General features: G+C 59.9%; 41 protein-coding genes and 2 pseudogenes (1 of these 43 running past the window's edge). 27 read left to right on the top strand and 16 right to left on the bottom strand.

Going from position 1 to position 57,671, the window contains the following annotated elements:
* The 6 genes from LB543_RS23600 to LB543_RS23575 form a co-directional block, all read right to left on the bottom strand.
* On the bottom strand, nucleotides 1-156 hold the 5' end (the start) of the coding sequence (locus LB543_RS23600) for a crotonase/enoyl-CoA hydratase family protein (RefSeq protein WP_224615738.1). Its footprint begins 633 nt before the window's first position; only the first 156 of its 789 coding nucleotides appear in the window; its start codon is at nucleotides 154-156; its stop codon lies beyond the left edge, outside the window.
* A complete protein-coding gene (locus LB543_RS23595; protein WP_224615713.1) occupies nucleotides 153-1,769 on the bottom strand; it encodes an AMP-binding protein in 1,617 nt (538 codons plus the stop codon). The genes LB543_RS23600 and LB543_RS23595 overlap by 4 nt, the downstream gene beginning before the upstream one ends.
* Nucleotides 1,766-2,800, bottom strand: a complete 1,035-nt coding sequence (locus tag LB543_RS23590) for a glycine cleavage T C-terminal barrel domain-containing protein (RefSeq protein ID WP_224615712.1) — start codon at nucleotides 2,798-2,800, stop codon at nucleotides 1,766-1,768. The genes LB543_RS23595 and LB543_RS23590 overlap by 4 nt, the downstream gene beginning before the upstream one ends.
* A gap of 179 nt (nucleotides 2,801-2,979) precedes the next feature.
* Complete coding sequence (locus LB543_RS23585; RefSeq protein WP_224615711.1) at nucleotides 2,980-4,026, bottom strand: glycine betaine/L-proline ABC transporter ATP-binding protein; 1,047 nt, start codon at nucleotides 4,024-4,026, stop codon at nucleotides 2,980-2,982.
* Nucleotides 4,019-4,906: an ABC transporter permease gene (locus LB543_RS23580; protein WP_140756804.1), complete on the bottom strand. Its 888-nt coding sequence runs from the start codon at nucleotides 4,904-4,906 to the stop codon at nucleotides 4,019-4,021. The genes LB543_RS23585 and LB543_RS23580 overlap by 8 nt, the downstream gene beginning before the upstream one ends.
* Before the next feature lie 73 nt (nucleotides 4,907-4,979).
* Entirely contained in the window at nucleotides 4,980-5,933 is a 954-nt protein-coding gene (locus LB543_RS23575) for an ABC transporter substrate-binding protein (protein WP_140757055.1), read from the bottom strand.
* Nucleotides 5,934-6,274: 341 nt separating this feature from the next.
* On the opposite strand from LB543_RS23575, the gene LB543_RS23570 reads away from it, so the two are divergent.
* Together LB543_RS23570 and LB543_RS23565 are read left to right on the top strand one after the other, a co-directional pair.
* Entirely contained in the window at nucleotides 6,275-7,186 is a 912-nt protein-coding gene (locus LB543_RS23570) for a LysR substrate-binding domain-containing protein (protein ID WP_140756802.1), read from the top strand.
* A 406-nt stretch (nucleotides 7,187-7,592) separates the two neighbouring features.
* Nucleotides 7,593-7,903 (top strand): annotated as a pseudogene (locus tag LB543_RS23565) (proline racemase family protein); the annotation flags it as partial.
* 304 nt (nucleotides 7,904-8,207) lie between these two features.
* Here LB543_RS23565 and LB543_RS23560 read toward each other — a convergent pair.
* Entirely contained in the window at nucleotides 8,208-8,462 is a 255-nt protein-coding gene (locus LB543_RS23560) for a hypothetical protein (protein ID WP_140756800.1), read from the bottom strand.
* 698 nt (nucleotides 8,463-9,160) lie between these two features.
* Between LB543_RS23560 and LB543_RS34215 the strand changes: the two are divergent.
* The 4 genes and pseudogenes from LB543_RS34215 to LB543_RS23540 all read left to right on the top strand — a co-directional run.
* Nucleotides 9,161-9,269, top strand: a pseudogene (locus LB543_RS34215) (sugar ABC transporter substrate-binding protein); the annotation flags it as partial.
* Between the two features lie 644 nt (nucleotides 9,270-9,913).
* Complete coding sequence (locus LB543_RS23550) at nucleotides 9,914-11,128, top strand: glycosyltransferase family protein (RefSeq protein WP_140808302.1); 1,215 nt, start codon at nucleotides 9,914-9,916, stop codon at nucleotides 11,126-11,128.
* A gap of 1 nt (nucleotide 11,129) precedes the next feature.
* Entirely contained in the window at nucleotides 11,130-12,374 is a 1,245-nt protein-coding gene (locus LB543_RS23545) for a glycosyltransferase (protein WP_224589971.1), read from the top strand.
* The gene (locus LB543_RS23540; RefSeq protein WP_224615709.1) at nucleotides 12,371-13,567 is read left to right on the top strand and encodes a glycosyltransferase family protein; all 1,197 of its coding nucleotides are present in this window, start codon (nucleotides 12,371-12,373) and stop codon (nucleotides 13,565-13,567) included. Before LB543_RS23545 ends, LB543_RS23540 begins: the two co-directional genes overlap by 4 nt.
* A gap of 119 nt (nucleotides 13,568-13,686) precedes the next feature.
* On the opposite strand, the gene LB543_RS23535 is transcribed toward LB543_RS23540, so the two are convergent.
* A complete protein-coding gene (locus tag LB543_RS23535; RefSeq protein WP_140808305.1) occupies nucleotides 13,687-14,358 on the bottom strand; it encodes a class I SAM-dependent methyltransferase in 672 nt (223 codons plus the stop codon).
* Between the two features lie 176 nt (nucleotides 14,359-14,534).
* Here LB543_RS23535 and LB543_RS23530 point away from each other — a divergent pair, with 176 nt between their 5' ends.
* The 3 genes from LB543_RS23530 to LB543_RS23520 are packed head-to-tail and all read left to right on the top strand — an operon-like array spanning nucleotide 14,535 to nucleotide 18,608.
* Complete coding sequence (locus LB543_RS23530; RefSeq protein ID WP_224615708.1) at nucleotides 14,535-17,249, top strand: ABC transporter transmembrane domain-containing protein; 2,715 nt, start codon at nucleotides 14,535-14,537, stop codon at nucleotides 17,247-17,249.
* 34 nt (nucleotides 17,250-17,283) lie between these two features.
* On the top strand, nucleotides 17,284-17,730 hold the full coding sequence (locus LB543_RS23525; RefSeq protein WP_140756786.1) for a cyclic nucleotide-binding domain-containing protein: 447 nt from the start codon (nucleotides 17,284-17,286) through the stop codon (nucleotides 17,728-17,730).
* Nucleotides 17,731-17,753: 23 nt separating this feature from the next.
* Nucleotides 17,754-18,608, top strand: coding sequence for an MBL fold metallo-hydrolase (locus LB543_RS23520; RefSeq protein ID WP_224615707.1), 855 nt, complete (start codon nucleotides 17,754-17,756; stop codon nucleotides 18,606-18,608).
* A gap of 1 nt (nucleotide 18,609) precedes the next feature.
* Here the strand turns inward: LB543_RS23520 and LB543_RS23515 are convergent, their stop codons facing one another.
* Nucleotides 18,610-19,374: a polysaccharide deacetylase family protein gene (locus tag LB543_RS23515; RefSeq protein ID WP_224615706.1), complete on the bottom strand. Its 765-nt coding sequence runs from the start codon at nucleotides 19,372-19,374 to the stop codon at nucleotides 18,610-18,612.
* Nucleotides 19,371-20,459, bottom strand: a complete 1,089-nt coding sequence (locus LB543_RS23510) for a glycosyltransferase family 4 protein (RefSeq protein ID WP_224615705.1) — start codon at nucleotides 20,457-20,459, stop codon at nucleotides 19,371-19,373. The genes LB543_RS23515 and LB543_RS23510 overlap by 4 nt, the downstream gene beginning before the upstream one ends.
* Nucleotides 20,460-20,551: 92 nt before the next feature.
* On the opposite strand from LB543_RS23510, the gene LB543_RS23505 reads away from it, so the two are divergent.
* The 8 genes from LB543_RS23505 (at nucleotide 20,552) to LB543_RS23470 (ending at nucleotide 31,577) form a co-directional block, all read left to right on the top strand.
* Nucleotides 20,552-21,712, top strand: coding sequence for a DUF3095 domain-containing protein (locus tag LB543_RS23505; RefSeq protein ID WP_224615737.1), 1,161 nt, complete (start codon nucleotides 20,552-20,554; stop codon nucleotides 21,710-21,712).
* Between the two features lie 114 nt (nucleotides 21,713-21,826).
* Nucleotides 21,827-23,170, top strand: a complete 1,344-nt coding sequence (locus LB543_RS23500) for a nucleotide sugar dehydrogenase (RefSeq protein ID WP_224615704.1) — start codon at nucleotides 21,827-21,829, stop codon at nucleotides 23,168-23,170.
* 261 nt (nucleotides 23,171-23,431) lie between these two features.
* Nucleotides 23,432-24,772: an adenylate/guanylate cyclase domain-containing protein gene (locus tag LB543_RS23495; RefSeq protein WP_224615736.1), complete on the top strand. Its 1,341-nt coding sequence runs from the start codon at nucleotides 23,432-23,434 to the stop codon at nucleotides 24,770-24,772.
* 148 nt (nucleotides 24,773-24,920) lie between these two features.
* A complete protein-coding gene (locus tag LB543_RS23490; protein ID WP_140757049.1) occupies nucleotides 24,921-26,816 on the top strand; it encodes an ABC transporter ATP-binding protein in 1,896 nt (631 codons plus the stop codon).
* A gap of 26 nt (nucleotides 26,817-26,842) precedes the next feature.
* Entirely contained in the window at nucleotides 26,843-28,711 is a 1,869-nt protein-coding gene (locus LB543_RS23485) for an ABC transporter substrate-binding protein (protein ID WP_411908781.1), read from the top strand.
* Nucleotides 28,712-28,713: 2 nt separating this feature from the next.
* The gene (locus tag LB543_RS23480) at nucleotides 28,714-29,712 is read left to right on the top strand and encodes an ABC transporter permease (RefSeq protein WP_140756774.1); all 999 of its coding nucleotides are present in this window, start codon (nucleotides 28,714-28,716) and stop codon (nucleotides 29,710-29,712) included.
* A complete protein-coding gene (locus LB543_RS23475; RefSeq protein ID WP_224589979.1) occupies nucleotides 29,709-30,890 on the top strand; it encodes an ABC transporter permease in 1,182 nt (393 codons plus the stop codon). Before LB543_RS23480 ends, LB543_RS23475 begins: the two co-directional genes overlap by 4 nt.
* Before the next feature lie 207 nt (nucleotides 30,891-31,097).
* Entirely contained in the window at nucleotides 31,098-31,577 is a 480-nt protein-coding gene (locus LB543_RS23470) for a class I SAM-dependent methyltransferase (RefSeq protein WP_224615703.1), read from the top strand.
* Between the two features lie 127 nt (nucleotides 31,578-31,704).
* On the opposite strand, the gene LB543_RS23465 is transcribed toward LB543_RS23470, so the two are convergent.
* The gene (locus tag LB543_RS23465) at nucleotides 31,705-33,120 is read right to left on the bottom strand and encodes an adenylate/guanylate cyclase domain-containing protein (protein ID WP_140756767.1); all 1,416 of its coding nucleotides are present in this window, start codon (nucleotides 33,118-33,120) and stop codon (nucleotides 31,705-31,707) included.
* 176 nt (nucleotides 33,121-33,296) lie between these two features.
* Here LB543_RS23465 and LB543_RS23460 point away from each other — a divergent pair, with 176 nt between their 5' ends.
* The 3 genes from LB543_RS23460 to LB543_RS23450 all read left to right on the top strand — a co-directional run bounded on the left by LB543_RS23460 (nucleotide 33,297) and on the right by LB543_RS23450 (nucleotide 36,120).
* Nucleotides 33,297-34,151, top strand: a complete 855-nt coding sequence (locus LB543_RS23460) for a hypothetical protein (protein ID WP_224615702.1) — start codon at nucleotides 33,297-33,299, stop codon at nucleotides 34,149-34,151.
* A gap of 74 nt (nucleotides 34,152-34,225) precedes the next feature.
* Complete coding sequence (locus LB543_RS23455; RefSeq protein ID WP_140808318.1) at nucleotides 34,226-34,747, top strand: GNAT family N-acetyltransferase; 522 nt, start codon at nucleotides 34,226-34,228, stop codon at nucleotides 34,745-34,747.
* Nucleotides 34,747-36,120 (top strand): hypothetical protein, encoded by a 1,374-nt coding sequence (locus LB543_RS23450; protein ID WP_224615701.1) that lies wholly within the window; start codon nucleotides 34,747-34,749, stop codon nucleotides 36,118-36,120. The genes LB543_RS23455 and LB543_RS23450 overlap by 1 nt, the downstream gene beginning before the upstream one ends.
* Nucleotides 36,121-36,142: 22 nt before the next feature.
* Here LB543_RS23450 and LB543_RS23445 read toward each other — a convergent pair whose 3' ends face one another.
* Complete coding sequence (locus LB543_RS23445) at nucleotides 36,143-37,915, bottom strand: adenylate/guanylate cyclase domain-containing protein (protein ID WP_224615700.1); 1,773 nt, start codon at nucleotides 37,913-37,915, stop codon at nucleotides 36,143-36,145.
* Nucleotides 37,916-38,153: 238 nt separating this feature from the next.
* Between LB543_RS23445 and LB543_RS23440 the strand changes: the two genes are divergently transcribed.
* Nucleotides 38,154-41,453, top strand: coding sequence for an adenylate/guanylate cyclase domain-containing protein (locus LB543_RS23440; RefSeq protein ID WP_224615699.1), 3,300 nt, complete (start codon nucleotides 38,154-38,156; stop codon nucleotides 41,451-41,453).
* Between the two features lie 19 nt (nucleotides 41,454-41,472).
* On the top strand, nucleotides 41,473-42,153 hold the full coding sequence (locus LB543_RS23435; RefSeq protein ID WP_140756757.1) for a redoxin domain-containing protein: 681 nt from the start codon (nucleotides 41,473-41,475) through the stop codon (nucleotides 42,151-42,153).
* A gap of 128 nt (nucleotides 42,154-42,281) precedes the next feature.
* Here LB543_RS23435 and LB543_RS23430 read toward each other — a convergent pair whose 3' ends face one another.
* From LB543_RS23430 to LB543_RS23415, 4 genes are read right to left on the bottom strand one after another with little or no spacing between them, the layout of a single operon-like run.
* Nucleotides 42,282-43,352 carry an adenylate/guanylate cyclase domain-containing protein gene (locus tag LB543_RS23430; protein ID WP_140808323.1) on the bottom strand — a complete coding sequence of 357 codons (1,071 nt, stop codon included), beginning with the start codon at nucleotides 43,350-43,352 and terminating at the stop codon, nucleotides 42,282-42,284.
* A 3-nt stretch (nucleotides 43,353-43,355) separates the two neighbouring features.
* Nucleotides 43,356-43,850 carry a Rab family GTPase gene (locus LB543_RS23425; RefSeq protein WP_224615698.1) on the bottom strand — a complete coding sequence of 165 codons (495 nt, stop codon included), beginning with the start codon at nucleotides 43,848-43,850 and terminating at the stop codon, nucleotides 43,356-43,358.
* Between the two features lie 11 nt (nucleotides 43,851-43,861).
* Entirely contained in the window at nucleotides 43,862-46,921 is a 3,060-nt protein-coding gene (locus tag LB543_RS23420) for an OmpA family protein (protein WP_224615697.1), read from the bottom strand.
* A 7-nt stretch (nucleotides 46,922-46,928) separates the two neighbouring features.
* Complete coding sequence (locus LB543_RS23415; RefSeq protein WP_140808326.1) at nucleotides 46,929-47,594, bottom strand: hypothetical protein; 666 nt, start codon at nucleotides 47,592-47,594, stop codon at nucleotides 46,929-46,931.
* A gap of 418 nt (nucleotides 47,595-48,012) precedes the next feature.
* Here LB543_RS23415 and LB543_RS34210 point away from each other — a divergent pair, with 418 nt between their 5' ends.
* From LB543_RS34210 to LB543_RS23390, 5 genes are all read left to right on the top strand, one after another.
* Nucleotides 48,013-48,219: a glycosyltransferase gene (locus tag LB543_RS34210; RefSeq protein ID WP_140756747.1), complete on the top strand. Its 207-nt coding sequence runs from the start codon at nucleotides 48,013-48,015 to the stop codon at nucleotides 48,217-48,219.
* Nucleotides 48,220-48,225: 6 nt separating this feature from the next.
* On the top strand, nucleotides 48,226-51,138 hold the full coding sequence (locus LB543_RS23405; protein WP_224615696.1) for a glycosyltransferase: 2,913 nt from the start codon (nucleotides 48,226-48,228) through the stop codon (nucleotides 51,136-51,138).
* Nucleotides 51,139-51,408: 270 nt separating this feature from the next.
* Complete coding sequence (locus tag LB543_RS23400) at nucleotides 51,409-52,818, top strand: adenylate/guanylate cyclase domain-containing protein (RefSeq protein WP_224615735.1); 1,410 nt, start codon at nucleotides 51,409-51,411, stop codon at nucleotides 52,816-52,818.
* Nucleotides 52,819-53,144: 326 nt separating this feature from the next.
* Entirely contained in the window at nucleotides 53,145-55,490 is a 2,346-nt protein-coding gene (locus tag LB543_RS23395; protein WP_224615695.1) for a mechanosensitive ion channel family protein, read from the top strand.
* A 149-nt stretch (nucleotides 55,491-55,639) separates the two neighbouring features.
* Nucleotides 55,640-57,301: a tetratricopeptide repeat-containing sulfotransferase family protein gene (locus LB543_RS23390; protein ID WP_224615694.1), complete on the top strand. Its 1,662-nt coding sequence runs from the start codon at nucleotides 55,640-55,642 to the stop codon at nucleotides 57,299-57,301.
* The last annotated feature ends 370 nt before the right edge of the window (nucleotides 57,302-57,671 follow it).

Genomic DNA, 57,671 nt, shown 5'->3' with positions numbered 1-57,671 from the left:
CACGAAGGATCGGGTGCCCTGCGGCGGCGCGCGAAACACGTTTTCGATTTCCAGCAGCATATCTTCGCTGATTGCGTTGCGCCGATCCTCGCGCACCAGCGTTACGATCGTTACCGGACCGTCCGTCTCGATGGTGATAAAGTTCGGTTTCGTCATGGTGTTGTCTTCACTTTCTCGCGCAGTTTGTATTTTTCGATCTTTCCCGTTGAGGTCTTGGGCAAGTTCTCGAAGACGTAGCTCTTGGGAACCTTGAAGCCGGAAAGATGCTGGCGGCAAAATTGGTTCAACTCGTCAGCAGTGACGCTAGCCCCCGGCTTCAATTCCACGAAGGCACAGGGCGTTTCGCCCCACTTGGCATCCGGCTTGGCCACGACAGCGGCGGCACTGACGGCGGGGTGGCGATACAAGGCGGATTCCACTTCGATCGAGGAAATGTTCTCCCCGCCGGAGATAATGATGTCCTTGTAGCGATCGCGTATTTCGAGGAAGCCGTCGGGATGTTGCACGGCGACGTCGCCGCTATGAAACGCGTCGCCGGCAAAGGCGGCTTCCGTAGCGGCTTCATCCTTGTGATAGCCTTTCATGATCGTGTTGCCGCGCAACACGATCTCACCCATCGCGGTCCCGTCCTTCGGCAGGCGTTTTCCCGATGCGACATCCCGGATCTCGGCAGTCTCCATCATCGGGAAACGCACGCCCTGGCGTGCCTTGATCGTCGCGCGCTGCGCGACGTCCATTTCGTTCCACTCTTCCTCCCAAATGGACTGAACGACGTGGCCGTAGGTTTCCGTGAGGCCGTAAACCTGCATGACGTCGAAGCCCAATGCCTCGACTTTCTCGAGGATCGCCGCTGGCGGAGGCGCCCCCGCCGTCATCACGCGCACCTTGTGAGGAAGCACCGGCCGTTCTGCTTCCGCGGCCTCGACCAGCATGCCCAGCACGATCGGCGCACCGCCGAAATACGTGACGCCGAAGGAGCCGATGGCATCGTAAACGGCCTTGGCCGATATCTGCCGGCAGCACACGATTGTCGCAGCGAGCGCGGTCATGGTCCACGCATGGCCCCAGCCATTGCAGTGGAACATGGGCACTGTGTAGAGATAGGTCGGATGGCCCGACAGACCCCAGCCGGCGATGGTACCGAGCGCCATCAGGTAGGCGCCACGGTGATGGTAGAGCACCCCCTTCGGCCTGCCACTGGTACCGGACGTATAGTTGAGGCACAGGGTCTGCCACTCGTCGGTCGGGAACACCGGGCGGAAGTCGCCGGGCGCGGATCGAACCAGATCCGAATGGCGCTGGCTGCCTGGCAGGGCATCCCCTGGCCCGCCGAGATCGATGATGACGGGTCGGCCGCCCCTGGTGCGCTGCAACGCCTCCTCGGCCATCGATGCGAACTGCCTGTCCAGCATCAGGACCCGGGTTTCCGCATGGTCCAGGATATAGGCCACCGTCTCGGCATCAAGGCGGATGTTGATGGTGTTAAGAACGGCGCCGGCCATTGCGACAGCAAACTGCGCCTCGAACATCTCCGCCGTATTCGGAGCAAGCACGGAAACCACGTCACCCGGCTTGACACCGATATCCATGAGGGCGGCGGCCAGAGCTTCGCAGCGTTGGCGCACCTCCTGCCAGGTGAAGCGTCGATCCTCATCGATAAGCGCCAATCGGTCTGGATAGAGTTCGGCCGTTCGCCCCAGAAATGAAAGGGGCGTCAGCGGGACATAATTGGCGGGCCTTGGTCGGAGATAGGGTGCTTCGGCGCTCATAGGAATGGGAGCTCCACAAGCCGCGCAGCGGTCGGACCGCCGGGGCGGTGAACGATGACAGTCTCGCCTGCCTTCATGTCCGCGGAGATAAGGGCGTATCCGATGTTCGCCTTCATGCGAGGCGACCATGTGCAATTGGTCATCACACCGACCATGGAGCCGTCGCGCGTGATGTCCTCGCGTTTCGTGCCGAGCGGTGCCGCCGTTGCACCGTCGAGCACGAGACCCAGTTGGTGCCGCTTCGGCCCCTCGGCCTTGATCCTGCGTAGCGCCTCAATGCCGACGACATCGTCCGGAACATCGAGGTCCACATATTTGCCCAGCCGCACTTCGAAGGGATTGGTGTCCTCGTCGGTGTCACCGCCGACGGAAACCAGCCCGCTCTCCGTGCGCTCGGCCGTCGCGGGCGCTCCCGGTCCGATCCCCCAGGGTTTGCCTGCCTCCTTGAAGATGTTCCAGAGCTTCGTGCCCTTCGTGCCATCCTTCAGGTAGATCTCAAACCCGCCCTGCTTGGACCACCCCGACCGCTGCACTGCGACGGGAATGCCTTCGATCTCGGTTTCCTTGAACCAGAAGTACTTGAGCGTGCGTACCCAATCGCCGACGACGTGGGCCACCACGTCTTCGGCCTTGGGTCCCTGAAGAGCCATCGGAGAAACGTCGGGTTCGCTGATGTCGACCTTTAGACCACGCTCCGCCGCGACGGCGCTCGCCCACAGCCACATGTCGCAGTCCGCGATTGAAAACCAGAAGAGATCGTCGGCGTGCTTTAACAGGATAGGGTCATTGATGATCGTGCCGCGATGATTACACAGCGGCACATATTTGCCCTGGCCGACCTTGCAGGTGGAGAGATCGCGCGGCGACAGGATCTGCGCAAGCCGGCCGGCGTCCTGTCCCTTGAGCTGCACTTGGCGTTCCACGCCCACATCCCATTGTGAAACCCCGTTGATGAGCCGCCAGTATTCGCCCTCGGGATCGCCGTAGGACGTCGGCATGATCATGCGGTTGTAGACGTTCGCGGCCACCATGCCCTCCGCCACCGCGGCCTCGAAAAAGGGGGACGGTCGAACACGTGCCGTCGGTGAAAATGAAAACATCGAGGTCTCCTGTTGGCACGGGAATTCCGATTGCCGGTTCTTGCGGTTACGCTGCCCTCGCGGCCGCGATATCTTGACAGAAATGTGCCGCCCAGAGAACGGCCGTCAGTTCAACCGATGTCATCAGCCGGAGTCACGATCGCGCGCAAAAGCTGTCGCAGGCTGATCTGGCCGACCGGCGTTCCGGCTTCGTCCATCACGGTGAGATGCTCACAGCAATGCTGCATTAGCACATTCGCGGCGGCATCAAGCGTCGTTTGCCTTGGCACGGTAGCCAATGACCGATCCTCCGGATTGAACGGCGCCATGACTGCCTCGACATAGACGACGCGGCCCCGGCTGACCTCCTTGACGAACGCCTTGACGTAGTCGTCTGCGGGTCGCAGGACGATGTCTTGGCTGGTGCCCTGTTGCACCACTTCCCCGTCGCGCAGAATGGCGATTCGGTCGCCTAGCCGAAGGGCCTCGTCGAGATCGTGGGTGATGAAGACGATGGTTTTCCTGATTTCCTTCTGGATATCGAGCAGCACCGTCTGCATGTCCGTGCGAATGAGAGGATCGAGCGCCGAAAACGCCTCGTCCATCAGCAGGATCGGAGCATCATTTGCGAGCGCCCGAGCAAGCCCAACACGCTGCTGCATGCCCCCGGACAATTGGTTGGGATAGTGCTTTTCGAAACCGGCAAGACCCACACGGTCGACCCAGCGGGTGGCCGCCTCGACTTGCCGGCGTCGCGGCACACCTTGTATCTCCAGGCCGTAGACAACGTTTTCCAGCACGTTGCGGTGCGGTAGCAGCGCAAACTTCTGAAACACCATCGCCGTCTTATGCCGCCTGAACTCGCGCAGTTCATGAGCCCCCATTTTCACGACGTCTTCGTCGCCAACCAGGATCTCGCCCGCGGTCGGGTCGACCAGTCTGTTGATGTGGCGGATCAACGTCGATTTGCCGGAGCCGGAAAGGCCCATGATGACCTGTATCGCTCCGGCCGGCATGGTGATGTTGACGTTCCTGAGACCGAGGACGTGGCCGTGGCGCCCGTTCAGTTCGGCTTTGGAAGTCCCCTGCTCCAGCAAGGGAACCATGGCTTTGGCATTCGGTCCGAAAACCTTCCAGAGGTTCCTGATGTCGATCCCGGGCTGGTTCGCTTCAGCCATGGACGATCTCTCGGTGTTTTTGCAGGCGGCTGCCGTATGCCTGGCTGATGCGGTCGAAGATGATGGCGATACCGACAATGGCGAGGCCGTTGAAGACGCCCAGAGTGAAGTATTGGTTGGCGATTGCCTTGAGCACCGGTTGGCCGAGCCCCTGCACGCCGATCATCGAAGCGATCACCACCATGGAAAGCGCCATCATGATCGTTTGGTTGACGCCTGCCATGATCGTGGGCAGCGCAAGCGGGAGCTGGACATTGCGCAGCTTCTGCCAGCTCGATGAGCCGAAGGCATCCGCCGCCTCCAGCACATCCTTGTCGACCATACGGATTCCGAGATTGGTAAGACGTATCATCGGCGGAACAGCGTAGATAACGACCGCAATGACGCCGGGCACGCGGCCGATCCCCAGCAACATGACGACGGGGATCAGATAAACGAAGCTGGGCATTGTCTGCATGACGTCGAGTACCGGATTGACGATGCGCTGCAACCGGTTCGAACGGGCCATTCCGATCCCGATCGGTATTCCGATCACGATTGCAAGCACGGTGCAGACGAAGATCATCGACACCGTCTTCATCGTGTCGTCCCACATATCGAACCAGCCGATGACCAGAAGCGTCACGACACAGCCTGCGACAATCTTCATGCTGCGACTTGCGATCCAGGCAATGACCGCGACCGCCGCAATCACGACCGGCCATGGGGTTGCGAGGAGCAGGCGTTCAGCCCAGATGAGGAAGCTCTGAAGCGGGTTGAAAAGGCTCTCTATGCTGTCGCCGTAGGCGCGTGTGAATGCACGGAAGCCTTCATCGATATTCTTCTTCAAGAGACGCAGCGTATCTGCGTCCATCGTCGGAAATTTCCAGAACGAATCCATTCCCAGTTTCCCCGTGGAAAAGGCGGGGCGGCGCCAGCTCAGCGATGCCGCCCTCGACCGCTTGCGCGGGCAGTTAGAGGGAGGCCTTGATCTTTTCGGCCACCTCGGGAGAAACCCAGGCTTTCCAGATGTCCTCATCGTTTTTGAGGAAATGCTTGGCGCCGTCCTCGCCAGTCGCCTGATTGTCCGTCATCCAGGCGATCAGCTTGTTGACGGTATCGTTCGACCATGCGCGCTTGTTCAAATAGTCCATGATTGCCGGACCGGCGCGATCGGCGAAAGTCTTGCTGACAAGCGTCTGCACGTCGTCTGCGGGCCATGCATTCGGCTTTGGGTCGGGGCAGTCGCCGATCGATGTGCAGCGCTTCCATTCAGCTGCATCATAGTCAACTCCATACCCGAGCTTGACCATCGGGTACTTGCCGAGGAGCGAGGTCGGAGCCCAATAGTAGCCGACCCAGGGCTGCTTGGCCTCGTAGGCTTTCGCGATCGAGCCATCGAGCCCGGCCGCGGATCCGGTGTCGATCAGCGTGAAACCGGCTTTCTCTCCACCGAACGCCTTGAAGAGCTGCGTGGTTACGACCGTACCGCCCCAGCCTTGCGGACCATTGTAGACGGCACCCTTGCTCTTGTCCTCCGGAGCGGGAAAGAGTTCGGGATGCTTGAAAAGGTCGGGGATCGTCTTGATGTCAGGATGTGCCTCGGCGACGTATTGCGGAATCCACCAACCTTGGATCGCCCCGTCGGAAAGGATTTTCGATGCGGCTATCGCCTTGCCTCCGTCCAGAGCGCTTTTGACCAGTTCCGGCTGCAGGCTGACCCAGGCCTCGGGAACGATATCCGGTTGCCCCTTGCCGGCGAGCGAGGTCAGGGTTGGCACGGTGTCGCCGGAAACGATTTCAGCGGAACAGCCGTAGCCCTTCTCCAAGATGAATTTGTCGAGACTGGCCGCCACGTCAGCGGATTGCCAGTTCATCGTGGCGATTGTCACTTCGCCGCATCCGGCCGCAAGCGATGCCGACGCCATCGACAGAAGGCCGAGGGTTGTTCCGGCGAGGCATGCAACAATGTGTCTGTATTTCATTTCTTCCTCCCAAGCGGTTGATGCAGACTTCGCTATTTGACGACCACCGCCTCCTCAAACAGCTATCGAGAACAGCGCCAGCTTTCGTCTATGAAAGCCTTCCTCCAAGCCGGCGATGGCCGAGGCCGGGCCAACTCCCATTCCCGTTCTCCCAGACTGTTTTTCTCACCCGGCTTGAGGCATGGACAGGCAGATAAGATTCATCGGTGCATTACTTTTTTTGATGATGGCTGCTAATCTTCACATTGCCGTTCGGCATCGACAGGCAAAATGGCTGCTCCAGAATGCATGATTTACCTCCTTTGAAATCGTTGCGTGTTTTCGAGGCCTGTATCCGGCTCGGGAACTTTACCCGGGCGGCAAGAGAACTGAATGTCGGCCAACCCGCCATCAGTCACCAGATTCATGCTCTGGAAAGAGACCTCAACGTCCAGCTGTTCGAAAGGAAGGGCTCGCTCACGGTGCCAACTGCCGAGGCGCTGTCATACTACCAGACGATAGCGAACGGCCTCTCGGATATGGCCAGGGCGAGCGCCAAGCTCCGAAGAAATAATCGACAGGATGCCCTGACGCTCGCGACCTATCCGGGCATTGCCATGTTCTGGCTTATGGCGCGTCTGGAGAGAGTCAGGCGCCTCTATCCCGATCTGGCTGTCAGGGTAACGACGGCGGAACGCGATCAAGACATTCCGTTGGAGGAGGTGGACTGCGCTATTCTTTTTGGCAGCGGCGATTGGTCAGGGTACGAAAGCCGCTTGCTGATGCAGGAAATTGTGGTTCCGGTGGCAGCGCCCGCTCTCGCTTCGCGCCTTGCCGGCGTTTCTCGCGCCGAAATGCTCGCTCAGGGGCCTTTGATCCACCTTGAGGATCGAGAACAGCGCTGGTTCACTTGGTCGGACTGGCGGGACCTAAGGTCGCCGGACAGTCAGAGTATCAATGCTGGCATCACAGTGACCAACCATGGCATTGCCATTCATCAGACTTTGATGGGGTACGGAATTGGGCTGGGCTGGAGCGGCGTGATCGACGAGATGATCGCGAATGGGCTTCTGATTGCAATGGATCCAGAACCGATCTCATCCGAACGAGGGTATTTCTTGGTCGCACGGCAGGATTTTCTGGATAGCAAGATCGGAAGGCTTGTGATCCAGTCCTTGGTCGATAAGAAGACGACATCCCAGGGCAACTCATTGTGAAGTTCGTGTCTGTTTGTAAGCTGCCATATCGCCGCTTTTCACTTGGCGTAATGGTATCGAGCCGCCTGTTCGATGACCTTCGCCGATCAAACCATCCGAGGGCGGCGTTCATTCACGGGCATATCCAAGCCATCCAATCGGTTGCGCAGTAGCGATCCGCAATATTGAGCTATTGGAAGGCGGATTGCTTGAGCGCGCGCGAGATCGCGCCCTATTTTCAGATTGCGAACCCTTGAAGATATCCCGTCAGTCGGAGAGTTCCGCGGCGCCTACAGCATGTCGCGGCGAATAGGATTCGCCCGACCTGCTGTAAGCTTCTGATTTTATGCATGTCGTTATCCAAGAACCGAGGACACTTCCGGGCGACATGCATTAACAAGCGTAGGGAGCAGGGCCCCGTTAGCGGGGTGATTACTACGCTGTAATCGAGCCGCAGGCCTCGTGGCAGGGCTTGGATGGGATGTCGGCCAGTGACATCGTGGAGTTCAGTCGCAGTCTCTTCGACGCGCTCGAACCGTCTGCAATCCAGTTCATCCTGAAGACGAGAGGATACGCGGCGTGCACCACGTCATCTGGTGCGACAGGCCCTCGAGTAGCAACGCCGACGGCCGCGGCGCGGCATCTTACGGCGACAAGGCGATCGACCGTTCGTCAGGCGGCACCGGCACTTCGGCTCGCATGGCGCAACTTCATGGGAAAGGCCGACTGAAGGTCGGCCTTCCGCCAGGAAAAACGTCCCGAAACTTCTGCATTCCCCGGCCCTGTAGCCATGCTGTCGGTCTCATCCCCAGCCTCCTTTGGCTGGCGATAAAACCGGACAACTCATGTGCTACCTAATCCGGACAACTCATGTGCTTACGACATGTGGCCACGGGACGACTTGACGGACTCACCGGTAGGTTTAATTTGGTGATCGTTCTCATGTGCCTAGCCGTCCTTCCCTGTGGCTTGGTTGCATCAACGGCGGTGATTCGGGAAAATCACCGCCGTTTGCATTCAGATAGAAACCCAGCTAGCAACCCTAAATTTCCTTTGGTGCGCGGTTCCGTTCCACTACCGCCAGCAGATTGTACAGATGGTTTTCAATGAGCAGCAGGGTTGCGGGCTTCCCGCATACCACAGCAGCCATAGCGAAGCCGCCCATCAGTCCCAAGACGGTTCCAAAAATAGTTCCTGGTGCCGCAATGTGACAAGCTGGCGTGCCGCTTTGAATGGCACCTGGGCCATGACCATGCTGGAAGACAAACCGATCCGCCAGAGATAGTCTCAACTCCATACTGCGACACTCGCGCCCGCGATTGCTACCAACCACGATTTAATCAGCTTGCGCTAAAGTGGCTCCGAGGCATGGCTGTTTTCGCTCCCGTTTGGATCAAACCGTACGTTGAATACCGTTGAGGCCCTCGCTCGGAAGGAGCTGTTTAGTCCCGGCATCGGCAAGCGCTCCACGCCATCCTTTCTACTTTGGAGCAAATGGCAGACCAACTATTTCGTTGATGCGCTTTTGCATCGGAGTGGACGACGGGTCGATGCCTTTGCCGAGCCTGTCGAACTGCTTCTTCTAGGTGCCTGAAGTGGTCTGGCCTAAGTCGCCCATCGGCTGCTTAAGATTGCGCTTTATGGTGGAGAGGTCGGTGCTTATCGAGATTGAGAGGTTGTCTGTCTTATCCCCCATCACCTCAACGGCCATCCTGCTCGAGCAGGCCGGTCCATGCCGCTTTGTTCGACATGGCGCGGATAGGCCTTCGTGCGGCAAGCAGGCTGGCGCGACGTAAGGATCCGAGAAGCCGTAGCGCGCCGCGTACCGCGGCCCCGCAATCCTGCTAGCGAAACATCGCATTTCCGGACACTTCAAATAGTCAGCGATACGCCGCCGCCCAGCCGCGGGCACGGCACGGGCGAGAGCTTAGGCCATGATGCGCGCGCTGATCGTTGTGACCGCGTTGATAGCAGCTGCTGGTTGATTGCCACGGCGCTCCCATCTCGACACTGCCGGCAGGCGCTCGGCGCCCAGTGGTGCAAGGATATCCACATCCGCTTCTTCGTCGGCGGCGCCCAGGGCGATGCCTTCGGCACCATGGTCGAACTGCCGCCCCAAGAGATAACTAGAGGCCATCGCGATCGACAAGCAACTGGTCTTGCACACGCCCATCTGCGGGCGGTGCGTTGTCAGCGCTGGCATCCACTCGATTCTTGCTGAAATTCCGGCTAGCTTGGGCGACAGATGGCTCAGTTCTGGTCGGTGAATCACAATCAGACCGCCCGTCAAGACATTGATGGGCAGCACCTTTGGTCCCCCAAGACCGAGAGCAATGGCGCGCGAAATGAGTTCCACAACAATATGGGCCGTGCGCCGCCGGGCGACCGATCAATTGGCTATATGGGCAGGATAGCGGATTTCGCCTTCACCGCTCCGAACCAATGGAGTTCGGAGACACCGGAACTTTTTGGAATCAAGAGGGATGATTTCTGCCGATCTTTTGGATACCATATGCCCCTTCGATCCTTCCCAAAACGACAACAAGGTGTCTCGGCCCGCTCCCGCCGAGGCGATATTCGCCAATCCAACAAGTTTCGGACTAAGACAATCGGAAAGCCTGTCTGAAAGGCATTCCACAGAAGTAATACACATTAAAAATGGCGGCTCATTTTTCAAAACCACGATGGTTTCGAAGCCGGCGCGTCGCTCACGGTCCTCAAGGCGAGAATTCTAAGAGACGTTCAACAATGACCCAGCACGCAGAAAATGCTCGAATTCTCATGTACAGCCACGACACGTTCGGGCTCGGTCACTTGCAGCGCTGCCGGACGATCGCGCATTCGCTGGTCGAGGATTTTCGCGGACTTCAGGTGCTTATCATTTCGGGTGCGCCTATCGCTGGCGCCTTCGACTACCGCGCCCGTGTCGACTTCGTGAAGATCCCCAGCGTCATCAAGCTGCGCAACGGCGAATACACCTCGCTGGAAAAGGATATCGATCTGCATGAGACGCTAAGGATGCGCCAGTCAATCATCCGCCACACAGCCGAGACCTTCCGGCCGGATATCCTCATCGTCGACAAGGAACCGCTCGGCCTGCGTGGTGAGATTGAGGATACGCTGTCCTACCTCAAGACACGGGGCACCACGCTCGTGCTGGGCCTGCGCGAGGTGATGGACGCGCCGCATCTGCTCGAAGCAGAGTGGGCACGCAGGGATGTGATGCGCAAGATCGGCCTGTTCTACGACAAGGTCTGGGTCTACGGGCCGCCGGATTTCTATGATCCATTGACCGGCCTGGATGTGCCGCCGGCTGTCAGAGCAAAGATGAAGTTCGTGGGTTTCCTGCAACGGAGCCTGCAGAAGAACGAGTTGCCGGGCCACCGGCCCGAGGGCGACTATATCCTCGTTACGACCGGTGGCGGCGGTGACGGCGGTGAGTTGATTCACGACGTCATCGATGCCTATCAGCAGGATCCGCAATTGCAGCACAGGGCGCTGATCGTGCTTGGGCCTTACATGCCGGCCCGCAAGCGCAACAAGCTGCTCAAGAAGGGGTCCAAGATCCCGTATATCAAGATCATCGAGTTCGACAACCGCATGGAAGAGCTGATTGCCGGCGCCAAGGCGGTGGTGGCGATGGGCGGTTACAACACCTATTGCGAGATACTGTCTTTCGACAAGCCGGCGCTGATCGTGCCGCGCATTAAGCCCCGCGAGGAACAACTGATTCGTGCACGGCGCGCCGCCCAACTCGGCCTCATCGAGATGCTTTTGCCGGAAGAAGCAGAGGATTCTCGGCGGTTTGCCAATGCACTGGAAGTGCTGCCAAACCGGCCCCGCCCATCGCAGAGCAATCCGCATCTGACGCTGGAAGGGCTGCCTCATATTTCCGAAATCGTCGCGGAACTGCTCGACCGGCGGGCCGGCCATCACCTTTCGGTCATTGAAGGCATGAGCTGAGTTGCAACATCGCAAGATCGTCGTGGTTCTGAAGGGCTATCCGCGGCTGTCGGAAACCTTCATCGCGCAGGAACTGCTCGGTCTAGAGCGTTCGGGGTTCGACCTGATACTTGTCGCGCTCAGGCGGCCGACCGACGCAAGACGCCACCCCGTGCATGACGAGATCAAAGCGCCCGTCCATTATCTGCCGGAATATCTGCATCAAGAGCCGCTGCGCGTGGTCCGCTCGCTGTTTGCTTATCTGCCGCGGCCGGGCTTCTGGCGCGCGCTCGGATCGCTAGCTGCCGATATCCCCCGCGACTTTACGCGCAGTCGCGTCCGCCGCTTCGGGCAAGCGCTCGTGCTGGCGGCCGAATGGCCGGAAGACGCGGGGTGGTTGCATGCACATTTCGCGCACACGCCGGCATCGGTGACGCGCTATGCCAGCCAGCTTCGTGGCCTGCCCTGGAGCTGCTCGGCCCATGCCAAGGACATCTGGACTTCGGCAGACTGGGATCTGGCTGGCAAGCTTTCCTCGGCGCGCTGGACGGTCACTTGCACGAAAACCGGGTTCGATCGTCTGAAACAACTCGCCAACGGCAACGCGCGTGTGCATCTTAGTTATCATGGGCTCGACCTTGATCGCTTCGGCAGTTTCGGCGAGGTGCGAAAACAGCATGACGGCTCGGCGCCGGACAAACCAGTTATCGTTCTGAGTGTCGGGCGCGCCGTCGAAAAGAAAGGTTACGATACCTTGCTGGAGGCCCTTGCCCTCTTGCCTGGCGATTTGGCCTGGCGTTTCGAGCATATCGGCGACGGCGAGGAACTGGAACGGCTCAAGGCGCTGGCGCAAAAGCTCGGCCTCGATGATCGCGTCTCTTGGAAAGGCGCGCTTGCGCAGGAGCAGGTGCTTGAGCACTACCGCTGCGCCGACATCTTCGCCCTGGCCTGCAGGATCACGGCAAATGGCGACCGGGACGGTCTGCCAAATGTTCTTGTGGAGGCAGCTAGCCAGCGGCTTGCCTGCGTGTCCACCGATGTTTCTGGTGTGCCGGAGCTTATATCGCCGGATGAAACCGGGCTGCTGGTACCGACCGGTAGCCCAATTGCCCTGGCACAAGCGCTGGAGCGCCTGATCCGTGATCCCGTGCTGCGCGCCCGCCTCGGCGACGCCGCAGAGCGGCATGTGCGCGGCAATTTCGATCATATGGCGAGCATTGGACAGCTCAAGGAACTGTTCGAGCGCGAGTGGCGGGCCGCCGATTGAAGCAGCTGCGTGCCTTCCTCTATGTCCAGCACCTGCTCGGTATCGGCCATCTCGCACGCACCAGCCGCGTTGCGGCGGCTCTGGTCGATGACGGGTTTGACGTAACCGTCGTGACCGGCGGAGCTCCGGTCGCGGGGTTTCCGGGACTGGGAGTAAAATCTGTCACCCTGCCACCTGTTACCTCCGGCGATGAAGCATTTTCCGGACTTGTCGACCTGCAGGGCAAACCCATCGACGATGATTTCAAGAAACGGCGTTCGGAGATGCTGCTGCAGGCATTCCGGGATTGCGGGCCTGATATCGTCATTGTCGAGGCGTTTCCATTTGGACGTCGGCAGATGCGTTTCGAACTCTTGCCGCTGATCGAGGCCATAGACGCAATGTCGCCCAGACCGCTGCTGGCGACGTCCGTCCGTGATATCCTTCAGGAGCGCGTCAAGCCGGGCCGAAATGAGGAAACGGTTGATCTTGTCAATAGGCATTTCGATCTGGTTATGGTCCACGGCGACCCGGCTTTCGCAACCATCGACAAGACATTTCCCCTGGCCGGGGCGATCAAGGCCGAGGTCACCTACACGGGGCTCGTTGCCGCGCCGTCGTCGCCCGCGGCCTCCGAGCGCTTCGACGTTCTGGTGTCAGTTGGGGGCGGAGCTGCCGGAAAGAGCCTTGTCAGCTCCACCATCGCAGCGGCGCGGAGTGCCAACAACGGTTGGAAATGGTGTTTGATCACCGGCCCAAACCTGCCGAAAGACGAGTTTGACGCGATCGCACGCGATGTCACGCCGGGCCTGTCTATCTTCCGGTTCCGCGAAGATTTCGCCAGCCTGCTGACCGGCGCCCGCCTGTCAGTCTCGCAGGCTGGTTACAACACGGTCTGCGATGTCCTGCGCGCGGGTTGTCGCTCCCTGCTCGTCCCATTTGCAACCGGCGGGGAAACAGAACAAACGGTTCGCGCCCTGAGGCTAGAAGAACTCGGTCTTGCGACGGTTGTGATGGAAAGGGACCTTACGCCTGAAGGCTTGGCGCAAGCGATCAAAGAGGCGCTTGTGGCACCGAGACCATCCGCGCATCGTCTCGATCTGGAAGGCGCCCGCCACTCGGCGCAAATCCTGCGCGAGCGGTATCGAACATGGCCCGTAAAAAGGGGACCGGATTTCGGAAAAGTACATGATCAAACGGACGATGCATCCTAGAACGGTTCATCGTTTCACGGAAACGCAGAACCGCTCTATCTCGTGCGACGCGGTTCAAGCCGTTGTTTTTATGTATGTCGTAGTCCCAAAACCGCTACGCAATTTTTGGGCGAAATGCATTAGACAGTTCCGATCAGCATGAAGCGCGTATAATTTTTTGTCGGCAGTTCGCCGGAGAACCGCACCTCCCGTAGCGCCGCCATTGCTTCGAAGGCTGCCAGCGAAGCCACGCAGTTGACGTGCGTCGGCTCGCTGAAATAATCGTTCGATTGCAGCAGAACATTCGTGCCCAGCGGAAGCAGAGCAAGCCAGGCGCGCAGATCGGCTATATGTTCGCAGCTCGTATTGACCGTCAGGTCGGGCCGCTCGGCCGCATAGTCGAGTGCATACATATCTGCCGTCAGCGCCCGGAACCGGTCGCCGGCTTCCCGATTGAGGGTCCGGGCGACGGGCGCGACTTCGGGATCGATGTCGATGCTATCGACCGCCGCGATGTCGAAGCGGGCATCGTTGAAAAGCATTGCCGGCAACACGCCATACCAACCACCCAGAACCCATATGCGCCCGAACCGGCCGCCGCAGCTTTCGAACAGCCTATCGAGCGCCCACATCTTGCAGGCGACCTGTTTGTGATTGAAGGCGTTGGCGATATCGGCGTTCGGGTGCTTGGCGATGACGCGCGCCAGCCCTGCCACGAGAGGGTTTTTGACATAGGCCGCAATTCCTCGGGTGAGGTCCAAGGCTTGCTCGTGCCCGTCCATGCCGGCATTGCGCGGTTGCGTGACATCCATCATATTCGCCTTGTATGTTGGGATTTCGGGCGACACAACGCAATCTTGCTGAGCGCAGCACTACTTCCGTGCACTGCAGCTTCGAGCTTGTCATTGGCGACGAAGAAATTGCCGATACGCCATTCGCCAGCAGGTGCTTTTGCATCCATCCTTCCAACTGAGGTCCACAGTCGCATATGGAACCCAGCCTAGCCCGCTATATCTGGACGCACACCAAGAAGCAGCAGGTCTGGATATTGCTGATCGTCGTGCTCTCGATGATCCCGTATTTCATGTCCTTCAACTTGCCGAAGCTGATCGTCAACGGCCCGATTCAAGGCCGCGGCTTCGAGCAACCCGGCGCGACCCTGCCTTTCATGAGGTTGCACTATAACCTGCCGTTTATTGGCGAGGTCCTGTTCTTCTCCGGTTTTCAGCTCGGCCGCAAGGCGACGCTGCTTGCCCTGAGCATCGTGTTCCTCTTGCTGGTCGTCATCAACGGCCTGTTCAAACTCTACATCAACACCTACAAGGGCCGTCTCGGCGAACGCATGCTGCGGCGTATCCGCTTCGATCTGGTCGATCGTGTGCTGCGGTTTCCGCCGATTTACTTCAAGCGGGTGAAATCCGCCGAAGTGGCGACCATGGTGAAGGACGAGGTGGAGCCCTTGGGCGGCTTCATCGGCGATGCCTTCCTGCAGCCGGTGCTGCTCGGCGGCCAGGCGCTGACGGCCATGCTGTTCATCATGGTCCAGAACGTCTGGCTCGGAATGATAGCGGTCGTGATCGTGGTGATCCAGATCGTGCTCATCCCGCGAATGCGGCGGCGGCTACTCGTGCTCGGGCGCCAACGACAATTGACGGCGCGCGCGCTTTCGGGCCGGGTTGGCGAAATCGTCGACGGCATCGGCGCGGTTCACGTCCACGATACGTCAAACTACGAGCGCGCCGACATAGCTGCCCGGCTCGGGCTCATCTTCAAGATCCGCTTCGATCTTTACCAATGGAAATTCATGGTAAAGTTCCTCAACAATTTTCTCGCGCAGCTCACGCCCTTTCTGTTCTACATGATCGGCGGGTATCTGGTCATCGGGGGCCGGCTGGACGTCGGCCAACTCGTGGCCGTGATCGGCGCCTACAAGGACTTGCCCGGACCGATGAAGGAACTGATCGACTGGGATCAGGATCGGCAGGATGTCCAGGTCAAATATCAACAGGTCGTTGAACAGTTTACCGTCGATGACATCATTGCGCCGGGAATCGGAGCACTGACGATCGACGATCCCGGTCCGATGACAAACCCGCTGTCGGCGGTCGGTCTGTCCATGGCAGACGATGGCGGTTCAATGCTCCTCAACCGTATCTCCATGCAGGTCAAGCCGGCTGAGACGGTGGCGCTGGTGAGCACCCCAACAGGTGGAGCGGAGGCGCTAGCAGAAGCCTTCGCGCGGCTGAACTGGCCGGACAGTGGAAGGGTCACTTCGGGCACCGACGACCTGCTTGAACTCCCGGAAGCAGTGACCGGCCGGCGCATGTCCTATGCCTCGTCGGATGTTTTCCTGTTCCAGGCAAGCCTCCGCGATAACCTGCTCTACGGGTTGAAACATGCGCCGCTGACACAGGTGACTTATGACGGTGCCGCCGCAGACCAGCACCGCTGGAACATTGACGAGGCGCGTCGGTCGGGCAATCCGGATCTCGACATCCACAGCGACTGGATCAACTATGCTTCCGCCGGGGCTACCGGACCGCACGACCTCTTTGAAGCCGTGCGCCGGGTGCTCGACGCGGTTCTTCTGTCGCGCGACATTCTGGATCTTGGCTTGCGCTCTTCGGCCGACCTCACGCGTCACACGAAGCTTGCCGGGCGGATCGTCGAACTGCGTGCAGCGCTGCGAACCCGGCTGGAACAGGAAGGGCTGCGCGAACTGGTGGTTCCTTTCGAGCCGGGCGCTTACAACACGGAAGCGACGATCGGCCAGAACCTGCTTTTCGGCGCGGCCGCCGGCCCCGAACTGGCCGACAAGGCCCTGGCGGCCAATCCCTATTTTGCTTCCGTGCTGAAGCAAGCCGGCCTCGACCGCACGCTCTACGAAATGGGCATGGAGATCGCCGAACAGGCGATCGAGCTGTTTGCCGACCTGCCGCCCGATCACCAGTTCCTTCAGCAGCTCGCCTTCATGAGCGCCGAAGAGATCCCCACCTACGAGACCTTGCTGCAGCGGCTCAAGAACCGTCCCTACGAGGCGGTTTCGGAGGCCGACCGCGCCATGATTATCACCTTGAGCTTTGCCTATATCGAGCCCCGGCACCGCTTCGGCCTGCTGACCGGCGAGCTGATGAGCAAGATCGTCGCCGCACGCAACCAGTTCTATGAAAACCTGCCGTCCGAGCTGCAAAACGCGATCGAACGGTATGATCCTGCCAAATACATTGCCGCGGCCACCGTCATGGACAATGTCCTGTTCGGGCGTGTAGGTAACAACCATCCCGACGCGCCGGACCGCATACGCTCCATCGTCTATGAAATTCTTGACGAGCTGGGGCTTTATGCCGAGCTTCTGGATGTCGGCCTGGATTTCAACGTCGGCGCCGGCGGCAGGCGGCTGACCGCTGGACAGCGACAAAAGCTCGATGTTGCCCGGGCCCTGCTCAAACGTCCCGATTTTCTCATTCTCAACCGGCCGCTGTCGGCGCTCGATCAGCGCATTCAGGACAAGGTGCTGCGAAACGTGCTCGAGGAGGCCAGACGCGACAGCCATTCGCCGGCAATTGTGTGGGTCGTGACGAGTCCGGCAATGGCGATAGGGTTCGATCGCGTTATCGTCTTTGACTCGGGTCAATTGGTGGAAGACGGTACACACGAGACACTTTTGGCAGGGAACGGTATTTTCAAGGAACTTCTGTCATAGTCTGGCAGACGCGAATTTAGGAAGGTTTGCGACAATGCTGCTCAAGGATGAAGTTGGAATGCTGCAACGCGTTCCCTTGTTCTCTGGCATTGAGCCGGCAAAGCTCAAGCTGCTCGCGTTCACATCCGATCGCGTGAACTACGGCGCCGGCCAGATTCTTTTCCGGCAGGGCGACGAGGCAGACGCCGCCTATGTCATCCTTTCAGGCAGGGCGGATATTCTGGTCGATTCCGACAGCGGGCCGATAAAAGTTGCCGAGCTGCTGCCAAATTCGATCGTCGGCGAGATCGCCATATTGTGCAACAGCTCCCGCACTGCCACCGTCAGAGCGGCAAGTGATCTGGAGGCTTTGAGAATCCGCAAGGATCATTTCCTGAGGCTTATGAAGGAATTCCCGGAAATGACGATCGAGATATTGCGGGTTCTTGCCGATCGGCTGAGCCATACGACCGCGGATCTGATCGACGCACGAACCGCCTAGAGCCACGATGGGCGAAAAGTAGTATGGACGACGATTTTTTCCTGGTCAGATTTTGGGGCGTGCGCGGCAGCATCGCGGTATCCGGGCCAGAATTCGCTCGCTATGGCGGCAACACAAGCTCCATTGAGATGCGATGCGGCAAGCATACGCTTCTGTTCGACGCGGGCTCTGGCCTGCGGCCTGCCGGCAGGGCGTTTCAGGCGGCGGACGTGACCGATTTCGACCTGCTTTTCACCCATTGCCATTACGATCACATCATCGGGCTGCCGGCCTTTGCGCCGATCTTTGACCCGAGTGTCAAGCTTACCGTTTGGTCCGGGCATCTTGCAGGACGCATGACGACCCGGCAGATGATCGATGAGTTCATACGGCCGCCGTGGTTTCCGGTGAAAATGGACGTCTGCAAGGCAAAGCTCGACTGCCGCGATTTCGTGTCCGGAGACGTGCTTCGGCCGCGCGAAGGGGTGGTGGTTCGGACCGGCAGCCTTACCCATCCGGGCGGCTGCATAGGCTACCGAGTCGAATGGGGCGGCCGCGTCGTGGCGGTGATCACGGACACCGAGCACGAGACGGGCAAGCTCGATCAGTCGGTGCTCGGCCTGATCGACGATGCAGACCTCGTCGTTTACGATTGCACCTATACCGAGAAGGAAATGGAACGCCGCCGCGGTAACGGCCACTCGACATGGCAACAGGGCGTCAAGCTCTGTGAGGCGGCCGGTGCGCGGGGGCTCGCGCTGTTTCACCACGATCCAGCACGCACCGACGAGCAACTGGACGAGATGGAGAAACTGGCCGAGGACAGGTTTGCCGGCGCGTTTGCCGCGCGGGATGGCCAGACGCTCAAATTTCCAGTCTCATCGCATAAAAAGCGCTGAGCTATTTTCTTCTACCGGCGCTGCGCGCGATCAATGTCCTGATCGGAAGCCATGCGCAGGCTTCAGTCCGTGCGGTGACCGCGAACAGCCGTTCGAGGAAAAGCCATGCCGATTCATCATGTACGAGATGGTGAGTGAGCAGGCCGACCGGTTCGTCGTCGAATGCATGCTGCAAGTGCGCGATGATTGCCTGGACCAATAGGCCGTGATCGCGGCAGGCGCGCGTGCCAGGCCAATCCATGATGTCGACATTGCTGTTGATGACCGCCAGCGAAGCCTGCTTCGGCGGCCCATAGACCGACAATGCCGCAAATCCTATCGATCCAAGGTCGGATACCAGGCCGGCGTCGATCCTGTTCCAGGGGGGCACCAGCATCGGAACGGTGCGCGCGCCGTGCAGGCCGGTTACGTGCGACAGCCCGCCAGCCAGTTCATCGAGCACCGCCTCGCGTGGCCGATGGGCGCCGAGTTCCTGCTTTTTCTGACCCTCGGGCGCATGATTTCGATGCACCCATCCATGGATGGCGACCGTGGCATGCGGCGCCTCGTCAAGCCGGGCGACAAGCTTCTCATCAGTGAGGGCCGGAATGACGGCCAGAGTGACCGGAACCGCGAATTCACCGGTGAGGTCGAGCAGCCGATCAAGCGCTGGCGTCGGATCCACGGCATCATCGTCGCGCAGCCAGAACTCTGCCTTACGACCCGCCCGTTGCCGGCCCGCCAGTTCTTCCACCAAGGGCTGCCAGATCCGATCGGACGATGTCATGAAACCGGGACCTTCGGAAGAAGTTCGGCCAGATGCGCCGCTGCAACGCCGAGGGAACGTTCTTCAAGGATGAAACGTCTGGCCTCTGCAGCCATGGTGGTTCTTTCATCGTTACGGGCCAGAAGCCTTTCAATGGCAGAAGCGAACGCCGCCACATCGCGCGGCGGGGTGAGAAACCCGGTCTGGCCATCTCGCACGACTTCCGGCACGCCGGCGATGTGCTGAGCCACCACCGGAAGGCCGGCGGCCTGTGCTTCAAGATAGGCAACGCCATAGGCCTCGCCGTAACCCGGCCAGACGTAAATTCCCCCGCCATAAAGGATATCCGGCACTGCGGCTGGCTCAATCGCGCCAAGCCATTCGATACGGTCGGCGGCAAAGCCGGCGAATTGCGCCTTGACCTCGTCACGGGCAGGCCCGTCGCCGACGACCGACATGGTCCAGGGCAGGTGGCCGATCAGACCGAGCGCTTGCGCCAGCATGCGATAGCTTTCGACTTTGTCGCCCGGGCGCATCATGGCAACGGCAACGAGGCGCGTTGGACAACCTCGTGCCGGCATTTCCTGGAATACCGATGTGTCGATAAAGGGCGACAGCATATCAACAGCGACCCCGGGTATCGCATCTGCCAGGCCCTGACGATCCCGTTGCGTGAAGCAGATGTTCAGCGCCGCCTGTTCGACGGCTCGCACCACCAACGCCTGCGTATCGGCCCACAAACCGGCATTGCGCCGCCTCGAATAGGAGGCTTCCGCCGTCACGTATGGGACAGCAAAGGTCGACGCCAGCTCGGGCCCGATCAGGTCGGGCGCTTTGTAATAGGGATGATAGCAGAACCATAGATCGGGCGTGCCGTCACGATCCCAAAGCCTGGTCAGCCGCGCGGCTTCCTCTCGGGCCTCTATCTTGAGCGCATCGAAACTTTTCGGCTCCGGTTCGCGTAGATAGAAGCGCAATTCGGATGCCAGTTCGACGCAGTGTCCTCCATGTTCCAGCGCCTTGACCAGCGTGCGTGCCATCTGGCGGTCGCCGGAGGCAATGGAATGATTGGGTGACTTCAGCGGCGCGTAGAAGGCAATTCGCATTGCGCGACCCTATCATCGGAAAGCATGCGCAAGTCAATTTCGAAGCATCATCGACTTCACCTTCAAGCAGTGGAATGTGCTATCTGATGGTCATGGAAACAGCTGCCGCGTCGGACCCGTTTGTCGCTTCTCTGCCGGTCTTCGCAAAGTTCGAAAGCGTTGCCGATATCGACAACTATCGGCCTCTCCCCGATGGCTGGGCGCTGGCCACCGCCGACATTGTCGGCTCGACCAAGGCGATCGAGACTGGACGCTATAAGACAGTCAATATGGCCGGCGCCAGTGTCATTTCGGCCCTGCTCAATGCGCTGGGTCGGCAAGATCTTCCCTTTGTCTTCGGCGGCGACGGGGCGCTCGTCGCATTTCCCGGCTCGGCGGTGGAGACCACCCGCAACGCGCTGGCGGCTGTCCAGAGATGGGTGGCGGACGAACTGGACCTAACCCTGCGTGCCGCAATCGTGCCGATAAAGGATATTCGAGAGCAAGGCCTCGACGTTCGCGTGGCAAGGTTCCAAGCATCCGATGCGGTCTTCTATGCCATGTTCGCCGGCGGTGGCGGCAGTTGGGCGGAAGCCGAAATGAAAGCGGGGCGCTACCGCATCGATCCCGCGCCGGCCGGCGCACGGCCGGATCTGACCGGCCTCTCCTGCCGCTGGAACCCGATCGAAACCCGGCATGGCGAAATCGTCTCGATCATAGCCGTACCGGGGGCGTCGCGCGACCTGCGCGGTTTTCAGTTTCTGGCATCCGACATCATCGCCCTTGCCGGCAGGCAGGAACGCGATGGCCACCCGGTGCCGGTGAACGGGCCCGATTACAGCTTGCTGCCCGCCGGCCTCGATATTGAGGCGCGGGCCACGGCGCCGGCAGGACGGCGGTGGCTGTCGAAGCTGTGGATCGTGTTCCTGATGACGCTTACGGCCGTCACCGACAGATATGGCTGGACGATCGGCAGTTTCGATCCGAAGATCTACAAACGCGACGTGGCCAGCAATTCGGATTTCCGGAAATTCGACGACGGCTTGAAGATGACCATCGACGTTGACGCTGATGTGTTGCAACGGATCGAGAACCGGCTGAAACAGGCGGAAGAGGCGGGCATCTGCAACTATGGCCTGCATCGCCAGAAATCGGCCTTGATGACATGCCTCGTCGCCTCTCCGCTGCAGCGCGATCACGTTCATTTCATAGATGGCGCCGCCGGCGGCTATGCGATGGCTGCCGCAAGCTTGAAGGCAAAGTTGCCGGTCTGATGACGGCTTGCGAGAACCCACTTTCCGCAATATGCCTCGGCCATGGTTCATGGGACCATGGTAAGCCGCGCCTGGCAGCGGCCAGCCTATCCGAATTGACGGGAAAGCAGTTTTTTGGACGCTTCACGATCGGCATATGACCGTCTGCTGAACCGTATCTCGACGCACGCCGCGCGAGTCGGGGTGATCGGATTGGGCTATGTCGGGTTGCCGCTGGCAATTGCGGTCGCACGGGCCGGCTTCCCGGTTTTCGGCTTCGACATCGAAGCCCAGAAGGTCGAGAGCCTGAACAACGGCCAATCCTACATTGAGGCGGTGACGTCGACAGCCCTTGCCGGCCACGTGGCGAGTGGACGGTTCCGCGCCACGGCGGATTTTGCCGAACTGTCCGTCTGCGATATCATCATCATCTGCGTTCCGACGCCGCTGACGAAAAACCGTGAGCCGGACCTCTCCTTTGTCAGGAACACGACTGGCGTCATCGCAAAGCATCTGCGTCTCGGCCACCTCATCGTGCTGGAATCTACCACCTATCCCGGCACCACCGACGACGTGATCAAGCCCATACTGGAAGAAACCGGTTTGCAGTCGAAGATGGACTTCTTCCTCGGCTTCTCGCCCGAACGCGAGGATCCCGGCAATCGCAACTTTGAAGTCGCGACGATCCCCAAGGTCGTGGCAGGTGACGGCATCGAAGCTGCGACGCTCGTGCAGGCTTTCTACCAAGGCGTGGTCAAAACCGTCGTTCCGGTTTCCAGCACGGCGACCGCCGAGGCAGTCAAGCTGACGGAAAACATCTTCCGTTCGGTCAACATAGCCCTCGTCAACGAATTGAAGGTCGTGCTCGGGGCGATGGGCATCGACATCTGGGAGGTGATCGAGGCGGCCAAGAGCAAGCCCTTCGGCTACATGCCTTTCTATCCTGGCCCCGGATTGGGCGGGCACTGCGTTCCGATCGATCCCTTCTACCTGACGTGGAAGGCGCGCGAATACGAACTGCCGACCCGCTTCATCGAGCTGGCGGCAGAGATCAACACTGCTATGCCGCGTCATGTGGTCGATGAACTGGCGAAAGCGCTGGACCGGCGCTGCGGCAAGGCGCTCAGCCGCTCGCGCATTCTCATCATCGGGCTCGCCTACAAGAAGAATGTGCCCGACATCCGCGAAAGCCCCTCATTGCGGCTCATTGAACTCATCGAGGAATGGGGCGGCAAGGCGGAATTCCACGATCCGCATGTTCCCGAGATCCCGACCACAAGAGAGCATATGGCGATCAAGGGGCGCCGTTCGGTCGAATTGACCGAGGCGGCCTTGAAGGATTTCGATGCCGTCGTCGTTGCAACCGACCATGACGCGATCGACTATCAGACAATCGCTGATCACGCCCTTCTGATCGTCGACACACGCAATGTTTTTGGCCGTCTCGGGCTGCTCCGAGAGACGGTGGTGAAGGCCTGACGGCGTCCCAGCCGGCAAATTTTTTGCCCGATGCCAGGATCGTGATTGCACTCCGGCCGCGGCTTCGCCACATAACGCCACAAGACATGAATGCAGTTAAGCCTGTCCCTTGGTTGCAAGGACAGTCATTCGGGAAATTCCTTCGCCGTTCTGCCGTCGAAGCCGACGTCGTTGACTTTGGGGTATCTTTGGGTCGCCGGCGGACTGTATTATGGCGGATCGACGGATAATGGCTCCGTCTTCGACGGGTTTCGAGGTGGTATGAGCACGGCGCAAGCAGAAATTTCCACAATTCTCATGGATAAGGTTGCCGACTGGCTGACTCAGTCGGCGTTGGCGGGCCATGACCTGGAAACATTGGTAAAGGGGTTTTGCGAACGGCTGGCTGCTGCTGGCCTGCCGTTGAAGCGGGTGCATTTGAGCTTTTCGATGCTTCATCCGCTGTATGACGCGCTTGGCTTCACCTGGATTCGCGGCCAAGGCATGGAAGTGGAAGGCTTCCGCAAAAAGGACGGCGTTCATTCTGACAGGTTCCTGACCAGCCCATACTACTATCTGCTCAGCAACAAGCTCGACCATCTGCGGCGCCGGCTCGACCCGTCGGTCCCGTCGGAATTTCCTGTTTTCGATGAACTCAGGCTTATGGGCGTGACCGATTACATGGCTTTCGTCCATCCCTTCAACGGCAATACCAGTCAGGGCATGATCGGGTCCTGGTCCACCGACAGTGCTTCAGGTTTCAGCGAGAGCATGATTTCGGCGTTGCTGCGTATCCAAAACCATCTCGCCATCGCAACCAAAATGGCGGTGCTCACCAAGTTGGCCGACAACATGATGACCACTTATCTCGGCGGCGACGCCGGCAGACGCGTGCTGGACGGCCAGATCAAGCGCGGCGAAGGCGACACAATCCGGGCCGCACTGGTCATGGCCGACATGCGCGGGTCGACAAGGCTTGCCGAAACTTCCGGCCGCGAAGTCTACATCGATACGCTGAACCAGTTTTTCGATGCCATTGCTGCACCTTTCAATCGCAAAGGCGGGCAGATCATGAGTTTCATAGGTGATGGCTTCATTGCCGTCTACCCTTGCGAAAGGCATCGCTCGCATTCCGAGACCGCCTGCCAGTCTGCTCTGGCGGCAGCGCACAAGGCCACTGCGCGCATGGTGGATCTCAATCTGCGAAGGAAGGAAAAGGGGTTGTCCGACATAAAATTTGGCATCGGCCTGCATGTCGGCAACGTGATGTTCGGCAATGTCGGGCTTACCGACCGGCTCACATTCTCTGTCTTCGGCTCGGCTGTAAACGAGGTCCAGCGCCTCCAGACCCTGACCAAGAAATATCCGCACCGCGTTCTCGCCAGCAAAGACTTCGCCAGCTATTGCGGCACCAACAGCTGGCTGACGCTCGGCAGCGAGGAACTGGCGGGGATCAAGCAGAAGCTGACGGTGCTTTCACCCGATCTGTCGGGCACTCTCGCACTCGATGAAGACAGTGCGCTGGAGCCGATTTACGACCGGAGATCGGAGGCCGAGCAGGTCATGCTGCTTCATCGCGATGCCGCACGGCTGCCGGCGGGCGACCCGAGGAAGCTCCAGTAGCCCGCCCCAATCTGATCCGAACGCCTTTGGTAGGCAGTCCGGTCGCCGGTTCTGCCGCTGGCGACCGTGTCGAATCCAAGTTGCTCTAGACTGGCAATGCGCTAGTCTCTCGCTTTCTGCACGTTGCCAGAGTGGGGCTGGTGTGAGAATGAATTCGGGCGTTGATCTACTGCGGGTCGAAGATCTTGGCATCTCTTTTGCCATTATCGGGGGACCGTTGCACGCCGTCAGGCGTGCAAATCTTCGCGTCCTTCCCGGCAAGGTTACCGCGCTTGTGGGCGAGTCCGGTTCCGGAAAATCGGTTCTTAGCCAGGCAGTGATGGGCATTTTGCCGAACACCGCCCATGTTCGTGGCCGTATCCTGTTTTCCGATCCTGAAAAGCCCGGCACGACACAGGATATCCTGCAGATGCCGCGTGATGGACCCGAAATCCGGGCGTTGAGAGGCAGCCGCATCGGCAAGATCTTTCAGGAGCCGATGATATCGCTTTCGCCGCTGCACACGATCGGCAACCAGGTCAGCGAATCCCTGCAGATTCATACGCCCATGGCTCGGGCGGAGCGCAAGGCGCGGACCGAGGAAATGCTCAGCCTTGTCGGCTTTCCCAATCCCAAGCGCGCCTATGACATGTATCCGTTTGAACTTTCGGGGGGATTGCGTCAGCGCGCCATGATCGCCATGGCGCTTATCTGCCGGCCCGCCCTGTTGATTGCCGACGAGCCGACGACGGCGTTGGATGTCACCATCCAGGCGCAGATCCTGCAATTGCTGCGCGGGCTTCAGAGCAAGCTGAATATGGCGATGCTGCTGATCACGCACGACCTCGGCGTTGTCGCCAATGTCGCCGACGAGGTGGTGGTCATGTACCATGGCGAGATCATGGAAGCGGGACCTGTCGAGGCGATATTCCGCCGGCCAGGTCACCCTTACCTAAAGGGCCTGATGGCGGCCGTCCCGCATTTCGACCTGAAGCCGGGCGAGAGGCTAAAGGCGCTCCGCGAGGTGCCGGTGAACGTCGGCACCCTGCTGGGCAAGCAGACGGCGCCGGCATCGAAAGGGCCGGACGACATCCTGTTGTCGGTCAGGGATCTGACAAAGGTTTTTACCATCCGCAAGTCCGGATGGTTCGGCGGGGATCGTCAAACCTCTGTTCGCGCCGTGGACGGCGTGAGCTTCGATATCAGGCGGGGCGAGTGCCTGGGCCTGGTCGGCGAAAGTGGTTGCGGCAAAACCACCGTCAGCAAGATGCTCATGCGGGCTGTCACGCCTAGCGGCGGCTCTGTGATCTTCAATGGCCGCGATGGACCGATCGACGTATTGGGAGGCGACAGAGACGCCCTGCGCCTGCTGCGCGCGAAAATCCAGATGGTCTTTCAGGATCCGGTTTCGTCGCTTTCACCTCGCATGACGGTGGAAAATATCTTGAGCGAGCCGCTGGAAATCCATCAACGTGGCAATGCCGCGTCCCGACTAGCCACCGTCAAGAGCCTGATGCAGGCAATCGGGCTCGATCCGCGCTTCATCAAGCGTTATCCCCACAGTTTCTCCGGCGGGCAGCGTCAGCGTATCGGCATTGCGCGCGCGTTAGCCCTGGGGCCAGAACTCCTGATCTGCGACGAGCCGGTTTCGGCGCTCGATGTCTCTGTCCAGGCGCAGATCCTAAACCTCCTGAAGGACCTGCAGAAGGAACTGGGCCTGACCTACCTGTTCATATCCCACAATCTGGCGGTGGTGGACTACATGGCGGACCGCATCGCGGTGATGTGCGGCGGGCGTATCGTCGAGCTTGCGCCGCGCGAAATTCTGCTCAGGAAACCGGTCCACCCCTACACGCGCTCACTGGTCGCCGCAGTCCCTTTCCCCGATCTCGACCGGCCGATGGATTTCAAGACGCTGAAGCTCGGCGGCGCTTCCGACGCCAGCGCATGGGGACCGCAATTCCACGACGAGGGCGAAGAGGATACGCTGTCGCCGATCGATCTTGGCGGCGGCCACCTCGTGCTGGCCCGACGTTTGGCCGATGTCAGTGAGTTGCGCCATTGATCACCCGTCGCACCCTCCTTGGACTCATGGCTTCGGCACTTCTGCCGGGCACGTCGCGCGCTGGCGATTTGGAGCCGGATTTTCTTCAGCCGGAGCTGAAGGCCAGGGCTCTGCCGGCACTCGCAGAGCGCCTGCCCAAGAGCCCGCGCGTATTGAACCTCGCTGCGATGGGCCGGCAACCCGGCCAGTATGGCGGCACGCTGCGCACGATCATCGGCAGCCAGAAAGATATCCGGATGATGACGATCTACGGATATGCCCGCCTGGTCGGCTATGACGAAAAGCTCAACTTGCAAGCCGACATTCTCGAAAGCTTCGACGTAGCGGATGATCGCGTCTTCACGTTCAAGATTCGGGAAGGGCATAAATGGTCCGACGGCAGCCTCCTGACGCCGGAGGATTTTCGCTATTGCTGGGAAGATGTCTGGCTGAACGATGAGCTTTCCGAAGGCGGGCTCGCCCCTGCCCTGCTGGCGGACGGCAAGCCGCCACGTTTCGAGATCGTCGATCCGTTGACTGTCCGCTACAGTTGGGATGCGCCAAATCCCGACTTCCTGCCCAAGCTTGCCGCTGCCTCGCCGACACCGCTTGTTTTGCCGGCCGCCTATCTCAAGCAGTTCCACAAGAAATACCAGGATCCATTCCGGCTCGCCGGCCTGATGAAGGAGAACCGGGTCGCGAAATGGACGCTCCTGCATATCCGCATGTCGCGGCAGTATCGCCCGGAGAATCCGGAGCTGCCCACGCTCGATCCCTGGCAGAACCGGACCAAGCCGCCGGCTGAGCAGTTCATCTTCGAGCGCAACCCGTTCTTTCATCGAATAGACGAGAATGGCCGGCAACTGCCCTATGTCGACCGGATTGTCATGAATGTCAGCTCGTCGGCGATCATTTCCGCCAAGACCGGTGCGGGCGAGAGCGACCTGCAATGCATGGGAATTGACTTCAGCGATTACTCCTTCCTGAAGGATGCGGAGAAGCGTTACCCCGTGAAGATGCATCTCTGGAAACGCACACAGGGTTCGCGGCTGGCGCTGCTGCCCAATCTGAATTGTGCCGACCAGGTGTGGCGTGGCCTTTTGCGTGACGTGCGCGTGCGCCGCGCACTTTCGCTCGCCGTGGACCGGCGCGAGATCAATATGGCCGTGTTCTACGGATTGGCGCAGGAAAGCGCCGATACGGTCCTGCCGGAGAGCCCGCTCTACCGGCCGGAATTCGCGAAGGCCTGGGTTGCCCATGATCCCGACCAGGCCAATGCCCTGCTAGACCAGGTCGGGCTTCAGACACGTGACGATGACGGCCTGCGGCTACTTCCCGATGGGCGCCCGGCGCAGATCATCGTGGAAACTGCCGGCGAAAGCACGCTGGAAACCGACGCGCTCGAACTCGTCACCGATCACTGGCGCAAGATCGGCATCGCCCTGTTCATCCGGACTTCGCAGCGCGACATCTTCCGCAGCCGCGCGCTTGGCGGCGAGATCATGATGTCGATGTCGTCGGGCATCGACAATGGCGTGCCGACCGCAGACATGAACCCATACCAGCTGGCCCCCACCATCGACGACCAGCTGCAATGGCCGCTCTGGGGCGCTTACTATCTGTCCCATGGCAAGATGGGTGAGGCGCCCGATCTTCCTGAAGTGGTCGAGTTGATGGCTTTGCTCAAGCGCTGGAACGCATCGACCAAAGCCACGGAGCGCGCCGAAATCTGGAATTCAATGCTGTCGATCTACACTGATCAGGTGTTCTCGATCGGTACGGTGAACGAAACACTTCAGCCCATTCTGGTGTCCTCGCGGCTGCGCAATCTACCTGACAAGGCACTCTTCGGCTATGACCCGACCGCCTATTTCGGTGTCTACATGCCGGATACATTCTGGCTTGGAGGCTCCTGAGCGTGCTTCGATATATTGTCTGGCGCATCGCTGTGATGGTTCCAACGCTGCTGGTCATATCGGCGCTGGTGTTCACCATCATCGAACTTCCACCGGGTGACTATTTCGACAGCTATGTCGCCGAGCTTCGGGCCCAGGGCGAAGCGGTAGATTCCGATCGCATCCAAATGATGCGGAAGGAATATGGTTTCGACCAGCCGCCCGTCATTCGCTACTTCTACTGGGTCGGCGGGATGCTGCACGGCGATTTCGGCTATTCCTTCGAGTATGAGCTGCCGGTTCGCGACGTCGTGGGGGACCGAATGTGGCTGACCGTGCTGGTTTCCTTCGTCACGATCATCTTCACTTGGCTCATCGCCTTTCCCATCGGCATGTACTCAGCCACGCATCAATACAGTTGGGGCGACTACGGCCTTACTCTCTTCGGCCTTCTCGGCCTTGCCATTCCGAATTTCATGCTGGCGCTGATCCTGATGTATTTCGCCAATATCTGGTTCGGCACCTCCATCGGCCATCTCATGGACCCGCAATATCTCAGTGAGCCGATGAGCTGGGCCAAGGCGAAGTCGATCCTCGCCCATCTCTGGATCCCGGTCTTGATCATCGGCACCGGGGGCACGGCAAGCATGATCCGGCGGCTGCGCGCCAATCTGCTTGATGAGCTTCACAAGCAATATGTCGTGACCGCGCGCGCCAAAGGCCTTCATCCCTTCAAGGCGCTCGTCAAATATCCGCTGCGCATGGCGCTCAATTTCTTCATTTCCGACATCGGCTCCATCCTGCCGGCCATCATATCCGGTGCCGAAATCACCGCGATAGTGCTGTCTTTGGAAACGACGGGGCCGATGCTGATCAGAGCGCTGCAAAGCCAGGACATGTATCTGGCAGGGTCTTTCCTGATGTTCCTCGCCTTCCTGACGGTGATCGGTGTCCTGATTTCCGACCTGGCGCTGGCGCTGCTTGATCCACGAATTCGTTTGCAGGGCGGCAGCACCAAATGAACACGCAATCGCCCCTGCCCGCTCCGGGTGCCCCGCTGCAACACTACGTTTCCATCGCGCCTTTTGACCTGCAATCCGTCGAGGCGATGACGGCGGAGCAGTCGAAGGTCTTTCAGGCGTCGCAGTTGCGGCTGATGTGGTGGAAATTCCGACGGCACCGGCTTGCCCTTGTGTCCGGCATATTTCTAGCAGCGCTCTATTTCGGGATACTGATCTGCGAGTTCCTGGCGCCCTACAATCTGCACACGCGCAACATGGACTACATCTATTCGCCGCCGCAGCGGGTGCACCTGTTCCATAACGGCCAGCTTGTCGGGCCCTTCGTCTATGGTCGCCAGATGACGCTGGATATGGACACACTCAAGCGGAACTACATCGACAACCAGGATGATGTTCAGCGGATTCGTTTCTTCTGCAAGGGCGACAGTTACCGGTTCTGGGGCCTGGTCGAAGGTGACTGGCATTTTGTCTGTCCTGCCGAAAACGGCCAGCTCTTTCTGGCCGGCACCGACAGGCTGGGGCGCGATGTGCTCTCGCGTATCATCTATGGCGCACGCATTTCACTGACAATCGGCCTTGTCGGCATCAGTTTCAGCTTCCTGCTCGGCATTGTCATAGGCGGACTGGCTGGCTATCACGGCGGTATCTTCGACCTGATCGTTCAACGGATAATCGAAGTTCTGCAATCGATCCCCAGCATTCCGCTATGGCTGGCTCTGGCGGCGATCATGCCGATAACCTGGAGTCCAATCCTGATCTATTTCGGCATCACCGTTATCCTCGGGCTGCTCCACTGGACCGGACTGGCGCGGGCCGTGCGTTCAAAGCTTCTGGCCTTGCGCGAGGAGGATTACGTTCTGGCCGCGCAATTGATGGGCGCCAGCAGCAGCCGCATTATCCGGCGGCACCTCATTCCCGGTTTCATGTCGCATCTGATCGCGACGGCGACGATCTCCATACCCGGCATGATCCTGGGCGAGACGGCGCTGAGCTTCCTTGGGCTGGGCCTGAGGCCACCGACAACCAGCTGGGGCATCCTGCTAACCGAGGCGCGCAGCGTCAGCGTGATCGCGTTCTATCCATGGCTGCTTTTGCCGATGCTCCCCGTCGTTCTCGTCATCTTGGCGTTCAACTTCCTCGGCGACGGCTTGCGGGACGCCGCAGACCCCTACAAGTGAGATCGCTATTCCGCCGCCGCCGGGCCGCCGGCTCCACCCGGTATGGTCCCTGCCGGCCGCCCGTACGGTTATTGCAGTGCTCATCGTCCGCCCGTATATGTGCCGACACGCAATCGAGATTAGCGCCTCGCCTTCGGGATGCACTCGTGAACAGTTCTTCGCGGGCATTGCCGATCTCTTGATCTGGTTCAGGACACACAAAAGCATATGAGTCGTCTCGAGAATTTCATCAGCAGGATGACCGCACAGCGTGACATTCTCGATCACGTCTGCCCCGAGGTGGCGAAGATGGAGGGGCTTGTGCTCGAGCTCGGCCTCGGCAATGGCCGGACGTTCCACCATCTGCGCGAGCGCCTGCCCGGGCGTCGGATCGTGGTGTTCGACCGCGAAGTCGGCGCACACACCAGTTCAATTCCCGAAGCTGAAAACCTCGTGCTCGGCGAAATACGCGAGACGGCCCGTAAGTTCATTGGCATCGAAGCCGCCCTTGTTCATGCCGACATCGGCACCGGCTATGATGATCGCGATGCAGTGACCGCTACCTGGCTTCCCGATCTGATTGCGAGCCTGCTTCGCGTCGGCGGCTTCGCGGTCAGTGGCACGCCGCTCGATCACCCGCTGCTGCAACGCCTCCCGGCGCCGACGTCCGAGCCCGCCGATCGTTATTTCCTCTGCAAGCGCGTGTGAGCGGCCGAGAGCGCTTCACGGAAACGCTGCTCCAGCTCTTTGTTTTAACGCAATTCCCAAGAGAAAGCGTTACGCGCTTTCCCGGGAAAGCCGTTTCAGGCTTTTCCTGGAATTGCTCTGGAATTCCTCAGGTGATTGTATACACCGCGATCTCCCGCTCAATGCCGCGCAGCGAGACCTCGTGAGGCACGGGCGTCAGCGCGTTCCTGCGCAACAGATCGGCGGTGAGATTGTCGTCGACCACCGCACGGGTGGCGAAGATTGCCTGTGGGTTGGCCAGGTTCTGGACCCGTGATGCAATGTTGACCGTCTGGCCAAAATAGTCCTGCCGCTCGTTCATGGACACTGCGATGCAAGGGCCGGCATGGACTCCGATCTTGAGCAGCAGATCCTCGCGCCCGCTTTTTTCATTGAGCGCACGCATGGCCTCGCGCATCCTGAGGGCCGCGGCAATCGCACGATCAGGCGTCGCGAAGGTCGCCATCACCGCATCACCGATCGTCTTCACCACCGCGCCCGCCTCCGCCGCGACAATCTCGTGCAGCACCTGGAAATGCTCGCGCACGAGATCGAAGGCTGAAAGATCGCCCACCCGCTCGTAAAGCTCGGTCGATCCGCGCAGGTCGGTGAACAGGAAGGTCAGGCTGGTGATCTTCAGCCGCTGGTTGATGTCGAGCGTGTCCGTGCGATAGAGATCGCGGAACGTCTGGTTGGTTAGCAGGCGCTTGGCGGTCAGGAAGGGCCGGCGCTTGCCCAGGAAATCATGCAATGCGTGGCCGGCGATGAAGACCGTCGGCAGCACGCGGGTGTCGGTCCTGTTTTCCAGCGAAATGCGCAAAGGGCCTGGTTGCATCTCCAACGTCTGGTTCTGGACATGGTCGCGGTCGAAAACCAATGAGAGGCTTCGGCGCTCCTTTGTTGGTTCGCCCTTAGCGTCGATGAACTGCGCTGAATGCGTGACCGGCTCGAAGACGATGACGAATTCAGATGGAAGCTGTATGGGCAGAACCGCCTTTTCACCGGGCGCAAGCTCGATATCTTCCAGCGAGAACGCTTCAATCTTCTCCGCGAAATCCTCTTCCGGCAGATCGGCGCCGGACGCCCAGTAGATCTGGCGGAAGTATTCTATCAACGGCAGTTCGTGCGGATTGTGGGCGGCAATCCTGCGTATGCGGGGACTGACGGTGAATGTCACCTCGACCATCTCGTCGAGGGTCGGCGAATAGCCCTGGGAGCACAGCGCGCAGGTGTATTCGTCCTTCTGCATTGTTTTCAGCGTGGCGTTGGTGTCGAGCACGCCGCCGCAGCCGGGGCACAGAACATTCCAGGAGATGTCGAAGATGCCCACCCGCGCCGCATGGAGAAAGGCGCTGATGGTGCGTTCCTCGTCGAGGCCATTCTTGCTGGCGAAGGCCAGCGCATTGATGCGGCAAAGTTCGTGGTCCTTGCCCTCGGCGATGGTTCGCCGGATCGCGTCGATTGCCTGCGGATCGACATCGGTCGATTGCCGCAGAAGCGAGAACAGATCCTGAGCTTCGGTCATCGTGCAGGCTCCGGAAAATGCGCCTCCCAGGCGTGTTCGCCGGACCGGTCTTCGGTCCGCGCACACCATCTTACGTCGAAAGGGATCAAACGGCCATTCGAATGGATAGATCTGGTGACAGCTCAATTTGAATTCGGCGGATTTTCACCGGCCGCAAGCGGCACTATGATGGGTACATGGCGCATTCATCTTTGGGGCTTTCTCCCGTGCCGACATCCGACAACCCGCCATTTCCCGCGGCATTGCGGCTTTTCTCGGCAGGGGTCATTATCGTCTTGATCGTCGGCGCCGGCCTGTTTTTCGCGCCTGCGTTGGTCAAGCCGCGCTGGCCCTGGCCCGTCACGCCATTCAGTGCCCGCTTTCTCGGCGGCTTCTACGCCGCCGAAATGGCAGTGATGGCGGCGCTCTTGTTCTGGAATCGCTGGTCGCCGGGCAGGCTCGTGCTGTTCATGGCTCTCATCTTCACCGTAATCGTGTCGGCGGTTTCGTTGATCAATCTCGGCTATTTCAACTTTGGGCGCAAAGCGACCTGGCTCTGGTTTCTGGTCTATCTTGGTTCGGTCGCGGTATCCGGGTTGTTCCTGTGGCGGGCAAGGGCCCGTCCGTCAGCAAATGGCGTGACCCTAAGCCCCGCATGGCGCAGCTACATGTTGGCGGAAACGGCGATCCTTGGGGTCTATGGCTTCGGCATGTTGCTGTTTCCCCTGATGGTCAGCAGCACCTGGCCATGGCCGGTCGATCCCTTCCACGCCCAGGTCTACAGCGCCATTTTCTTTGCCGGCGCTGGCGGCACTTATCTCGTCTGGAAAAGGGCGCCCCGCGAAGAATTGCTGGTGCTAGGCCTGGCGCAATTTCTGGTCGGCCTGCTTTCCATCCTTGGCCTCGTTATCACCGACGCCGCGGTGCATCGGATCGACTGGACGGCGGCCGCTACATTGGGCTGGCTCGCCCTTTTCGGCTGGATCGGCATCAGCGGCGCCTTCAAACTCTACACGGCCTCCCGGTATTTTGGTTCGCAATCGGCAGCATAGGCTGCAGAGACGGCTGGATTTTCAGGTGACGTCCGGTGCATCGTGCCGGGCCGATTGCCTTCGCCGGGAAAGTCATGACCAGCACGACCTCGCCATCCGAGAAAATCCAGCCGCAGCTCCGGGCCGTCCGGGCAAGCGATGCGGAGGCGCTTTGCGCTATCTTCAACATGCCGGGCTTCCGCTGGGGGACGCTCAGGATGCCCTTCGAGACGGTGGATCAGGTGGAGCGGCGCATCGCCAAGTCCGGCCAGGAAACCACCTGGATCGTCGCCGAATTGGACGGCAAGGTCGTCGGCCATGGCAGCCTGGTCGTGCAAAGCTCGCCACGCCGTTCGCATATCGGCGAGATCAATATCGGCCTAGATGATGGCTTTGTCGGCAAAGGTATCGGCTCTGCCATCCTTGGCGCTCTGCTTGACGTGGCCGACAACTGGCGCGCCCTGAAGCGGGTCGAATTGACCGTCTATGCCGACAACGAGCCGGCCATCCGTCTCTACACCAGCCACGGCTTCGAGGTTGAAGGCCGGCATGTGAAGGCCGGTCTTACCAACGGGCAGTATCACGACCTCCTGAGCATGGCCCGGTTGCGGTTCTGATGACCGCCGTCTTCGCCCCAGTCCCCCCCGTGGAAATTCTGGCTGTGCTGTCGCTGCTCTGCCCGGAAGTCGCGCGTGACATCGAGCAGAACTGGAATGCTCCAGTTTCCGACTACGCCCGGCATCTGTGGCGGCCGGTGGCAAGGCCTGCATCCGGCCCGGCGATCGCTGCCCGCTCGATCCTGCGCGAGGTCCTGCACCAACGCCTCGGCGTGATCATGCAGCCTGAGGAAATCGGCAAGGCCCTCGACGAGTTCGAGCACAGACCGGTGATTCAGTCCGGTCTGCACTGCCTACTTCTGATGGACCGGATCACCTTCGATGCCCTCCTGCTTGCCTGGCTCGGCGCGGTCGAAAACGAGCTGTCAGCCTTCGTCGGCTTCATGGGAACGACGATGACCATGGAGACAATTGGCCGGGAGGGGCCTGGATGGCTTGATCTCGGAGACGACAAGGTCAACCTGTTTGGCATGGGGCGCCACAAGCTGTGCAGCAAAAGCGCCTGCGCGGCCGGTCCCGTCTCCCTCAACAAGCGCGCGCTCGAAGCGATGGGCGATGAAACGGATGCCAGCCGCTGGCTAGGTACACTGCTTGCCAGTCAGGATAAGGTCTTTGGAACCGCCGCCGATGCCATGACAGCCCTCAACGAGGATCTGGTCGCCAATTGGGATCGTTCCGGCATGGCCCTGCCGGTTTTCATCGATGATCGGCTTGCCGCGGCTGTCATGGCGCGGCACCTACAATATGACGGCAGTCTTCTTTCCAGGCTGCTCATCGAACCCGCAAGACGCCAGCGTCTCGAATATGCCTTGCAAGAGGCCGCATCGGCCCCATTCGGCAGATTCCTGCCCAATGCCACAGACTATTTCTGGGGCATCCGCGAGGAGCGCGTGCGCAAGCTCGTTCTTGAGAACGGGTACCTGATCGAGCCTGACAAGCCGCATGGTCTTTCCATCCCGTTCGAGCGGCCACATCTCAAGCAGGCGCTGCTGGACGGCGTGCTGCTGCCGAACTTGTTCCTGACGTTCCTCGTTCTTGCCATATTGCCGCGGGTGCGGGTTGTCGGCGGCCTGAGACAGATTGGCTATGTAGCGCTTTTCCACTCGATCCTCCTGGCTGCGTTGGACGAAACCGCGCCGGAAGAGCGTGATCTGGCTGCGGAGCTGCAGGTAAGGGAAAATGCCTGGGGCACCCGGGTCATCGATGAAAAGATCTCGGTCCGCGAGCAGCTTGCCGGCCTCCCGGACGGGGAGCTCTTCGCGGACCTGCTCCGGCAATACCGTTCGCGGACATTTGCCGAAACCACCGACAACCTGAAACTGGTTCGCGAAAACGCGCGATGGCGCAAGATCGGCCAAGCCTACGGCGTCTGATCCGGCCGCATGGCCTCACCTGTCATTGCACTATACCGGCCTTGCGGAGCCCCTCCACCACGAGTTCGAAATCGGCAGGGTTCTTGTAGGGCAGGACTTTGCGACGGTATTCCAGCGAATAGTCGGGATTGACGCGAAGCACCTCCTGCCATGCTGCCCGGGCCTCGGCGAAACGGCCCAGATGGCCGTAGCTGGCGGCCAGAAGCGCCCGCGAGACGTCAGTGACAGCGTTGCGAGCCAGCCGTTGCATTAGGAGGTCAACGGCCTCTTCGTACCTTCCCAGTTGAAACAAGGCCAAAGCCTGGAAGTGCAGAAGCACATCCGGAAAATAGGGATTCAAGATCTTCCCCCGGGCAAAACTCTCGAGGGCGTCCTCGGATCTGCCCGAATAGTACAGCGCCTCGCCGAGAACGACGTGCGCTTCGGCGAAGTTCGGATTGAGGACTAGCGCGCGCTCGGCCTCGTAGATGGCCCCATCGTGTCGTCGTGTGTACAGCTTGGCAATAGCAAGCGCCCAGTGCGCCCAGGGATCGCTGCCATCCAGCGTTACCGCTCGCGTTGCGGCCTCTTCCGCTTGCGCCATCGATTCCGGCGGCGACGCACTCCACCGGTTCAGGTAATCGAGTCCGTGCGTGAGGGCCAGGAATGCGTGGGCAGAGGCAAACTTCGGGTCCAGTTCGATGGCACGTTGCAAGAGGTCGCGGGCCGCGACGTTCGTTTCCCTCGTCAGCCGGTGCCACAGCTCCCTGCCCCGCAGGAAATAGTCATACGCCTCCGTGTTGCGCGGGTCCTCGGGCGCCAGCCGCTGCCGATCACCCTCAGTCAGATTGAGCGCCAGCGCGCCGACGATCTGCTGCGTCACGTCGTCCTGCACGGCGAATATGTCGGTCAGGTCGCGATCGAACCGCTCCGCCCAAAGATGGCCGCCCGAAATTGCATCGATGAGCTGCGCGGTGATGCGCACCCGGTTCCCCGACTTGCGTACGCTGCCCTCAAGGACATGCCGCACGCCGAGTTTCGTGCCCACCTCCTGCACATGGACGTTCTGGCCCTTGAACGTGAACGACGAATTGCGTGCGATGACGAAGAGTTGCGACAGTTTCGACAGCGCCGTGATGATGTCTTCGGAGATGCCGTCGGCGAAGTAGTCCTGTTCGGCGTCACCGCTCATGTTAGCGAACGGCAGCACGGCGATCGACAGCTTCGGCGGCGCTGCCGTCGCCGGCCGGCTCGTCGCGGTTTCCGAGGTCGCGGCCGCCTTGGTCCCGGCGCTGCCGACTAGCAGCGAATAGACCCTGATCGGCTCGGCGATGTTCTTGAGCTGTGTGCTGCCGAGATCGCTGACCGAGAGGTCGAGCCTCGCCTTGACCTGGCGATAGGCATCCTCGGACAGGCAGATGGCGCCGGGTGCCGCGAGCCCCTCCAGACGCGAGGCGATGTTGACGCCGTCGCCCATCAGGTCGCCGTCGCTTTCTTCGACCACATCTCCCAGATGGATGCCGATCCTGAACTCGATACGTCGGTCCTGCGGCACGCCGGCATTGCGCTCAACCATACCATTCTGAACCTCTATGGCGCAGCGCACGGCATCCACCACACTCCGGAACTCAACCAGCGCCCCATCGCCGGTGCGCTTGATCACCTGGCCGTGGTGCACTGCGATGATCGGATCGATCAGGTCGCTGCGCAGTGCCCGCAACCTCGCCAAAGTACGATCTTCGTCCGCGCTCGCGAGCCGGCTATATCCGACCACATCCGCAGCTAGAATTGCGGCTAGCTTACGATTCTCGCTCAACGGTCCGTCTCCTCACCTCCATGATAGCAGGAAGACCAAACCAAGAGGGAACTTTCGCAACCGACAGCCACGCAGAAACCCGAATTGGCTTCGCGCTGCCACGGGGCCCACCCGATCGCGATGCCCATTTGCGCTACCGCTTGCCGGTCGACGGCTATCGGTTCATGCTTGTGAATACCCTGGCCGTGAAGTGCGTAGGGAGATCACGCCGTCACGGCCCCTAGTGAGGTCTGGTTCGATGGACTGCGCAGGCTGCGGTTTCAAAGTTGAGGGCGGTTATGCTTTCTGTCCGAAGTGTGGCAAGCGCCAGCCCGTGCCATGCGCCAGTTGCGGCTATCCTTGCGCACCTGATTTCGAGTTCTGTCCGAAATGTGGGGCAAGCGTCGGTGCGCCTGCAAAAGCCATCGAACGGCCTGCTCCGACACCAAGCCGAACCATTGTGCCGCCTTCTCGAACTCCGTCGCTGCTTGCGAACATCGATAGCGACGAAGGGCTGTATCCCATCTCTGACGCCGATCGCCGGACGGTAACCGTCCTCTTTGCCGACCTTTGCGGCTTCACGACACTCAGCGAGCAGCTCGACCCCGAGGTCATGCAAACGCTGCAGAACGAACTGTTCAAGGAATTGACGGCGGCCGTGCGAAACTTTGGTGGTTTCGTCGACAAATTCATCGGCGATGCATTGCTCGCTTTGTTCGGTGCGCCGGTCGCGCATGAGGACGATCCGGAACGTGCGCTTCGCGCCGCTCTCGACATGATCGCCCGGACGGCGCGGCTCGGCAAAAGCACCCCCCACGCCGGCTCGCCTCTATTACTCCACATCGGCATAAACACTGGTCCGGTCGTTACTGGACGATTAGGCATCGGCACCGCCAAATCCTATTCGGTGACCGGCGACACGGTAAATACAGCGCAACGCCTGCAATCGCTGGCCGCACCGGGTGAAGTGCTGGTAGGCGAACTCACTCACAGACTGACCCGGCATGCCTTCTCTTACGAGTCGATGGGTGATGTCGTGCTTCGCGGCAAGGCTGGCAGTGTGCTCGTCCATCGACTGGATGCACCGCTTGCGGCGCCGCGTGCAGCGCGTGGGCTCGAGGCGCTCGGCCTCAGCGCGCCGATGATAGGTCGTGCTGCGGAGCTCAATAGAATGCTGGCGAGCCTGGATCAGGCGTGCGGCGGCTCGGCCCAACTTGTCCGCCTCGTCGGAGAAGCCGGCATCGGGAAATCGCGGCTGGTGAAGGAGTTCGTCGCCCGTGTCGGCGACGAGGATCGTTTCCGCAACGTCGCCGTGCGACAGGCCACGTGCTCACCGCTGGGCGAACAATCATTTGGCGCTTTGGGTGCAGTGGTGCGCAGTGCTGCCGGGATAATGCAAAACGACAATGGGGACGAAATGCGGGGGAAGCTCGCAGGCTTGCTTGCCGATCTCGGCCTGCGGGGCGAGGAGGCGAACCAGCTGATGCCTTTGCTCTACCATGTGCTTGGCCTTGGCGACCCCGATGCCACCTTGCAGCATGTCGAACCCGAGCAGCTACGGCGGCAAATTCTCTACGCGGTCCGTACCATCATCGAACGGCGGCTTGCGTTGTCGCCGCTGTTGATTGTCGTCGAAGACCTGCACTGGGCCGACGCCGTTTCGCTCGAGGCACTGCGTTTCGTGATGGACAGGTTGGAACGCACGCGGTTGATGGTGCTGGTCACGCATCGCTCGGCGCCGGACAGCGGCCAGCTCGACTCAAGTCGGGTCAGTCACACGGCACTCAGGCTTTCGCCGCTCAACAGCGATGAAGGACGCAGCCTGCTGGCGGCGCTTTTCGGCGAGAGCTGGGTAAGCTCCGCGGGAGGGCTCGTCGATCAGATCCTCGAGCGGGCGGGCGGCAACCCTCTTTTTGTAGAGGAGATCGTGCGCGGCCTTATCGATCGCGGTGTACTGATGCGCGAGGGCCAGCGATGGCGGACTGTGGCAGGCGAAGTCGCTACCGACATTCCCGCCACTATCCAGGCAATGTTGCTTGCTCGCGTCGACCGGCTGCCACAAGAGGTGCGCCGGTTGGCCCAGGAAGCCGCGGTAATCGGCCCGCGCTTCGATGCCACACTTCTGAAGACCGTGACAGCCGACCCCGCCCGGCTAGAAGCCGGCTGCGAACTGCTTTGCGATGCGGAAATCATCGAGGAAGTTGCCGGATCAGGCTCTGTCTCGTCGCAAAGCTACCGCTTTACGCAAACCTTGCTGCAGGACGTGATCTACCAGAATCTGCTCCTGCAACGCCGGACCGAAATCCACGGGCGGATAGGTGCTGCCTTGGAGCAACTGTGCGGCGATAATCCGGAACGGCTCGAGGATTTGACCGTGCTCGGTCATCAGTTCGCCCAGAGCGCCGAGCGGGAGAAGGGCGCGCATTACCTGCAGGCGGCCGGCGATCGCGCTCGCATGATATACGCCAACGACGACGCCCTTCGTTTCTACGAGCGAGCACTGGCTGCGTTGGAGACGACCGGGCAAACACCGCTCAAACTGACGATTGCCGAGCGCATTGCCGATTTGAGCGGCCCGGCGGGCCGCCGCGAGATCGCGCACCACCACTACGAGGCGGCGTTGCAGGCATACCGCGAGTCGGCCGATCGCGTAGCGTCGGCGCGAGTTTTGCGTAAGATCGGTCGGCTGCTCTGGGACGTCGGCAAGCGGGACAACGCGGAATCCCGCTACGCTGAAGCGGCAGCGCTCCTCGATGGAGCGGATGCTCCGATCGAGCAGGCGCATCTCTGGGAAGAACGTGGCCGACAGGCGTTCCGGAGCGGAGATCACGCTCTCGCGGCAAAATGGGCGGACGCGGCGTTGGATTGCGTACGCACTCTGACAACGGAGCATGTCTCCGAGGTAGGGCGTGAGGCCACTCTTGTGACCGCCGAGGCCCTCAATACCAAGGCTGTCGCGCTGGCTCGCCTTGGGCGAAACCGTGAAGCCGTGGGTCAGGTCGAGCACAGCATTGAATTGGCCGAAGCCGCCGGTCTGCTGGGCGCGGCCTGCCGTGGCTACACCAATCTCGGCGTGCTTTACACGACCATCGATCCGGCAAAGGCGATGGAGGTCTGCCGACGCGGTCTTGAAGTCGCGCGCCATATTGGTGATTTGGGCTTCCAGGCGCGCCTTCTCGCCAATCTGGCGGTCGCTTGTTGTACTTTCACGGATCGCTGCCCAACGGAGGGCGTGCCTGCTGCCGAGAAGGCCATCGAGATCGACCGGGCGCTCGACCAGCGCGAGCACCTGCCGGTACCATTGATCGTGCTTGGGCAGATCCACCAGTGCAACGGCCGTCCGGAACTGGCCGTTGGCTTGTTCCAAGAAGCACTGGACGTAGCCCGCGAAACGGGCGAACCCCAACTGCTGTTTCCGTGCTATGATGGTCTCGCAACGCTTAATCTCGACCTCGACAATCTGGCTGAGGCCGAACGGTACTTTTCCCTGGCGCAGGGTATATGCGCCCAGCACGGGCTCGACCCGGAAGCGCTTGTGGTGCTGCCCTTTCTCGATTAGCCGGGGTTGGAGGTCCGAAATGTCCGCGCGTATTGACTTGGTACCGCTTCAACCGGGCGACCGTGCGCCGAACTTGGTACTCGACGCCATTACCCAGGAAGGCAAGATCGCGCTTGACGACTTTCGCGGACAAAAGCCGGTGTTGGTTGGCCTGTTTCGAGGTCTGCATTGTGCGTTTTGCCGGCGCCATATCGCCGCCCAGGCGCGGCTCGATCCGGAGCTGCGTGAAAAGGGCGTGCAGAGCCTGACGGTGGTCAACACGCCGATCGAACGGGCGCGTCTCTATTTCCGCTACCACCCGATGCCGAATCTGCTTGCGGCCTCCGACCCTGAACGCGCTTCACATCGTGCTTTTGGACTGCCCAATCTCGAATTCACCCAAGACGAGACGAACTGGCCGTACAAGGTCTCGATGGCAGCGGCAAAGGATATGCGGGTCGACATACCAGGCGAGTTGCCCGGTCCAATGGATCCTTTTGCGGCCAGCGAATTCCTCGACAAGAAGGACAATTACGAAGTGACCGAAGCCGACGCGCAGATGATGGCGACGGGACACGGACAACTGATCGGTCAGTTCCTATTGGACCGGCAGGGGATCGTTCGCTGGAGCTTCACGGAGGTTCCAGAAGGTGGACGATATATGTTTGGGGCGGCGAGCCCGCAGGAGCTGATGTCAGCCGTGTCCCAAGTCGCCCAATAGATCGTCGGAAGACTGCATTGCTGCCATTTGCAAGCGGACAATGAAGGTCACCATTGGGTCAAAACTTCGCGTTACAGCTTAGGGCTTGAGGCGCGTGGGCTCCAGGGTCGGCACTGTCGCGCGGCAAATCAGGCCGGGAGCCGCCACATTCGCACACGACCGGTACCACGCAATTCCGTTTCCTCGAGTGGGTCGCAAGCAAAATTTGGTCCAAGCATTTGGCGAGTTGCATCCGAAATACGGATTTCATCGGGCTCCGCGGACGTTTGAATACGCGAGGCGAGATTAACGGTGTCGCCCCACAGGTCATAGGCGAACCGCCTCTTGCCTATGACGCCCGCGACGATTGGGCCTGAGTGAATTCCAATTCTGAGTGTCAGCGGTTCTCCCGCGAAGCGTTCGCGCTTAACCGCCTTGCGCAGCTCAAGTGCATAGCGCGCGAGGGCCTTTGCATGATCGGATCGCGCGGTGGGCAGGCCAGCGACCACCATCACACAATCGCCGATTGTCTTGATCTTTTCGCAGCCGTATCGTTCAGAGAGCCGATCCGCCGCCTTGAAGAAGTAATTTAAAATAGCGAGCGTCGTCACGGCTCCGACGCTCCGCGCTCGTTCCGTAAAACCGACTATGTCGGCAAAAAGCACACTCACTTCTGCGTGGTTGTCAGCAATTTTTTTGTGCGCTTTTAACCGCTCCGCGATCGACGCCGGAAGAATGTTGAGGAGCAGGGTTTCGGCGCGCTGGTATTCACGCGCCAATCCCTCCTGGCTCTTCCTCAACGCCTCGTTCGTCGATTGTAATTTCTCGTTGAGTTGACGCTCCCTCTCTTGCAGGAGTGTCATTTCATAAGCCTTTTGTTGAAGCCGCTGCCTATTGTCGCGTTCGGCAGTGGCGTCAAGAAAGAGCAGCCACACGCAGGCATTGTCAGCAAAAAAATGAAGGTCCGCGACACGCCCGCCGGGCAGCTCGACCATGGCAATGTGAAACGGAAGCTCCGGGCAAGGCAGCAAACCTTCCATGAATTCAAGCTGCTCGGCAACAGGCTCGCCAATGCGAAGCGACGAGAGCCCGTAGTGCTCAACATTACCGCCCTTAGCAGCTATGCAAAGCCGGGCGTCGATTTTCAGATATGCGACAGAGTTGCCATTGTAGAAGAAATTAAAAATCCAACTTCTGACTTCTCTTGGCAATCCATGCATGGTCTATTTGGTTACCATCAAAGCAAGTTGACGAAACGCATCATCAACATTCTCACCCGAGAGCGCACTCGTTAGATAGATTTGCCATCCACGCTGCCTCAGTTCGTCAATCTCACTATCCGATATTGCCCACCGATCGTCCAGATCGGATTTGTTGAACAGCAATACAAACGGCATGGCGCCGAATTCGGCTTCGACCCGTTCGCGTAGCGTGAGCGCCACGGCAAGAGTGGCGGCGCGGGTTCCATCGACGACAAGCACAAGCCCGGTTGCACCTCGCACATAGCTGACGCGGAATGAGCCGATATCGTCTTCACCGGCTAAATCCCACAAAATCAGATCCACGGTTTTGTCCGGGAGCGCGACACTCTTCTTGTCGATTTTCACTCCCACCGTGGTCAAGTAGGTTTCTGAAAAGATGCTCTGCACATACCTGCGCACCAGACTCGTCTTCCCGACAGAGAACCCGCCCAGCATGCAGATTTTTTTTTGCAACATCTTGGGCCCCGCTAGTCCAGGTTTACCGAAATCGAGACCCGGCGATTGGTGGAGCTCCCGGTTTGACTATTTTCTGGCACCAGCGGTTCAAAAGTGCCCGCGCCCCGAACCAGCAGCAGTTCCGGAGCGACTCCGCGCTTGTTGAGAAGCGCGCGAACTGTCTCGGCGCGGGCTGCACTGATCGACGCGTTGGCCGTCTCACGGCCCGTGGTGTCCGAATGCCCGGTCAACATGAACCGTGCTGTTACGCCTGACTTGCGGGCATCTTGGGCGAATTCCTTTATTTGATCCGCCAACCTGTCGAGAACCGGCAACTGCTCCGGTCCCGGCACAACTTTGCCGGAAGAGAAGAAAATATCGGTCGCCTGGATGGCTTCTCTCAAATAATTAAGGTCTGCAAGGTTCAGCTCACGCAGCTGCGAGACATCCAGAACCACTCCGTCCGCCGAAAGTTGTTCGGCGGCGGCCTGCGCCCGGTTGATCCAGCCGGCAGAAGCCTCACCCACGACAAGGATGCGACCCTGGACGATCGAAAGCTGAACCGATTTCGGCGGGGACAGCGACGCCGTCAGCCGCTTCACCACGAACTTTGGATCAAGGCTCTGATAGAATTGCCACTGTGAATGAACGCGCGCAGGATCAATCTGCGTTCCGGACAGCAGAGCTTGCGGGTCGGCGGCAAGCGGGTCTCTCAGGCCGGAAATGTAGAATTGTCCGCCGCTCGTCCGTTGTTGGGCGACGATGATTCCCGATTGGGCCTCAAGTCGCGCGACATAATACTGCCAGTGCTCCGCCTCGCGTGCTTCGGGGCTCACATCACGAACCTTGGAGATGTCGAGTTCCGGTCCGCCTGCCGAAAGCTGTCGGGCCGCTGCGCGCGCCCGATCTATCCAAGTGTCGGGAGCCTCACCCTCGGCAACGATGCGACCCTCGACGATCGAAAGCCGAACCGATTTCAGCGGATACAGCAACGCCGTCAGCCGCTTCAACACGAACTCGGGCTCAAGGCTCTGATAGAATTGCCACTGCGAATGAACCCGGGCGGGATCGACCTGCGTTCCCGACAACAGCGACTGCGGGTCGGCGCCAAGCGGGTCTCTCATGCCGGAAATGTAGAATTGGCCGTCGCGTATCTTTTGTTCGGCAACGATGATGCCCGGCTGGGTCTCCAGTTGCGACACATAGGCCTGCCAGCGCTCCGCCTCGCGTTCTTCGGGGTCACGGACCCTGGAAATATCGAATACCGGCCCGCCTGCTGAAAGCTGCCGGGCGGCGGCCTGCGCCCGGTCGATCCACGTGGCAGCAGCCTCACCTTCGGCAACGATGTGATCGTTGACGATTGAAAGCCGCACCGAATTCGGCGGGGACAGCGACGCCGTCAGTCGCTTCAACACGAACTCCGGTTCAAGGCTCTGATAGGATTGCCACTGCGAATGGACCCTGCCGGGATCGACCTGTGTCCCGGACAGCAGAGCTTGCGGGTCGGCGGCAAGCGGGTCTCTCAGGCCGGAAATGTAGAATTGGCCGCCCCTCACCGTTTGTTGGGCGACGATGATGCCTGGCTGGGTCCCCAGTCGCGACACATAGGCCTGCCAGTGCTCTGCCGCGCGTGCTTCGGGGCTCACATCACGAACCTTGGAGATGTCGAATTCCGGTCCGCCTGCCGAAAGCTGTCGGGCCGCTGCGCGCGCCCGATCTATCCAGGTGTCGGGAGCCTCACCCTCGGCAACGATGCGATCCCCGATGATCGAAAGTCGTACTGAATCCGGCGGAGCCAGCGACGCCGTCAGCCGCTTCAACACGAACTCGGGCTCAAGGCTCTGATAGGATTGCCACTGCGAATGAACCCGGGCGGGATCGACCTGCGTTCCAGACAACAGCGACTGCGGGTCGGCGGCAAGCGGGTCTCTCAGGCCGGCAACATAAAATTGGCCGCCGCGTATCTCTTGTTCGGCAACGATGATGCCCGGCTGGGTCTCCAGTCGCGATACGTAGGCCTGCCATCGCTGCCCGGATTGCCAGGAAAGAAAGAACCAACCGCCTGCCAGACTCAAAAGCAGCAGAGCCAGAGCCACCACCAGCCACGGAAAACCCTCGTTTGACTCCTCCTGCTTCAGCTCGACGCAGGTCCGCAACTGCGCCTCTATGCCGGCCAACTGCGAACTGTCACCGTCAAACTCCACTAAAGCCTGCGAGCATTCCTCATGGATACGAAGCAATACATCGCGAACTATTTCATGCAGTTCTTCTGGCGGATTTCCTCGGATCACCGAAACCAGGGTCGCAAACGGTCCAACTTCCGACCAGAGACGAAGGTCGCCAAAACGAATTGTGTCCAGGCCGCTCTGCTCTTTCTCGTTAAATGAATCTTTCACAAAATCTTGAATTGCACTAAGCATCGAAGAAATGAGTTGAGGATCTTCGCTCGTCGCATTGTCCGCAGTTACATGCGCTATCAAAAGACCCGAATTGCGATTAATGAGAAAGACGTGCTCGACACGATAGATAAGAGAATGCTTCAGTACAACTTCAGAGAAGCTAGCACCAGTCCTCCAGGATTCGAGTCTCCACTTGAGCCCATGCCAGGTAAATATATGTCTTAAAGTTTCATTCAGCGACTGAAAGGTCTGGTCGATCTTTTCCCCGATCGACTTGCGAATTGCTGGCAGAAACACCGGGTATAATATATCCGTCAGCGTACGCGGGCTCTTCTGGATCGACCGTTGGACAGCCCTTTCGACAGCTGGCGCAAGGGCCTCGCCGAGTTGCGCATGAGGCGCTCGTGCGGCCGCACTGGGAAGCACGTCGCCCACTGCTGCCGCAAGCTGCTCCGGTTCGTCGAGCAGATGCGTAACTCGTGAAAGCTCCGAAATTTCGCGGCTGACCAGCAACTGGCGCAGCGTTTCCATGCGAGGATCGGCGGTTGGAACTCCGCCGAGACGCGCACGGTAGTCCGGATCAACGTTCCGGGCAATTTCGATCAAAAGACGGGCCAGAGCCTCGCGATCAATCTCTGTATCGTTCGAGGCTGTTTTTTTTGGAAGGCTGATTGGGTCGACGGTCGACGTCAAGTTCCGATCAACTCACTTTCCAGCTACGCTCCGAGTTGGTCTTGCTGCCGACGGGATCCTGATTCAGACATTTTGCAACCTCGACAAACAGGCCAGCCAAAAGATTTCGGTCGGTCTTGACGTTGCCGAGATCGGAAAACATTTTCTCCATCAGCATCTGAATGCCTTCATTCTTTTGCTTGATTTCCTCACGCAGCAAATGATCGTTTCGATTTATCCGGTCCGCAATTTCGCGCTCAAGCTCGTTCAATTGATCCGACAACGCGCGCACCTGCTTTTCAAGTGCCTGGTTTTGCTCGCGAAGATTCCGGTCAATCTCCTTGTCGGCGTCGGCTCGCGCGTCTTTTTCGTTCCGCAATTGCGCCGCAAGCGAGTCGACCTGCTTTTTCGCATTTGACTCATACATTTCAAGATTGCGCTTGGCCTCGGATTCGACATCCTTGAAGCGCTGCAAGACCCGTTCTTCAAGCTTGGAAAAGCGGCGGTCATAGTCCTGCATCTGGTTGCCGAACAGCAGATCACGTATCTTGTCGACACCTACAGCGTCGCCGGGGGTCCCGCTCTCGCGAGCCTGGCCCGCCATGAAGGCCAGCCCGTTTGCGTCTGCATTACTTGTCAGATTTGCGTCCGCTTTATTTGCCGGAGAAGCGGTACTCGAAGATTCCTTGGCCATCCCTATACCCTTCATTTAAACAGCAGCCACCGTACTAATTTAGCAACTTATAAAGATGTCAGCAAAATACCGGGCTCGCAAGCCGGAATTTTTTCGGCTTAAGCCGGTTCGCGCGTAAATTTCGAGCGCCTTAGATCCATCATCAAGCAACTGCAGCGCTCGCAGTTCGGCCGCGGTTCCGAGTGGTCGATCCGGATCAGCTTGCGCTCGCGTCTTCGCCGCGATTATCTTTTTTGCCGAAGGTCGCAACTCTAAGGCGTCGGGCATGAGCGCTTGCCATTCAAGCCTGTCTTCAAGTCTTTTTTCTTGCCCCTAATTCGCCCCGATCTTGACAGGGCAGTGCTGCCATCCGATGCCGTTATGCGGTTTTGACATTCGCCGACTCTTGCCGAAGAAAACGAAAGCTCGATGATGCAGAATGCTACCGCAAGGCGGTGTGGTACCGATGTTCAATGTCGAGCAAAGCATCGGCGCAATGCATGCCGGCAGCCGCCGGCAGACCTACCAGATAGTGGATATAGTCGTGGTGGACGATGGGTCGAATGGATCGGCGTCGATCGTGACGGCCTGCGCCGACAAAGATCGACGCAACTTGTACTACCTCTTACGAACCAGGCGCGGGTAAGACAACGTGGCGCATAATCCATTGGTTTCAATCGTAGTTCCTGCGCACAACGCGGAGGTAACGCTGACGCGCGCACTCGATTGCCTTCTCGATCAGGAAATCGCGGATTGGGAGGCGATCATCGTCGACGACGCCTCCACGGACCGCACCCCCGCGCTCATCGCCGCTTATGTGGAACAAGATGCCCGATTTCGGACGTTGAGTTCTTGCGCGAATAGCCCCGCGGGGGCGCGCAATATAGGGGTTTCGATGGCGCGTGGCCGCTGGCTGATGTTCCTGGACGCCGACGATTGGGTGGATGCCAGCTTCCTTGCGACAATGCTGGCCGCACTGGCGGCCGCGCCGGATGCCGTGGCTTGCTATTGTGGTTCTCGGCGCGTGATGCCCGATGGCGCACTGACCCCGTCGAGCATCGCCCCCGAGGTCGCGATCCAGCCCTTCGAAACATTCGCTCGCCGGTGTGCCATCGCCACTCCCGCGTTGCTGGTCGATCGCGCGACAGTTGTCGAGTTGGGCGGTTTCGATGTGTCGCTGCGCACCTGCGAGGACTGGGATCTGTGGCAGCGCGTCGCACGTCTCGGCAAAAATTGGGTGATTGTCGACGAGCCGCTCGCCTTTTATCGAACCAGCCCCAACGCGCTCACCCGCAATTCGACGCAGATGCTGGCAGACGCGGAAATCGTGATCGCCCGCGGCTTTTCTCCTGATCCCAGGGTCAAACGCCCAGCGCCGGCGCATGCCAATGGGGCGATCTCGGCGGACGGCCGCACCGCTTCCGAAGCACTGGCATGGTTCGCGCTGTGGATCGCGGCATCTGATTGCGGCCGCGGCGGTGGCTCGATCGACCCGAAATCCGTGCGCGCGCTCCCGGCAGGACGCAAATGGGCGCGTGAGATCGCCAAGGTGGCCTTCGATGGCCTTATGGTAGGAAGCCTATCGGTGCCAGCGCATTTGGCTGCCCGATGGAACAGGTTTGGCGGCGCCCTCACCGACTTGATCATCGAACTCGGCAAGGTCTGGGGCGATCCGGTCGCGGGTCGTCGCGTCCAGTATCATCTCGAGCAAATGCTTCTCGATGCCGATGATCTTGCCGCACCTCGCAGGCTGGCGCGGACACTCGGAATTCGTGTCGACGCTCGAAATCCAACCTCGACCGAGCTTCCGGAAGGAATCGATCAAATCTATGCCTACCTGATGATGGATGGCCAGATCGAAGCTGTCGTGCAGTTCGGCGTACTCGGGAAAGTGACAAGGCGTCACTGGATTGAACTGATCCTGAATTTCGCACCGCAAAAGGACGACGGTGCCGACACGTCAAACACGCTTGCAGCCGAGGCACTGTCGACCACAGCGGAACGCCGGCCTGATCCGGACAGCCACTTCGGCAGACTCGCGCGATTGGTCTCGGAAGCGCGGGAACTGGTTCGGCCGAGCGCCGAAGCTACGCAGCCTATTCCGGCGCCGCGCCGTGCACCGGCCTCGGATGGCCACGACAAGGATCGTACTTTGTTCTGGAATCGCTATTTCGCGATAGAGGATCCCTGGAATTACAGCTCGCCCTACGAGCAGGAAAAATATGAGCGCCAGCTAGAGATTCTGCCGGCCGGTCCCATCGGACGAGCGCTTGAGCTGGCCTGCGCGGAAGGCCATTTCACGCGACAACTGGCGCCGCTGGTGGGCCATTTGACCGCAACCGACATTTCCGCCGTAGCCATCGAACGGGCGCGCGCGCGCTGCTCGGACCAGCCGAATGTCGAGTTCGGCGTCCTGGATTTTTTTGCGAACACACTGCCCGGTGAGATGGATCTGATCGTCTGTTCGGAAGTGCTCTACTACCTGGATGATCTCGCCGGGTTGCGTCGCATCGCCAAGAAATTCGTTGAGGCATTGGCGCCTGGCGGCAGTTTCATCAACGCACACGCATTCGTGCTACGCGACAATGTTGAAAGGACGGGCTTCGACTGGAACACATTCGGTGCACAAACGATCTCGCAAACCCTGGCAGAGACCGAAGGACTCGTTCTTGCGCAATCGATCCAGACCGAACTCTATCGCATAGATCGCTTCCGCCGCCTGTCACCGGACCACATGGCGACGGAGCCGGTGATCGATCATGTGCCGGTCCGCGCACCCCTCGGAATCGGGGTCGCGCGAAATATCGTCTGGGGCGGCGCGCGGGTCTTGCGCCGCGACGTCGCGCGCAGCGAGCGGCGGCAACGCATCCCTGTCCTCATGTATCACAGCGTCGCCGATGAAGGTCCGGCCGCGCTCGCCCGTTTCCGGCTCACGCCCGCCGCATTCGCGAGCCAGATGGCATGGCTGCGCGCAAACGGCTTTCACGCGATCATGTCCGAGCAGCTGGAATGGTCCGTCGCCAACCGTCAGCCTTTCGCTGGCCGCCCGGTGCTCATCACCTTCGATGACGGCTTTCAGAACTTTGCCGACCATGCCTGGCCGATTCTGCGTGCGCACGACCTGACCGCGGAAGTGTTCCTGGTGACGGACCTGGTGGGTGAAAGTGCAAAGTGGGACGCCGTCAGCGGTCCGCCGGCGCCGCTTATGGACGCCGCGACGGTGCGACGTCTCGCCGCCGAAGGTGCGTTCTTCGGAAGCCATCTGGCGACGCATCGCGCCATCGATGGTCTGTCGAGCGCTGAATTGGCCGCCGAGCTCCTGCGCTCTCGGATGTTCATCGAACGGTGGACCGGCCGGCCAATCTCGGCGTTCGCGGCACCCTTCTCCGTCACCGACCGACGGCTCGGCAGGCTGGCCAAGGAGTCCGGCTATCGGATCGGCTTCGGCGGAAGACACGGACCGGCGGACCTTAATAGCGATCCCATCGACCTTCCGCGCATCGAGATTCGTGGGGATCGCTCGCTCGATGACTTTGTTGCCACCGTCGAGGCCGTGCTCGGTTGAACGGTAAACTTTGTCAGTGTCATTGTTTCCGCTCAGAATGCGCAAGATCGACGAGACACTTCGCAGCGTGACCTTGCGGTCCTACGCTCGTGACGACCCTATGCCGACGTTCAGAGCACCTGCACCAGCGTGGCACGTGCCGCCCTAAGGCTCGAGACAGACGAAGGATTTCCATCCATTCGCATCGGGGCCGAATTTTGGTAAGCTGCCGCAGGGCAAACGGGTGGAGCTGTTGTTCCGGTGGTCAACGATCGTCTTCTCGAACGCAAGATGACCGAGATCGAGCAAGCGCGAGCATGGAGCCCGCGCGTCATCTCAAAATTCGAAACGCTTATCAGGAGCGGCGACGACCTTGCGCTGTATCGGGTCAATCCGCTGGCCTTCGCCCGCGACCGCGCAATCGCCGAGCCTGAAGCAATCGACCTCTTCCTTCACGCGGCTCGCTGCGGCCTGTTCGATATGAGCTGGGACGTGCTCTGTCCCCAGTCCGGGATGGTGCTCGACAGTTTCGGCGCCCTGCGCACGCTGCAGACCCATTACGTCTGCGGCCTGTGCGACGTATCGGGCGATACCGACCTCGACGACTTCATCGAGGTCTCCTTCTCTGTATCGCCCCATTTGCGGCGGCTTCCGTTCCACGAGCCCGAGACGCTCTCTGTCGAGGATTTTCATTGGAAGCTACGCTTTGGCAATGACGGACGGCTGCCCGGGCAGGATGTACGCTTTCTGGACCTTTTGCGAGGCTTGGTGCGGGGCATGACGTTCCTGCCTCCGGGCACCACGACAATGCTGCGCGCCGACCTCGATGCCGGATCCCTGTCGGGCGTGAACGTGCAGACACAGGCTGCGTTCGCTGTACCTATATCAGGGGATCCGGTGTCGGCACCGACACTTCTTAAGATCAACTATGACGGCAAGCGTTTCTTGCCGGCGTTGCCGGTCGTGCCGCCCGGTCCGGTTGTCATTGAGGTTGCGAATACCGGGCCCGGTCGTGGCGCGTTGCTTCTCATCAACTGGCCGCCCGAGCTTGTCGCGTTGAAGACCAAACCGGCGCTCGATTTCGATCCATATGTTTCCGGCGGGGCTCTGCTTGCGCGGCAAACCTTCCGCCAACTCTTCCGTTCCGAGCGTGTCGACGAGAAGGAGGGGCTCGGCATCCGGCAGATCACCTTCCTGTTTACGGACCTCAAGGGTTCCACCGCCATGTATGAGCGCCTGGGCGATCTCAACGCCTATGCCCTCGTCCGCGAGCATTTCGCGCTTCTCAATGCTGCGGTCCACCAGCATTCCGGCGCCGTCGTAAAGACGATCGGAGATGCGGTGATGGCAGTATTCTCGCGGCCACCGGATGCGATTTCGGCCGCTCTTCACATCTTTGAAGAAATCGATCGCTTCAATGGCGACAATGTCAGGCCGGGTATTATCCTGAAGATGGGTGCCCACTGCGGCCCATCGATTGCCGTGACACTCAACGAGAACCTCGACTACTTCGGCCAGACCGTCAATGTCGCCGCACGTGTGCAGTCACTGGCGGAAGCCGGGCAGATCTGCATCTCCGAAGCGCTCTATTCCGCGCCAGGCGTGAGCGACTTGCTTGCCGGCCTAGGCATCGTCGCGTTTGATGCGCCTCTTCGAGGTGTAGAGGGCGATGCGACTGTCTATCGCATTGTGCGAGGATAGACGCACACGGTGATGCCTACGGCTGCCTTCATGGGTACAGCTGTGTCAGAGCCCAGATAGGCAGCGCCTATGCGCTCGTCTGCAATCCGTTCCTTGGCCGGCCCTGCTTGGTCATGCACCCAGTTTCCATCACATAGCCTCGGACGGTGATGCCCCAACGGGATATGCGTTCTGCTCTACCAGAAGCCCCGTGGCGCCCAGCGTCTTTGAATTGCGGATCCCATGACGGATTTGCGCGACCAGACCCTACGCAATGGTCTAGCTTGAACGATGGACTCTTGTACCACAACATCGGCTTCTTCAACGTAAGAGCACTGGCGGCATAGATGATGTCGTTGTTTGCCGATTTTGACCGGAAGGTTAACAGCACGATGCCACTCATGATTCGACGGTTGGGAGCCAGGAACCTGGCGCGCCCGGCACAACGTCTCCGATACCTTGGCGGGACGTTCGTCCTGGTTGCCAGGGCGCTGATTGTTGGGATGGCCCTCTTGTTGGCGGGTCCGGCACAGGCGCAGGCGCCGGCGACCATCCCGCCTGAAAAGGTCAAACAGCTATTCGAGCTTCTCGACGATCCATCAGTGAAGGCCTGGGTGGCCGAACAGCGAAATCAGGACGCCGGGTCAACGGGAGCGCCTGCCAAGGCAGGAGCTTCTCCGGCCGACGCATCGTCCGACGCCGTGGCCGCACCAGGCCAGATGAATACGATGGCATCCTCGACGCTCGATCGGATCAAGCATCATATCGAAAGAATCATACAAACTTTGCCCTTGCTGCCCGGTCAGTTCGCGCACGTTCGCGCAAAGACCATGGAGGATATGTCCAGCAAGGGATCGGCCGGAATAATCATGCTGATCGCGGTGTTCATCGCAGCCGGCCTGGCGCTCACTTGGGCAACGTATAAGTTGACCCGTCCATTTCGCCTTTGGATTATCGCGCAACCGAAGGATACGCCCATTGGGCGAGTCAAGAAGATTGGTGGTCGCATGCTTTATTCCAGCACGCTGATCGTCTCGTTCGCACTGGGCAGCGCCGGCGCGTTCATGCTGTTCGACTGGCCAATGCTTATCCGCGAGATAGTACTGACATTTCTGATGGCGGCGGTCGTTACATGGGGTGTGCGCATGTACGTCATGGCCATGCTCGTCCCTTCCTTCATGAACGTCGAGAACGCCGTCGAGGTTCGTGCCTCGCCAATCACCAACGAAGCGGCTGACCATTGGTCCTATTGGCTACCCCGGATCGTTGGCGTCTTCGCCTTCTTCGGCGCCGCGTTCATCCTCTTGCCAGGTCTCGGCATCGATCAGGACGGAATGATGGTCCTGTCGCTGGGCGCCGATTTCGTGCTGCTGCTGCTCTTGCTGCTGGCCATTTGGCGTCGGCCAAGAACACAGCGAGTCGGTGGGCGCCACAGCGTTCACACGGAAGCGACATGGTTACTGACGGCTTATTTCGTCGTCCTGTTCCTGCAGCGCATCGCCGGCCTTTATGGATACTTCTGGTTTACCTTCGCCGCATTCTTCCTGCCGTTGGCAATCGTGACGACGCAACGCGGGGTTAATTTCGTCCTGCGGCCAGGTTCGGAAGATCTCGGCCGGCCTACGATCCCGGCGGTGACGATCGCTGTCATCGATCGCGGAATCCGAATGATTTTCATCCTGGCGGCGGCTTACCTTCTCGCGCGTGTCTGGGGTCTGAACATGCAATCCATGCGGGACAGCGATACGACGACGACCTTCATATTGCGCGGCTTGATCAATGTCGTGGTCATTGCCCTCGCAGCCGATTTCGGCTGGTCGATCATCAAAGCCTTGATCGAACGAAAGCTGGGCATCGAAACACCGCACCCTGTGATCAGCGACGAGGAGGTCCCGATCCTCGATCCGCAGCAGGCGCGGCTGCACACGCTCTTGCCGATCCTCCAGAACATCCTGCTCGCATCGATCATCGTGATGGCGGTGCTGATGATGCTCGCCTCAATGGGTATCGAGATCGGCCCGCTGATCGCTGGCGCTGGCGTCGTCGGCGTGGCGGTGGGCTTTGGGGCACAAACCATCGTCAAGGACATCATTTCGGGCGTGTTTTTTCTGCTCGACGATGCGTTTCGCGTCGGCGAATATATTTCCTCGGGCAATTACAAGGGTACCGTGGAAAGCTTTTCGCTGCGCTCGGTGAAGCTGCGCCACCATCGAGGTCCGCTGTTCACCATACCTTTCGGTGAACTCGGGGCCGTCCAGAACCAGAGCCGTGACTGGGTTATCGACAAATTCAACATCACCGTCGGCTATAACACCGATATCGAATTCGCTCGCAAGCTGATCAAGCGGATCGGCCTCGAATTGGCGGAAGATCCCGAGTTCAAACACTGGGTGCTCGACCCGATCAAGATGCAGGGCGTACAGGAGTTCGGCGAGTACGGCATCGTGTTGAGGGTCAAGGCCACAACCAGACCGGGAGGCGCCTTCGCTATGAAACGCAAATTCTATGTACGCCTCCGCCAGGTCTTCAAGGAGCAGGGCATCGAACTCCCATTCCCGACCGTCCAGGTCCAGGGGCTACAGAATCCACATGGGGCAGAGAATGCGCCGTTGGACATTACACCCGAGCTGAAAATGGCCGTCGCGCAATCGCACACCATTCGTCGCAGAAAAAAAGCTGGCACAACGGAATAGGAAAGAGCGCCGTGACCGGACCGAGCGGAACGGAAATCCGATAAGGGTCGATCCGGAAGAATGGGCAAATCGATGGCGCCGTGCCAGCGCTCTGCGCAAAACGGCTGTCGAGGCTGGATTCTCCAAGCCCCTTTTGCTAGCCAGACAGGATGAGCAACCGATTGCCGCCCGCATGGGCAAAGCACCTCAAGACCCAACCCTCGCCGAAGGCTGCGCCACTCAAAGCGCAGTCCAAGGCAGGCCCCCACCGCGGCAACGCCGACGACTTGCTTTTACGGCAGGCGCTCGAGTTGCAGCAGGCCGAACGTCTGTCCGAGGCTGAGGAACTGTGCCACAGGGTCCTGGCTCACAGGTCAAACCATCCGCTGGCCCTGTATATCCTGGGAACGCTAGGACTCGGTTTCGATGACGAAAAGTCACTGCGGTATTTCGCTCGGGCGGTGGCAGAGGATCCGCAGAACCCCTACTACCATCTTAGCCTCGGCGAGACCTATTTGAAGCTCAGCGAATTTACGCCGGCGATCAGGCACCTTCAGTACGCCCTGGACTTGAAGCCGGATCTAGTGGAAGCGCTTTGCGCCTTGGGCGATGCATACAATGCGTTTGACAAGGGGGAAATGGCGCTGCCGCTCTTTGAGAAGGCGCTCAGGGTCGACCGAGATCATCCCATAGCCCGGTTGGGGCTGCCTCGTGCGCTGGCAAGCCTCGGCCGTATGGACGAAGCCGCCGTTCGTCTCAGAGAGGCAATAGATCGGCGCATCGCGGTGCCGAATGCTTATAATGCGCTTGTACGCACGCGCAAATTCGCTGAAGAGCCGCCAGAACTCGCGGCAATCCTGACGGAGCTTCAAGACCCGGGCCATGGGCCGGATGGAGCGGCAGCGCTCCATCACGCCGCGGGAAAGCTTCTCAACGACCTCCGTCGCTATAAGGAGGCGATGGATCACTTCAAGAAGGGGAATCAAGCCGGGGGCCATACATTCGATCTGCAATCCTACCGTCGCTGGATCGATGGCATGATCGAAACCTTCACACCGGAACTGGTCGCTTCAAGAGCCGCGTACGGCAATCCCTCGGAGGCGCCTGTATTCGTCGTCGGCATGCCTCGTTCGGGCACGACGTTGACGGAGCAGATCTGTGCCAGCCACCCCAATGTCCATGGCGCCGGCGAGCTCAGCAAACTCAGGCGAATAGCCAATGGACTCGGTGTCGCGGACCGCTCCAACGCGAACCTCCATCAATCGATCGCGATGATGACTCCGGATCTGACCAGGACTTTGGCCGAAGAGCACCTTGCGTATCTGCGCGAGCGGGCTCCCGACTCGCTGCGAATTGTTGACAAGATGCCTCACAATTTCGAGCTGATCGGCCTGGTTGGCCTTCTTTTCCCCAAAGCGCGCATCATCCATTGCCGTCGCGACGCCATCGACAATTGCATCTCCTGTTTCGTCCTGCAGTTCAATAAAGCCCACAGCTACAGTGCCGATCTTGAGACGCTGGGGCTTTACTACAGGGAGTATGATCGCTTGATGCGGCATTGGGACAAGGTTTTCCCGGGTCGTATTTTCGAGAATCGCTACGAGACGTTGATCGAAAATCAGGAGGAGCAGTCACGCCGGCTCATAGCTTATCTCGGATTGCCGTGGGACGATGCCTGCCTGCGCTTTTTTGACAGGGGCGGCTCCGTAAACACCTACAGCAATTGGCAGGTCCGCCAGCCGATCTATACGTCGTCCGTCAAGCGTTGGAAGAATTACGAAAGCGAGATTCAGCCGTTGATCGAAGCCTTGGGCGATCTTGCTGAGGTTTGACCGGTAGTGCCTGATGCTGAGCGCATGTTAGGTTGCATCCTATCCCGCCGGCGTACGCTTTGCGCCGCGAGGGTTTCCTCGGGCTGAACGCCGCGTTGCTTCACCTGTCCCGCCGGCGTATCCTGGCCACAGAGCCTGCCGCCGTTTGAAGAGTCGCTTGCCAAGCAGTTTTGGCTTCCTTTTTTCATTTCGCTGCGAGGATTGTTCTTCCACGTCTGCAAGCGTGGGCGGGCGGCCATGCCATCGGCTGTCCGAAGTTCCACACAGACGGCATGAAAAACCCGGCGGTTGCCTGAACTGACCCCGTAAAGTTGGACGGTTCATTGATCTGGTAGATTTAAGGGCTGGGTCCTGTATTGCACAGGGGCCA

Origin of the sequence: Mesorhizobium sp. ESP7-2 (assembly GCF_020164715.1) — a bacterium.
Taxonomy (GTDB): domain Bacteria; phylum Pseudomonadota; class Alphaproteobacteria; order Rhizobiales; family Rhizobiaceae; genus Mesorhizobium.
Note: the sequence above shows the minus strand (reverse complement) of the source record. Positions and strands in the feature narration are given on the sequence as shown.

What these genes read in the sequence shown, in the direction of transcription:
- LB543_RS23595 (WP_224615713.1), bottom strand. Translation starts at nt 1,769, where the DNA reads ATGAGCGCCGAAGCACCCTATCTCCGACCAAGGCCCGCCAATTATGTC.
- LB543_RS23590 (WP_224615712.1), bottom strand. Translation starts at nt 2,800, where the DNA reads ATGGTGGCCGCGAACGTCTACAACCGCATGATCATGCCGACGTCCTAC.
- LB543_RS23585 (WP_224615711.1), bottom strand. Translation starts at nt 4,026, where the DNA reads ATGGCTGAAGCGAACCAGCCCGGGATCGACATCAGGAACCTCTGGAAG.
- LB543_RS23580 (WP_140756804.1), bottom strand. Translation starts at nt 4,906, where the DNA reads ATGGATTCGTTCTGGAAATTTCCGACGATGGACGCAGATACGCTGCGT.
- LB543_RS23575 (WP_140757055.1), bottom strand. Translation starts at nt 5,933, where the DNA reads ATGGCGTCGGCATCGCTTGCGGCCGGATGCGGCGAAGTGACAATCGCC.
- LB543_RS23570 (WP_140756802.1), top strand. Translation starts at nt 6,275, where the DNA reads ATGCATGATTTACCTCCTTTGAAATCGTTGCGTGTTTTCGAGGCCTGT.
- LB543_RS23560 (WP_140756800.1), bottom strand. Translation starts at nt 8,462, where the DNA reads ATGGAGTTGAGACTATCTCTGGCGGATCGGTTTGTCTTCCAGCATGGT.
- LB543_RS23550 (WP_140808302.1), top strand. Translation starts at nt 9,914, where the DNA reads ATGACCCAGCACGCAGAAAATGCTCGAATTCTCATGTACAGCCACGAC.
- LB543_RS23535 (WP_140808305.1), bottom strand. Translation starts at nt 14,358, where the DNA reads ATGGATGTCACGCAACCGCGCAATGCCGGCATGGACGGGCACGAGCAA.
- LB543_RS23530 (WP_224615708.1), top strand. Translation starts at nt 14,535, where the DNA reads ATGGAACCCAGCCTAGCCCGCTATATCTGGACGCACACCAAGAAGCAG.
- LB543_RS23525 (WP_140756786.1), top strand. Translation starts at nt 17,284, where the DNA reads ATGCTGCTCAAGGATGAAGTTGGAATGCTGCAACGCGTTCCCTTGTTC.
- LB543_RS23520 (WP_224615707.1), top strand. Translation starts at nt 17,754, where the DNA reads ATGGACGACGATTTTTTCCTGGTCAGATTTTGGGGCGTGCGCGGCAGC.
- LB543_RS23515 (WP_224615706.1), bottom strand. Translation starts at nt 19,374, where the DNA reads ATGACATCGTCCGATCGGATCTGGCAGCCCTTGGTGGAAGAACTGGCG.
- LB543_RS23510 (WP_224615705.1), bottom strand. Translation starts at nt 20,459, where the DNA reads ATGCGAATTGCCTTCTACGCGCCGCTGAAGTCACCCAATCATTCCATT.
- LB543_RS23505 (WP_224615737.1), top strand. Translation starts at nt 20,552, where the DNA reads ATGGAAACAGCTGCCGCGTCGGACCCGTTTGTCGCTTCTCTGCCGGTC.
- LB543_RS23495 (WP_224615736.1), top strand. Translation starts at nt 23,432, where the DNA reads ATGAGCACGGCGCAAGCAGAAATTTCCACAATTCTCATGGATAAGGTT.
- LB543_RS23490 (WP_140757049.1), top strand. Translation starts at nt 24,921, where the DNA reads ATGAATTCGGGCGTTGATCTACTGCGGGTCGAAGATCTTGGCATCTCT.
- LB543_RS23485 (WP_411908781.1), top strand. Translation starts at nt 26,843, where the DNA reads ATGGCTTCGGCACTTCTGCCGGGCACGTCGCGCGCTGGCGATTTGGAG.
- LB543_RS23475 (WP_224589979.1), top strand. Translation starts at nt 29,709, where the DNA reads ATGAACACGCAATCGCCCCTGCCCGCTCCGGGTGCCCCGCTGCAACAC.
- LB543_RS23470 (WP_224615703.1), top strand. Translation starts at nt 31,098, where the DNA reads ATGAGTCGTCTCGAGAATTTCATCAGCAGGATGACCGCACAGCGTGAC.
- LB543_RS23465 (WP_140756767.1), bottom strand. Translation starts at nt 33,120, where the DNA reads ATGACCGAAGCTCAGGATCTGTTCTCGCTTCTGCGGCAATCGACCGAT.
- LB543_RS23460 (WP_224615702.1), top strand. Translation starts at nt 33,297, where the DNA reads ATGGCGCATTCATCTTTGGGGCTTTCTCCCGTGCCGACATCCGACAAC.
- LB543_RS23455 (WP_140808318.1), top strand. Translation starts at nt 34,226, where the DNA reads ATGACCAGCACGACCTCGCCATCCGAGAAAATCCAGCCGCAGCTCCGG.
- LB543_RS23450 (WP_224615701.1), top strand. Translation starts at nt 34,747, where the DNA reads ATGACCGCCGTCTTCGCCCCAGTCCCCCCCGTGGAAATTCTGGCTGTG.
- LB543_RS23440 (WP_224615699.1), top strand. Translation starts at nt 38,154, where the DNA reads ATGGACTGCGCAGGCTGCGGTTTCAAAGTTGAGGGCGGTTATGCTTTC.
- LB543_RS23435 (WP_140756757.1), top strand. Translation starts at nt 41,473, where the DNA reads ATGTCCGCGCGTATTGACTTGGTACCGCTTCAACCGGGCGACCGTGCG.
- LB543_RS23430 (WP_140808323.1), bottom strand. Translation starts at nt 43,352, where the DNA reads ATGCATGGATTGCCAAGAGAAGTCAGAAGTTGGATTTTTAATTTCTTC.
- LB543_RS23425 (WP_224615698.1), bottom strand. Translation starts at nt 43,850, where the DNA reads ATGTTGCAAAAAAAAATCTGCATGCTGGGCGGGTTCTCTGTCGGGAAG.
- LB543_RS23415 (WP_140808326.1), bottom strand. Translation starts at nt 47,594, where the DNA reads ATGGCCAAGGAATCTTCGAGTACCGCTTCTCCGGCAAATAAAGCGGAC.
- LB543_RS34210 (WP_140756747.1), top strand. Translation starts at nt 48,013, where the DNA reads ATGCTACCGCAAGGCGGTGTGGTACCGATGTTCAATGTCGAGCAAAGC.
- LB543_RS23400 (WP_224615735.1), top strand. Translation starts at nt 51,409, where the DNA reads ATGACCGAGATCGAGCAAGCGCGAGCATGGAGCCCGCGCGTCATCTCA.
- LB543_RS23395 (WP_224615695.1), top strand. Translation starts at nt 53,145, where the DNA reads ATGATGTCGTTGTTTGCCGATTTTGACCGGAAGGTTAACAGCACGATG.
- LB543_RS23390 (WP_224615694.1), top strand. Translation starts at nt 55,640, where the DNA reads ATGAGCAACCGATTGCCGCCCGCATGGGCAAAGCACCTCAAGACCCAA.